Raw genomic sequence first — 44,965 nt, forward strand, 5'->3', positions numbered from 1 at the left:
GGGCTCTCAGCCTTACCGCCGCCGCCAACCCCGACCCCCCCCCCCCCCCCCCCGCACCCCCCACCGCCAGCACCTTGCCCCCTGCGGCGGCCGGGACCGTTGCGCGCTGTGTCAACATGCCAAGCGCGCGCAACAGATCCGGCGCCTGCGCGGGCAGGGCGAACGCGCGCGGGTTAGCGGGATCGGGCTGGTCGGTGACGACAAAGACGTTGTCGCTCGGGTGGGAGGGGTCGGTGTGGGGGTTGAAGGGGGCGTCGACAAGCAGCGCAAACGCTTTGTGCCTGCTGCGCTCGAGCGCTGCGGCGTCGCGGACCTCGACGACTGGGCGGCCGGTGGCGGCAGCGATGTGGAGGGCCTCTGGGTGCACGAGCGGGTGCTCGACGGCGACGACTACGGGACGGATTGCGGCGGTGGATTGCATGGCGCTAGCGTGCCCAGCAAAAACTAGCCGGTCAACGGCCGGTAGCCCGATTGTGGATAACTATTTTCTGCTGGCCCCGAAATGCCACCTGCCTGTGGATAACCGCTTGCGCGTGCAGGTCGTTTTTACTAACGCCGCCCCCTTCTAGGGCGCGGTACAAAAGGTCACCAGCAAAGTGTTGCTTGCAGATGGTCATCAACCGGGTAAACGCAACGAGACGATTTTCCTCGACGGCGGTTAGTGACCATTTGGTGGTTACCATTTGGAGGTCACCCGCGTCGCCCGGACGGCTACAATGACAGGGTATGGTTGCTCACGCTCAAGCACACGCCGCGGCGTTTTTTGACCTTGACAAGACGATTATCGCCACGTCGTCGGCGTTCGCCTTTGGCAAGGAGTTCCTCCACAACGGCATGATTAGCCGCAGCGAGGCGTGGGACATGTACTGGTCGAAGGTCTCCTACATGCTGGTCGGCCAGTCAAGCGACAAGATGGACAGCACCCGCGACTCGCTCGCGGAGATGGTCGCGGGCTGGGACGTCGACGACGTCGCCCGCATCACCGAGGCGACGATGCGCACCGTGGTCACCCCGGCTATTTACGCGGAGGCCCGCGAGCTGATCGACGAACATAAACGCGCAGGCCACGACGTGATCATCATCTCCGCTTCGGCAAAGATTTTGGTCGAGCCGATCGCGCGCGAACTCGGCGTGGACACCGTCGTTGCCACCGAGATGAGCATCGAAGACGGCAAGCTCACCGGCGAAATCACCAGCTACCTCAAGGGCGAGGCGAAGGCGGATGCCGTGCGCGCCTTCGCTGCGGACAACAGCTACGTTCTCCAGGAGAGCTTCGCCTACTCCGACTCGGCGACGGACATCCCCATGCTTTCGCTGGTGGGCCACCCCACCGCGGTAAACCCCGACCGGGCTTTGAAGAAGCACGCGCTGTCTCACGGATGGCCGATCCTGTCGTTTAAGAACCCCGAGCCGCTGATGCAAATGCCGAACGCGAAGGAGGTCACCATCGGCGCGGGCGTGGTGGCCGGTGTCGCGGCGCTCATCTTGGGCGCAACGCTGATCACCCGCTCACTGCACAAGGAGGTCAAAGGCCCGGATGCCACTGCGCAAGACGCGCAGTGAGCAGGCGCTGCGAATCGGTGTCAGCGGCGTGGTTGCCTTCCACCGTGCCACCCAACATCAACTGCCAACCGTTGCCCACCGCCTCTGCGTCCGGGAAGAAGACGTGGCCCGCGCCGGGATAGACGTGCGCCTCAACCCGTGGGTTCTGCTCCGCCAGCGCACGCGCCGCAACGTCAGAGGGCCACATTTGGTCGTCCTCGCCAGCGAACGCTAGGACGTTGCCGCCGAAGCTTGAGACGTCGATGCGCGCGTCGTCGCCCGCGGCGGCCGCCAACTGTTCGTAGACGCTCCGGTAGCTAGTTGGATAAGCGGTCATGCCTTCCCACATCATCTTCAGCCCCGTGCGCGCAGGCAGCGTGCGAAATGACGCGTACGGCAGCTCCTCGCCACGGTCGGTGAAAGATCCCCCGTTCATCCCGCCCGATGGATCCAGCCCGTTGTAGGTGTAGTGCGCCGGCGCGAAGGCCACCACGTTGTCCACCGGGTAGCCGTGCTCGGCGAGCAGCAGCGCGAACTCCGCGCCCTTCGACGACCCGATGACGGTCACCGGCCGCGGGTCGGCGATATGTGCGTCAATGTAGCTTTCCACCTCATCAAACTGCTCGAGGGGCACGCCCGCCAGCGCCGGCCGCTGGTTGTCTTGGCCGAAGAAATACAGGCTCAACACCTCATAACCGGCATCCGCGAGCTCAACCGCCCTGCCCAGCGCCGCCGACCCCTCCGACCCGCCGTAGGTCACCACCACACCTGCGTATTTGCGGTGGTCAGGCACTACATGGAACCCGTTGAGGTAGTCCCCCGCAATGGGGCTCACGCTTGACGACGCCCCCTTGATCTCCCCCTCCGCCCCCACCAAGTCAGTCGACTCCATCACCGGGAATCGGTTCGTATTCACGGCGCGAACGACTCCCACCACCACAGCGAACGCCAAGGCCACCATCAGAAGCCCCAACACTGCCTTACCTAGCCCGCGCAGAAGGTTCATACGCGTCATTAAACCAAAAAAATCTCACGTCACCGGGGCATGTATTGGGCACGGCAGCGAAATAGTGATTAGTCTTAGCTTGGATAACGCTTGAAAACGGCACTGTCGCTTAAGGAAGGTTAGAACAGTGAGCAAAGAAGGTCTCTACACTAGCGGCTCCACGGCCGTGTCCGCGAAGGTGGATTCGATCCCGCTGACCGACACCGGGGTGACCCAGCCGGGCAAGGACTCCATCGGCACCCTCATCTCCAACGCGTCTGAGCAGGTCTCCACCCTGGTCCGCGGCGAGATCGAGCTGGCCAAGGCTGAGATCGTCGGCGAGGTGAAGAAGGGTGCCCTCGGCGGCGGCCTGTTCGCCGCTGCCGGTGTCATCGCGCTTTACTCCACGTTCTTCCTCTTCTTCGCGCTCGCTGAGATGCTTGCTTCTTGGATGCACCGCGGCTGGGCTTTCCTGATCGTCTTCCTGATCATGCTGCTGCTCTCCGGTCTGCTGGCGTTCCTGGGCTTCCGCAAGCTGCGTCGCATCAAGGCTCCGGAGCGCACCATGGAGAGCGTCTCCGAGCTACGCAACCTGGTCCCGGGCCAGGCGCAGGAGAACCTGCGCAAGGACGAGTCCGGCCTTTACACCACCGCCCCGGTGGCAGCGCCGAACCCGGCTCCGACCCGCACCACCGCGCACGCTCACACCGAGCCGCGCCGCACCGCGCCGGTGAAGACCGTCAAGACGGTCACCACCGAAACCACCACCCGCGACGGTTCGACCGGCGGCTCCACCGCAGTGACCCGGAAGTAGGTCACCTCCCCCGCAGCATTACTCGCCCGCAGTCCTCACTAAGGACCGCGGGCGTTGCTCATTCCCAACACCCGCACAGGAGGTGACCAAAGACCGTGGCAGCCGCGCACTCCCCAAGTGTGGTGGAGCTTTCCGGAGACTTCACCCACCGCATGCTCCACACCCGCGGTGTCCGCCTGCACGCGGCCACGGCCGGGAACCACAACGACCCGCTTGTTGTGCTGATCCACGGCGCCTTCGGCGGCTGGTTCGACTTCAAGGACGTCGTTGCCCCGCTCGCCCGGCGCGGCTTCCACGTCGCGGCGTTGGATGTTCGCGGCTACGGCATGTCGGACAAGCCGGCTGCCCGCGCTGGGGATCTCCTCCACCTGCTCGCCGGTGACACCGCCGGGGCGATTCGAACGCTGGGGCACGCGGGTGCGACGCTGGTCGGCTCGGATACGGGCGCAGTGATTGCCCGCGCAACGGCTAGCCGCTACCCCACGCTGGCGACCGACGTGATCGTTCTTCCGCAGTCGTCGGGGCGCGCGGCTCGCGCGTCGCGGCTGCCCGCGCGGCTGCCGGCCAAAATCGCCGGCGCAAGTAACCACGCACTCGACGCGATGTGGCGGGCCAACCTGATGGCGGACACCACCGACGCCTTTCACCGCACCGGCCGCTTCAACGAGTTCCTCCAGTTACGCATTGCGGCGCGAGACATCGACAACGCGCTCCCCCACATCGCGGCGACGTCGCGCCTGCGCCCGCGCAAGTTGCCGGCGACGCCGGGGTTCGGCCCCGGCAACTTGCCCCACATCGAGGCGCCGGACGTGTTCGTGGACGCTGTGGCGCGCGCCCTGGCTGCCGGCGCCCGCTAGAGCGCCCCGACGCACACCTGCGTATCCACTGCCGCGGTGAGCCGCTCCACGTCCCCGATGCGGGAGCGGACTTGGTCGGCGGTGAGCGCGTAGCCCGTGTCGGATGAATCCAGGGACGCGCCGAAGATCATGCCCACCACGTCACCTGCGGGGTTCAGCAGCGGGCCGCCGGAGTTGCCCTGGCGGATCTCGCCGCGGATGACGTAGGCCTCGCGGTCGACACGCCCGCGGGCGTAAATGTCCGGGCCCGAGATACTTAGGCGACCGCGGATGCGGGCGGGGGCCGCTTCGAACGGCCCGGAGAGGGGGTAGCCCATGACGAGGGTGTCGTCGTTGAGCATCAAGGGCTCCTGCGCCCAGCGCAGCGGGTCGATGCCCAGCTTGTCGGCGCGCAGCACGGCGATGTCGACGTCCGGGTCGTAGTAGACGACCTCCGCCTTCTTCATCCCGAGCACCGTGTCGAGGGTGACCGCGTCGGTGCCGGCGACGACGTGCGCGTTGGTCAGCACGTAGTTGTCCGCGACCACGAACCCGGAACCGGTGAGCTTGCGCTGGCAGGTGCCGGCATCACCCATGACCTGCACGACGGCAGCGCGCACCGCCTCGACCACGTCGGGGTCGAGGACGTCTGGGTCGGGAGCCGCGACCTGCGCGCCGCGCGGCGGATCGAACGGGGAAACCAAAGGCGGCAGGCCGGACTCGTCGAGCATGGCCGCGAGCTTTGCCGGGACCTTGCCCACGCCGGCAGGTGCGGCCGCGTCGATTGCGGTGAAGACCTTGGAGCCGCGCACAGCGTCGCCGACCTGTCCCGGCAAGGCCGCGGCCAGAGGGATGGAGATGAACCACAGCACCAGCGCCATCGCCAGCGCCTGGAACCCGGCGCCGAAGAGCGAATCGACCCGGCGCGTGGTGCGGCTGCGGACGCTGCCGCGCACCTGCGCACCGGCTGCGGCGCCCGCGGCGTTGCCGACGCTGACGAACACAACCACGAGCGCGATGAGCAGCGCGACCCGTAGCGTGGTGGAGTCGGTCGCCGACAACGCGAACGGGGCGATCGCCAGCCCCACAATCAACCCGGAGACCACACCGACGGCCGTTATCACCGCGGCGAGCGCTCCGCGGCGCCAACCCCCAACAAGCGACAGGCCGATCACGATTACCAGGCCGATATCCAACAGCATCGCGGTTAACTTTCGTCGTTGCACGAACGCGCGAGCGCTTTGCGAAGGTCTTGGGGCTCCCGGTCCCACTCGCCGGCCCAGCCACCGGCGTCGAGCACCACCGACAGCAGCGCGCCGGTGAATCCCCAGATCAGGTAGCACCTCGCCCAGAACGCCGGACCCGACCACAGTTTCCAGCCGGCTTGGATGCGGTTTACCGGGTCCACCAGCTCGCGCACCGGGACGAAGAAGACGTCGTCGGTTTCGATCTCGCTGGCGGGGTGCACTGTGCCCGGGCTCGCCGAGTACGCCACCACAGGCCGCACGCGGCGGCGTGAACCGCCGGTTGTGACGGGGGCCATCACCGCAAGCGGCACCACGCGGTCGCGCTCGAGGGCGGTTTCCTCGTAGGCCTCACGAAGCGCGGCGTCGACGGGGCCGCGGTCGCCTGGGTCGATGCGGCCGCCTGGAAACGCCATCTGGCCGGAGTGGCTGCGCATCTTCGGGTGGCGGTGGGTGATGAGCACCGCGGCGTCGTCAGGCAACTGCTCCGCAGACGGATCCCCCGTGAACAGGATGAGTACCGCGGCCTCGTCGGCGCCGTTGCGCTGGGGCACCCGGCTGGCCAGCATGGTGCGCACACGCGTCGCGTGCTCCGGCTCGGCCAGCGCCGTCAGTAACGGTGCAAGCCACCGCGGGGCGCGCTCGGGCTGCAGGGCGACGTCGGCCATTTAGAGCACCTCCGCCACGGCAGCCGCCAGCGCGTCGGCGGAGTCGAAGGTGCGCGGGAACATCCCGACCTGCTCCTCACCCACGAAGACGAGCGTAATCGGCACAACACCCGGCAAGCCGAGCTCGCCGGCGAAGCGGCCGGTGTCGTCCTGGTAGCTGGCTAACGCAACACCCAACTCGTTGAGCAAAGCAGCCCCGCGGGCGGCGTCGGGATCCGCGTGCACGCCGACCACCTCGTACTGCGGGTTGGCGGCGGCGAACTGATCCAGCACCGGCAGCTCGCGCCGGCACGGATCGCACCACCACGCCCAGACGTTGACCACGCGGACCGCGTCTGCCGCGGGGCGCTCGCCGGCCTCGGAGCCGCCGAGGCACGGCAGGTCGACGCCGCCGGCGCCGCCTGGCAGGCAATCGGGCCGCCGCGGCACGGGCTGCACCGCGGGCGCGGCGGCAGAGTTTTCTGGCGCAGCATTCTCCCCGCCCCCGCCCGCGCCGCCGCGCAGCATCGCCGCAGCCCCTGCAACCACCAAGACGGTGGCCACCACGGCACCGGCCACGCTCAGCAGAACCTGGCGGTTCACTTGTCCCCCTCGTAGTCCGCCATCGCGAGGATGTGGTCGCGCTCAGCGCCTGTGACCAGCGCGGCGGCCTCGGCGGGCTCAGTAGGTCCCACCTGGCCGAAACTCGGGCAGTCGAACGCAACCGGGCACACCCCGCACGCCGCTTTGCGCGCGTGGCAGACGCGCCTGCCGTGGAAGATGATGCGGTGGGAGAACATGGTCCACTCGCTGCGTTCGATCAGGTCGCCTACGGCGTGTTCGATTTTGGTGGGATCGGTGGCGTCGGCAAGCATGAGCCTTTTGACCAACCGCTGGAAATGCGTGTCCACCGTCAGCCCCGGCAGCCCGAAAGCGTTGCCGCGGACTACGTGCGCCGTCTTGCGGCCGACGCCGGGCAAGGTGGTCAGGTCCTCGACCGCCACCGGCACCTCGCCGCCGAAATCCGTTACCAGCTTCTGCCCCAGCCCGATCACGTTCGCGGCCTTCGCGCGGAAGAACCCGGTCGGGCGGATGATCTCCTCCACCTCAGCTTGGTTGGCCTGCGCGTACGCCTCCGCAGTGGGGTATTTCGCAAACAAAGCGGGCGTGACCTGGTTGACCCGCACGTCGGTCGTCTGCGCCGAGAGCACCGTGGCAACGAGCAGCTCAAGCGGGTTGGTGAAATCCAGCTCCGCGTGCGCGTCAGGAAACGCCTCCGCCAGCGTGCGGTTGATGCGCCGCGCGCGCCGCACCCGCCCAAGGTCGGTCTCCTTGCCCTTCGCCGCAGGGTGCGTCCCCGGGCGCCGATGGGCTTTTTTGCTTATCGACGTCACCTTCAACACCCTACAATGACGACCATGATGATCCTCGCTGCCGTTTCCGTCCCGCTCGCCTTGGGCCTGTTCACCGTCGCGATGGAGCACATCGAGCGCCGAGTATGACCGTTTCCGCCCCAGCGCTGCAAACGTGTTGGTAATCTCAGTGAGGTCTATCTACAAGGAGGTTCAATGGAAGGCGTGCAGGAGACCCTTGCCCGTGCGGGCATCTTCCAGGGGGTGGACCCCGATGCGGTGGCCGAGCTGATCGAAGATATGGAGACGGTGACGTTCGCCCGCGGCACCACCATCTTCGACGAGGGCGAGCCGGGCGACCGGCTCTACATCATCGTTGAGGGCAAGGTGAAGCTTGCCCGCCACGCACCGGACGGCCGCGAGAACCTCTTGTCGGTGATGGGCCCGTCCGACATGTTCGGCGAGCTGTCCATCTTCGACCCGGGCCCGCGCACGTCCTCCGCCGTGTGCGTCACCGAGGTGACCGCGGCGACGATGGACTCGGTAATGCTGAAGAAGTGGATCGACGAGCACCCTGAGATCTCGCAGCAGCTGCTGCGCGTGCTGGCTCGCCGCCTGCGCCGCACCAACGCCTCACTGGCCGACCTGATCTTCACCGACGTTCCCGGCCGCGTGGCGAAGACGCTGCTGCAGCTGGCGAACCGCTTCGGCACCCAGGAAGGCGGCGCACTGCGCGTCAACCACGACCTGACGCAGGAAGAGATCGCCCAGCTCGTCGGCGCCTCCCGCGAGACGGTGAACAAGGCCCTTGCCACCTTCGCGCACCGCGGGTGGATCCGCCTCGAGGGCAAGAGCGTGCTCATCGTGGACACCGAGCACCTCGCCCGCCGCGCGCGGTAGGCGCTTTCGAAGCGCCTACGCCCTACCGCTCGCTGCTCAAGTACCGCAGCGCCACGCGGGTCGACTGCTCCGCGGCGCCGCGGAGCACCGGGTCAACGTCGTCGTAGATTGCGTCCACGATGGTGTTGATGTCTGCGTCCTCGCCGTGGGTCTTCAGGGCCTCGCGGATCTGCTCGAGGCGCTGGTTGCGGCGGTCGATGTACTTGCGGGCGAAAGCGGAGAGGTCCTCGCCGTCTGGGCCGTGGCCCGGCAACAGCGGCACGCCTGCTCCGGCCTCTTCGAGCTTGGCCAGCGATTCGAGGTAGGCGCCCAAGTCACCGTCGGTCTCGGAGATCATGGTGGTGTGGCGGCCGGCAATGGTGTCACCGGTGATGATGCCTTCCAGCTCGCTGTCTTCCGGGTCGCCGCCGTAGACGAAGAAGCAGACGGAATCGGAAGTGTGGCCCGGGGTGTGGACCACCTTCAGCTTCGGCGTGACGCCCTCGACGGAGACAACCTCGCCGTCCGTCAGCGCCTCAGCGCCCGAGCAGTACTGCGCGTCGAACGCGCGGATCGGCGCCCCGGTGAGCTGGCGGAAGCGCTCAGCGCCGTCGGCGTGGTCGTGGTGGCGGTGCGTGAGCAAGATCAAGGCAACTTTGTCCGCCTTCGCCTGCAGCACGTTGAGATGACCCTCATCGGCCGGGCCCGGATCGACGACGATGCTGTACCCGTCCTCCGGGTCGCGGACCACCCACGAGTTGGTGCCCTCAAGGGCCGCGTAGCTGGGGTTCGGCGCAAGCACAACGGCGGCCGAAGCCGTCACTGGGCGCAGCTGGCTGTAAGCGGGGTGTTTCATAGCACCTAGCCTACAGGGCCTGCCGCGCCACGTGCCGTTTTACGCCAGCTCCACCACGAGCTCGAGCTCGACCGGGGCGTCCAGCGGGAGCACCGCCACGCCCACGGCGGAACGGGCGTGGCTGCCGGCCTCGCCGAAAATCTCGCCGATGAGATCGGAAGCGCCGTTGATCACCTTCGGCTGGCCGGTGAACGACGGGTCGGAAGCAACGAAGCCGACGACCTTGACCACGCGGGCAACGTTATCCAAGCCCACGAGCGCATCCACCGCGGCCAGCGCGTTCAGCACCGCCTGGCGCGCGTAGCCCGCGGCCTCGTCCTCGCTCACCTCGGCGCCGACCTTGCCGGTGGCGGGCAGCACACCGTCCACGAACGGCAACTGTCCCGAAGTCCACACTTGGTTGCCGGCGCGCACGGCCGGCACGTAGGAGGCGACCGGCCTAGCTACGCCCGGAAGCTCAATGCCCAGCTCTTGCAGGCGGCTTAACCACGCAGCCATCTACTCGGCCTCGCGCTTCATGTACGCGACCATATTGTCGGGGGTTGGCCCTGGGGTGACGGTGACCAGTTCCCAGCCGTCTTCCCCCCAGGTATCCAGAATCTGCTTGGTTGCGTGCGTGAGCAGCGGCACGGTGGCGTATTCCCATTTCGTCATGGCGTCCACCCTACCGCGGCGCGGGCCCGCACCCGGCGGATTATTTACAGACCCTCAACCTCCGCGCCGGAGGCGAGGTGGGCAGCCCAATCGGTGACGTGCGGGTTCTTGCGCAGCACCGCGCGGCGCTGGCGCTCGGTCAGCCCGCCCCAGACGCCGAACTCCACCTTGTTGTCCAGCGCGTCCGCGCGGCACTCCGTCAGAACCGGGCAGTGGCGGCACACGGCGGCCGCCTTGCGCTGCTCAGCGCCCCGGACAAACAAGGCGTCCGGGTCGCCGCCGCGGCACTGGGCGCGGGTCACCCAATCCCCTCGATCGAATTCCAGGTGGCCAGAGGCGTTGCTCTTGCGGGCGGTGGTCAGCGTCGTGGTCATTACCAACCTCTTTCAAACGAGGATCCGCGCTCGCGCTAGTGAGGCTGCGGATGCTTGTAGAAGCGAATTTCTTCGATTCCCAACAGAATGCGGTACGCCTGTAAGTGTATTCACAGGTCTCAATTTCTGTCGAATGGATCACAATAATGGGGGGAGTGGTTCATTCCCCCACCGCACCGGCATCATTTACTGTAAAGAGCGTGTCTGCCTTACGGTCCCTAGGAAACCTGCTGGCCGCCATGGTGACGGCGGGGCTTGCGATGGCGATCTGCATCGCCCCGATCGCCGGCCTCGGCGGCATGGCGGTCGCGCGCACGGATGAGACGATGCAGTCCAACCTCTCGGACATGTCCGGCGGCGAGGTGCCCGGCGTGACCACCATTACGGACGTCAACGGCGACACCATCGCCTGGCTGTACAACCAGCGCCGCTACGAGGTGGCCAGCAACGAGATCTCTGACCACGTCAAGAACGCGCTTGTGAGCACGGAGGACCGCCGCTTTTACGAGCACGAAGGCGTGGACATGCAAGGCTTTGCCCGCGCGCTGGTGACAAACGTCTTGGCCGGCAGCGTGGAGCAGGGCGCGTCCACCATCAACCAGCAGTACGTGAAGAACTACCTGTGGCTGATCGACGCGGAAAGCGACGAGGACGCCAAGGCCGCCACCGAGCAGTCCATCCCGCGCAAGCTGCGCGAGATGCGCATGGCCTCCGACTTGGACAAGACGCTGGACAAGGACCAAATCCTCACCCGATACCTCAACCTGGTCAGCTTCGGCAACCACGCTTACGGCATCGAGGCCGCCGCCCGCACCTACTTCGACACCTCCGCCCAGCGCCTGAACCCGGGCCAGGCCGCACTTTTGGTCGGCCTGCTGCAGTCGGTGGAGTACTTGAACCCCTACACCAACCCGGAGGGCGCGAAACAGCGCCGCAACACGGTGTTGATGAACATGGCGGCCCAGGGCTACCTCCCGCAGGAAGAAGCAGACAGGTACGCCGCCACAGGCTTAGGAGTGCTCGAGAGGCCTTCGCTGCTTACCGACGGTTGCATCACCGCCGGAGACAACGGCTTCTTCTGCGACTACGCGCTGCGCTATCTGGCCGACAAGGGCTTAAGCCAAGAGGAGATCGAGCGCGGCTCCTACACCATCCAGACCACGCTCGACCCGGCCATTCAAGCCGCGGCAGTCGGCGCGGTGCGCAACAACGTCGCGCCGGAAACCCCCGGCGTTGCCAACGTGATCAACGTGGTGATGCCGGGCACCGATTCGCGCGACATCGCCGCCATGGCGTCGTCGCGCTACTACGGCCTCGACCTGGATCAGAGCCAGACGATCATGCCGCAGGCGTCGTCACTCGTGGGCAACGGTGCGGGATCCGTGTTCAAGATCTTCACCGCGGCTGCCGCGATCGAGCAGGGCTACGGCCTCGACACCGTGCTGGAGGTGCCTGCGCGCTCGGTGGTCTACGGCATGGGCAAGGGCGGCGCCGAGGGCTGCCCGCCGGACGCGTACTGCGTGGAAAACGCCGGCATCTACCCGCCGCGCATGACGCTGTCGGACGCGCTGGCGCAGTCGCCCAACACCACGTTCATTGAGCTGATCCAGCGCGTCGGCGTGGCACCGGTGGTGGATATCGCGGTGCGCTTGGGGCTCCGCTCCTACCTCGACGAGGGCACGTTCGGCGACGGCCGCTCCATCGCCGAAGCCGCCAAGGAAGAGAACATGGGCTCGTTCACCCTCGGCCCCACCCCGGTCAACGCACTGGAACTGTCCAACGTGGGCGCTACCTTGGCGTCGCGCGGCATGTGGTGCGAGCCGAACCCAATCAAATCCGTCACCGACGAGCACGGCCACCAGGTCTTCATCGACCGCCCCGCTTGCGAGCAGGCCCTCGACCCCGAGGTCGCGGGCGCGCTCGCCCAGGGCATGGCGCAAGATTCCACCAACGGCACCGCCGCCCGCGCCGCGGGCTTCAACGGCTGGACTGCCCCGGTTGCAGCGAAGACGGGCACCACCGAGTCGCACCAGTCCTCGGCGTTCCTCGGCTTCACCCGTGGCGTGGCCGCCGCGCCGTACATCTTCAACGACGGCACGCAGACAACCCCGCTGTGCACTGGGCCTGTGCGCCAGTGCCCGGTCGGCAACCTCTTCGGCGGCAACGAGGCCGCGGACACGTGGTTCCAAGCGGCTGCTTGGGTGCCGGGCGCGGCCTACGCGGGTCTGCCGGAATCCTCGTGGACGTACCGCAAGGGCACCCGGCGCGCAGCGCTGGATGAGACGATCGGCATGCAGTCCGCCGCTGCCCGCGCCAAGCTGGAGGCTCAGGGCTTCACGGTCACGGTGGTGACGGTCAGCGGCGGCGGCGCGCCGGTGGGCGAAGTTGTTTCCGCGGAAGCGAGCGACCCCAACCTCTCGCGCGGCTCGGTGATCACGCTGAACATCTCCGACGGCACGGGCACCCCCACCTCGTCACCCACCACCACAACGGGCACGCCGACGACAACCCCGGGCACGGCAACCAGCACGCCCGCCTCCCCCACGGGCACGGCCGCGGTTCCCACCCCCACAGAACCGGCGCTCGACCTCGATGACTTGCAGCGCCAATTCAGCGACGTCACCGAGGGCATCGCCGGCATCTTTAACTAGCTCAGGCGAGCCTTGACCGCCTCGGAGATGCGCTTGCCGTCTGCACGCCCGGCGGCCTGAGCAGTCGCCTCCTTCATCACCTGGCCCATCTGTGCCATGGAGGTGGCGCCGGTGGAGGTGACGGCTGCGTCGACAAGCGAAGCTAGCTCCTCGTCATCCAACTGCTTCGGCTGGTACTCCTCCAGGATCGCTGCCTCGGCGAGCTCCTGGGTGGCGAGATCCTCCCGGCCGTTGGTCTGGTAAATCTCGGCGGATTCGCGGCGCTTCTTAATTTCGCGCGCGATGATCTTCTGGATCTCCTCGTCATCAACCTCGTGCTTGGAGCCCTCGGTCTCGGCGGTCTGGATCGCGGCGAGCAGCATGCGGATGGTGCCCGTGCGCTCCTTCTCCTTCGCCTTCATCGCTTCTTTCAGGTCGGCGCGGATCTGGTCTTTCAATTCACTCATGGGCTCGAGCGTAGTTGAGCGGTACAGTCGACGGGATGAAGCGCACCCGCCCGATCGCCGCCGTAGGAGCATTAGGCTTATCGACGCTCACCTACTCCCACCTCCAAACCCGATCGTTTGTCCTCCAGCAGTACGACCTCGAGCTCCTCGCACCGGGCGCGCTCCCGCGCGGCAAGGACTCGTTCGACATCCTGCACGTCTCCGACCTGCACATGATCCCCGGCCAGCGGGAGAAGGTCGACTTCGTCTCCGGCCTGGCCAAGCTCGAGCCGGACTTGGTGATCAACACCGGCGACAACCTTTCTGACGCTGCGGCCGTGCCGTGGGTCCTTGACGCGCTGGACCCGCTGCTGTCGCGCCCCGGCGCTTTCGTCTTCGGCACCAACGACTACTGGGCGCCGCGGCCGGTCAACCCGCTGAAGTACCTCACCGGGGCAAAGCGCACGCCGTCGTACGTCGACCTGCCGTGGCAGGGCATGCGCGCGGCGTTCATCGAGCGCGGCTGGCGCGACGCAACGCACGCCCGCCTCGAGTTCAAGGCGTCGGACGTGCGCCTGGCGATCACCGGCGTGGACGACCCCCACCACGACCTCGACGACTACGCACAGGTCGCCGGCGCCCCCAACGCGGATGCCGACCTCACCATCGGCCTCCTGCACGCGCCGTACCGCCGCGTCCTCGACCAGTTTGAGGCCGACGGTTACCAGCTCGCGCTCGCCGGGCACACGCACGGCGGGCAGATCCGCCTGCCGGGCGGCCGCGCCATAGTGACGAACGCGGACATCGACCGCGAGCGCGCCTCCGGCCTGCACGTCTACGGGTCGATGTGGATGGAAGTCTCCCAGGGGCTTGGCCAATCTAAGTACGCACCGGTGCGCTTGTTCTGCCCGCCCGCGGCGTCTCTCATCCGCGTCACCGAGCGTTCGAAGTAGCCTTGAACTGGCGTTTTGGTTCGTGAGAGCGCCGCGAGTACGCTGTATCGAGTACCGCGGAGCTTCTCCGAAAGTACAACCGGGATATGGCGCAGCTTGGTAGCGCGCTTCGTTCGGGACGAAGAGGTCGCAGGTTCAAATCCTGTTATCCCGACCAACAACCTCCAGGGTTTATGCCTTGGAGGTTTTCTTTTGCCTACGCCGGTGTAACCCTCGGCCGGCGCTTAGCGTTCTAACAAGTGACCCCTTACTGACCAAAGAAGGAGCCACCCATGTCCACGCCCCGTCTTGCCCTCGCGACCGCGGTCGCGCTAGGCCTAACCACGATCGCCTCTCCTGCCCACGCCGCCACCCTCGGCGATCGCACGCCCACAAACGAGTGCCGCGTCACCCTCACCGCCGACGAGCAGAGGTTCGCACGACAGCTTTTCGACGACCGCGCCAAGTTCGGCGAACACGAACGCGCCCGCGACGAGATCGCCGCGATTGAGCAGGTCTTCCCCGCCGCGAAGCCGGTCGGCGACCACCTCTTCGCCGCAGGCAAGCCCAAGGCCGGCACCGTATGGACGATCGCAGCAGCGGACCGCGCGGGGTTGGAAAAGGCGGGGTTAGGGGCTTCGCTTATCGACGCCTACGCCAACGCCCACCTCGACCAACTCTGGCACCAGCCCATCAAGAACCCCTCCGACGTGACCAAGGAAGACATCGACCTGGCTAACTGGAAGGTGAAGGCCGACTCGAGCGGGGCCAACCAGTCCGCTCGGATCGCGACGGTATTCCCAGTGAAGGACCCGTCGACGGTGGACAAGGAGACCCTGGCCAAGCTGACGGACGCGTGGGTCGCTACCCCCACCGGCGAGTACTCCAAGCGCGAGAACGCGTTTAACTCGGCGCAGAAGCAGGCCGCGCAGGCCTGCGCGCTGGGCACCAGCAAGGTGGTCGCCTTCCCTGAGCAGCAGGGCGATCTCACCGGACCGGGTCTTGGAGTCGGGTCAGTGAGCTCCGAGGGCAGCCGCTTCGACATCATCGCGGGCGTAGTGATCACGATCGTCGTGGCGATCGCGGGCCTGATCGCCGCCGTGCCGCAGATCCGTGAGGCGTTCGCCTCGCTGCTGCCGAAGAGCTAGGAAGCGTTAGGAGCGGGGCTCGATCTCGCTCTCAACGACCCACTTGTGCCGCTTCATCGTCATGTCGGGGCTGTCGATGTCGACCATGTACACCGTCTCGTCGGTGGAGGACACGATGGTCGCCTCCGCACCCTCCATGCCTTGCATGTGGTTGGCGAGGATGGTTTTGGTGGTGCCGTCGGCAAGCAACTGCTCCCCCGCATCCTCCAGCTCCTCCTGCACAACCCACTTGTGGTCGCGCACGGGCTCGCCGCCGTCCGTCGGGGTGTAATCGATGGCGTAGGTGTAGGTGTCGAACGCGCCGGAGATCGTCGCGTTGGCGCCGTCCATGCCTGGCATGTGGTCAGCGGTGAGCGTGACCTCGGTGCCGACCGGGTACTTCGGGTTCGCCGCCTCCTTGATGCCGGCAGGTGCCGGGCCGCCGTCCTCCGGGTGGTCGTGGGCTGCGTGGTCGGTGTTGTCCTGCGTCATCGTGGCCTCCGTTTCAGTGGTGGTGTCCGTCGTCGAGCAAGCGGCCGCGCCGGTGAATGCGAGCGCGGCCACTGCCGCGGTTGCGAGAGTGCGTGCTGTTGTTTTTACCATGTGCCCCACTGTACGCGTGCGTGAAAACGCGAAACACCCTGCGGAAACCGGTTGGTCACCGCAGGGTGTTGGCGTGAAGCTAGCGCTTGGGGTTAGCGGCTGCTCGAGCCCGCGATCGGGCCGAGGAGCGCGTCAACCTGGAACGGGAAGATCAGCGCGATGATGCTGAACAGCGCCGTCAGGCCGGTCAGGCCAGCGAGGATCCAGAGGATGATGCTGGAGGCGGAGGAGCCGGTGGCCGGCTGCTCGACCGGCTTCTCAGTCTCCCACTTGGTGCCGAGATTGACCGCGCCGTTGGTGTTCAACGCGTCGATGCCGAGCGCCTTGTTCACGGCGAAGAAGATGTCGGTCTGGTCGATCTGGCCGGTGATGTTCGCAGCACCCGGGCCGGAGGCCGCGATGCGCAGCTGAGCGCCGGTGTGCTCCTGGCCGCCGAGGGCATCCTTGTCCTCGTTGGTCTTGGAGGTAGCGAAGTTCACCGTCATGTCGGAACCGTCGGCGGTGCGCAGCTTCGTGGTGCGGCCGGCGGTCACGGCGTCGTTGTAAGTGATCTGCGCGGTGTGAGCGTGATCAGCGGTAGCGATGATCAGCGTCGGCTCCCCAGTCTTCTCAACCCACTGCTGCACTGTCTGGACAGCCTCGTCGAGCTGGCCAACCTCACCGATCAGGCCGCAGGCGTCAGCCTGGTGGTCGGCCTTGTCCGGGGAAGCAGACTCGACCTGGAGCAGGAAGCCCTTGTCGTTCTGCAGCAGCTCAAGCGCCTTGGTGGTCATCGCGCCCAGGCGCGGGGTCTCCGCAGTGAACTCCGGGTTCGCCTCACAGACGGCGGCATCCGCCTTGGCGCCCTCCAGGGTCGGGATGGTCTGCTGCAGCGTGCGCGGCATGTTGCCCTCCGAGAAGAGGCCCAGAACCGGCTTGTCAGCGTTCGCCTCAGAGATGGCCTCGAGCTCAGCTGCGTTGGTCACAACCTGGTAGTTGTTGTCCTTCGCGTTCTCGAGCACGGACTTGCCGGCGGTCCAGGTGGTCTGGTCCCACTTGCCACCCTTGACCACCTCGGTGTCGAAGTACTTGCGGCCGCCGCCGAGCGTGACGTCTGCACGCAGGTCCACCAGCTGCTCGGAGATGGAGCCGAGGCCGCCGTTCTCGCGTGCGTCCTCAGCGCCGACGACCTTCTTGTCGCCCGACGGCGCGTAGTAGGAGCGCTTCCGCGAGTGCACAGCGAACGCGGCCGGGGTAGCGTCCTGGATCTCAGAGGTGGTGACGTTACCGATCTTCAGGCCGTTGGCCTTCGCCAGCTCACCCAGGGTCGGAACCGGCTTGCCGGCGTTGTCCACGCCAAGCGCACCGTTGTAGGTCTTCACACCGGAGTTCCAGCCGGTGCCGGAGGCAGCGGAGTCGGTGACGTAGTTCGGCAGACCGCTCTCCTTGTCCAGCGCCCAGGTGGTCTGGTAGCCGGTGTAGTCGAGGGTGTCGAGGCCGTCGAAGCGGCCTGCGGAGCCCTTGAGGTAGTTGCGAGCAGCAGTGATTTCGGAGTCGCCGGTGCCGTCGCCGATCAGCAGCACGACGTTCTTCGCCTTGTCGTTGTCGATACCCTGACCCTCGGTGCCGAACTGCGCACAATCGCCAACCTTCGGGGCCTGGCCAGCGGAGACCATGTAGCAGAGCTGGTCGCCCGGCTTTGCAGAGCGACGGTTAGCAAGGTTCATCACCTTGTTGCCCTTGTTGATCTCCCACGGTTCCTGGCCACCCTCGGTACCACCGTTGAGGCCAAGCGCGTTGGCCATAACGTAGAACGCGTCGGTCTGGTCCAGCTGGCCGTTGACGTTCTCGGAGCCCGGACCGAAGCCCGCGATGCGCACCTGGGCGCCGGTGTGCTGCATGGAACCAGTCTTGAACTTGCCGTCCTCCACGGTCCACGGCTGGGTGCCGAAGCCGACGGACATGATCGCACCGCCGTCCTTGGGCGACTGCAGACGGGTAATGGCGGAGACAGACTCTTCACCATCCGGCACAATCTCAGCGGTGTGGGCGTGGTCGGCGGTGACCACAACGAGGGTGTTGCCGTCTTCCTTGGCAAAGTCAAGGGCTTCCTTGATTACCTCGTCGATCTGCTCGGTCTCGCCGATCATGCCGCAGGCGTCAGAGGCGTGGTCAGCCTTGTCGATGGAAGCGGACTCAACCTGAAGGAAGAAGCCCTTCTCTGCGTTCTTGTCATCCAGCAGCTCGATTGCCTTCTTGGTCATCTCTGCTGCGGTCGGCTCGTTGCCGGTGTCCTGCAGCTTGCACTCCTGCGGCTGCTGGTCCTTAGCGTGGCCCGGCACGGTGGGCTCGTAGCGACGGGTCATGTTGCCGTCATTGAACAGGCCCAGAACCGGGTTGTCCTGGTTAGCGAACTGGATCTTCTCCAGGCCTTCCTTGTCGTCGACAACGGTGAAGCCCTTCGCAATAGCGTTCTCGCGAACGGACTTGCCCGCTTCCCAGTCAGCACCGCCGTCGTTCTTCTCGGTCAAGAACGGGTTACGGTTCTCGCCGCCTTCCTGAACCTCGGTGTCGAAGTACTTGCGGCCGCCACCCAGAGTGACGTCGGCGCGGGTGTCGATCAACTGCTCGGAGATGGAGCCGAGGCCGCCGTTCTCGCGGGCCTCTTCGCCCTTGACAACCTTCCTGTCACCAGACGGAGCGTAGAACCCGCGCTGCGAGATGTGCGAGCCCAACGCGCCCGGGGTCGCGTCCTGGATCTCGGAGGTGGTCACGTTACCGGTGCGCATGCCGGCGTTCTTCGCCATCTCGAGGAGGTTCTCGTGCGGCTTGCCCTCGATGTCCACGGACAGCGCGCCGTTGTAGGTCTTCACACCAGCGGACCAGCCGGTTGCGGACGCAGCCGAGTCAGTCACGTACTGGCGCTGGCCGTCCTTGCCCACAGCGAAGGTGGTGTACGCGCCGGATGCGGTCAACTCGTCGAGACCCTCGAAGCGGCCGTTGGCGCCCTTCAGGTAGTTGCGGGCTGCGGTGATCTCCTGGTGGCCCATGCCGTCGCCCAGGATGAAGATGACGTTGCGGGCCTGAGCGTCGGTGTTGCCCTGGCCGCCCTTGCCGAACTGGGTGCAATCGCCCGGCTGCGGAGCGCGGATGTTGCCGTTGGAATCGATGGTGATGCAGGACTCTTTGCCGTTGAATGCCTGCTCCGCCGGTGCGGCGAGAGCGGCGGGCAGGTTCGACATCGCGAGCGCGGAAGCGCTGACAATGGCGGCTGCTGCCTTGCTGGAGAAGCGCATGAGAACTCTTTCTTCGAAAAAGCTGGTGAGGATGAAAGCAATCGGTTTTTAAACCGATAGGTAACCTATCCCCAGATAATTGCCAGCAAACGGCATCTAAGTGAACTTTACGTTACAGCGCCGTTTGGCCAGCTCAGAGGTTCTTTTTAATTCTTCTCTAATGAAAACAGTTCCCAGTTAGCGGTAGATTCCAACTAACCCATCACCATCGGCATCGCAACAACCGCAGCACCGACAACTGCGACCAACGCCAGCAGCACACCGATGACAATCCCAGCGGAGCTCGACCCGCCACCGCTTGGCGCAGGCGCGTTCGACGCCGTGGACGTTGTCGGCGACGTCTTTGTCGGCGTCTTCGTCGGCGTCGTCTGGGTGGATTTAGTGGTGGTGGAGGACGGCGCGGGGGCTTTCTCCGTCGTCGGCACCGCAGTCACCGGTGTTCCGGTCACCGCGGGATCTAGGGCGCGCGGCGCATTCTTCGACTTATCAAGAGTGAAGGTGCGGGTTCCCGATGGTTCCCGCACTGTGAATTCGGGGATAACCTGGGCCTTTTGCCCGTCCGTCAGCTCCACGGTGTAGGTGACGTTGTAGCCCTTGGTGTCGGTCGGGTTGGACACCGTGCGAACTCCAAGACGCGCCCGAGCACCATCAGGGAGGTAGAACGGCACCCCGCTCGACTCGGCGAGTCTAGTTATTGCATCGGGGATAAGGAACGCATTGCCTCGACTGTCTACGCGTACTGGCAGCTCGCCGGTAAAGAACATCGTTGTGGCCCACACCTCGCCGTCTGATGTTCGAACGAGACCAAGGCCCATCCCCTGAAAGCCGGCACTCAGCATGTTTGCGTTGTGGTCTGGTGAGTTCCGCCAGAGTTCGAAGAGATCTTCGGCCGCCTGTCGCCAGCCATCAGGCGAGTCATTGTACGGGCCGCCGAGGCAATATTTTCTCCCGAATACCCCATCGTCTCAGGGTTCGAGTGACGGAACGCGCCGTCGTAAACCATGACCTCACCCTCGAACTGCGGGTGCCCCAGTGAAGGATCATCCAGGTCTGCGATCATCTGCTGAGTCCAGGCGAGCGCCTGGTTGTCGTACAGCTCATGGGTGACCAATGCGTGGAGTCCATTAGCCACGCGATACTCGTTGATCAGCTCCTCTATCGCCTGGGCAGCGAGGCGCGCGTCCCGCGAAGCTTGGTCGACGGCAGCAGTACCGGCCGGCTGCGCAGCTCCAACCGGTGCTTCGACTACCTGGGCAACTGTGAAAGGGAGCGCTACAGCCAGGGCGAGCGCGGCAATGCGGGTGCGTTTCGTGCACGCACATGCTACGCGCGGAAACGGCAAAGCGCCCACTTTCAAGTAAAAGAAAGGGCGGCCCGTTACCGGACCGCCTTTAGGCTCATTCCACTACGTCAGAAGGTCTGCCTAGCTTTTCGACGAACCGAGCACAGTCATCCCGTTGTCGAAACCCTCCTCGGTACATGCCTGCGCGATGAGTACGCCGGTCAACGAGATAGCCGCGATGGCGCCGAGGGCGATGCCCAGCGGCTCAAGCTGCTTAGCAACCGGTGCGAACTGGCGGTTAATCGCGTCGACCTGTGCGTTGATCTGGCGCATCCACTCCGGCTGCTCGAAGCCGTGGCCGATACCGAAGTCAGGGATGTTGCGGCGGACCTGCTCATTGATCTGCGCGCTCACCTGCTGGATTTGCGGACCGAAGGCCTCGTTCACTCCGTAGCCCACAGCGCCGAGCAGCGCGATAGGCAGCAGCCACAGGAACGGGCTGTTCGCTGCAAACGCGTTCTCGAGGCATCGCTTCGCCTTGTCAGACGAGCCCTGCTTGTTCGGGGTCGGTACTACGTCCTTGTCCATGACCTTCACCTTGGCGTGGACTGTGGACTTAACACCGTTTACATCGGTCACCTCGACCGGTAGCTCGACTTCGGTACCCGGCTTCGCATCCGCCGGAGTGATCACGCGGACTTCGCCGGTCTCCGGATCAACAGTGCCCTCCCAGCCCTTCGGCCAGTCGAGCTTGCGGTACTGGTTGCCCTTCACAGCGTTCGCCGGCTGAATGTTGGCGGTCTGTCCTGGCTGCAGCGTCACAAGGCTGTACTCAGGCTTTGCGACGGTCGCCTTCGTGCCCACCTCGAGAATGTAATCCACCGGCTCGCGAACGATCTGCTCTTCGCCGTTGACAACTTGCTTCAGACCCGGCACCCCCTCCTGGGCGATACGGGACTGGTCGCGGGTGAGCTCCGGGTTCTCGCGAACGACAACCTCAAACGGAATCTCCTCGGTCCACTCAACGTCACCGGCAGGCTTGGTGCCCACCCGGACAACGCGCTGGACGGGCTCCTTCACGGTCTCCACCGTTGCACGGCCGTTGACGACGGTGACTTTGACCTGGCCGTTTTCACCGGCCACGTCCTCGATCTCCTGGCCCGGCTCAAGCGTCGGGTCGTAAACGATCTTGGTGGTGAACGGAAGATCCACGGTCTCAGAGACCTCAGGGGCCGGATCCGGGGTGCTCGGCTTCTTGGTGCCGATGCGGATGACCGCGTTCACCGGAGCCTTGGTCACTTGGGTGGTGGTGACCGGCTCGCCGGACGGGGAGCCGTCGACAAGCTTGTGCGTCGTGGTAACTACCTCTTCACCGAGCTCGCCCTGGGTAATGACCTGCTTGCCCTCCTCGAGGGTGTCGTCGTAGATCACACTGGTCTTGAACTCAATCGGGCGGGTCAGCTGGGTCGAGATCTCGTCATCGTTGGCGCGCGGGCCGTACTCGACGATGCGGTTGACCGGCTCGACTCGCTGGTTCGTGTTCTCAACCGTGGCAGATTCGCCGTTGGTCTTGAACTCAACGTAGTAGGTCGCCTCGCCGTCCTTGCCTTCCTGGACGACCTTGGTCTCTCCCGGAGCGAGGTCCGGGTTCTCGCGGAACTCAGTCGTGAACGGAATCGGCTCCGTCCAGGTGACATTCTCACCAGCCTCAGGCTGCTTGGTGCCGACCTTGATGATGCGCGGCTGCGGCGCGGTGGTGATGGTTTCATCCCGCTTGGTGTCAGTCACCTGGCTATTAACGATGGTTTGGGTCACCGTGACGATCTTCTCGCCCGGCACGCCCTCGGCTGCAACCTTGTATTCACCAGCAGGGATTGCCGGGTCGTACTCGATGACAGTCTCAAACGGCACCGAAACCTTCTCTTCCACCACGCGGGTATCGCCCGTCTTCGTGCCGACGCGGATGACAGCGTTAACCGGCTCCTTGGCGCGCTCAGTGTTGACGACCGGGTCGCCGGAAGGCTTGCCGTCAACAAGCTTCTGCGTCGACGTCACAACGTCGGTGCCGTACTCACCCTGCGTATCGACGACCTGCTCACCTGCAGCGAGAGTGTCATCGAAGACAATCTCGGTGTCGAACGGAACCGGCTTCTCAGTCGTGGTCACCAGCTCTTGGGCCTCCAAGCGCGGGCCATACTCGACGATTTTCTCGACAGGCTCAGTGCGCCGCTTGGTCTCCTCCACCGCCGCTTCACCGTTCGTGCCGGTGAACGTGGCGGTGTAGGTGGCCTCGCCATCGACGCCTTCCTGCACAACCTTGATCTCACCCGGGGCGAGATCACCGTTCGCACGGAGGACCGTCGGGTACGGGATCGGCTCAGTCCAAGTCACGTCCTCAGAAGCGGTCGCCTGCTTGGTGCCCACCTTGATCACGCGCGGCTTCGCTTCATCGATGGTCTCTTCAGTGACCGTCGGCTCACCGTCAGCGACACCGTTGGTCGACGGCTGGGTGACAGTGACCTTCTTCTTGCCCGGGGTCCCCTCCTCGGCAACCTCGGAGGTACCGGCCGGAAGGTTCGGATCGTACTCAATCTTCACCGGCGGCTCGATCGGTGCCTCGAAAGAGCTCACCACGTCGCCAGATTTCTTCGTGCCGACGCGGATGACGGCGTTCGTCGGCTCCTTGGTGCGTTCGGTGGTAACGGTCGGGTCGCCGGACGGCTTGCCGTCCACAATCTGCTGCGTCGACGTCACAACGTCGGTGCCGAGCTCGCCCTGCTGGTCAACGACCTGATCACCCTCTGCGAGGGTGTCATCGAAGACAATCTCGGTCTCGAACGGAACCGGCTTTTCTACCTTGGTCACCACGGAGGTGTCCTCGGGCGCCGGACCGTACTCGATGATCTCCTTGACCGGGGCCTTGGTCTGCTTCTCCTCAGGGGCCACCGTTGCCTGATCGCCCGTAGCGGAGAAGTCCGCCGTGTAGGTCTTCTCACCCGGCACGCCCTTCTGAACGACCCTGATTTCACCCGGCTTCAGCTCCGGGTTCGGACGGGTCTCAACCTCAAACGGAACCGGCGCAGTCCAGGAAACCTTCTCAGAAGCCTCGGACGGCTTCGTACCGACCTTCATCACCTGATCCACCGGATCCTTCGTGATCTCCTCAGTGATCTGCGGATCACCCGGCTTGGAGTTGACGATGTCGCGCTTAATCGTCACCGTCTTCTCACCCGGAACACCCTCGGTCACAATCTCAGACGCGCCAGCCGGCATGTCCGGATCGAGCACGACCTTCACACCGAACGGAACCTCAGACGTCACAGTCTCGGAGGTCTCACCAGTGGTCTTCGTGCCCACGCGGATGACAGCGTTAACCGGCTCCTTGGCGCGTTCGGTGGTGACGGTCGGGTCACCGGAGGGCTTGCCGTCGACAAGCTTCTGCGTCGACGTCACAACATCGGTGCCGAGCTCGCCCTGCTGATCGACGACCTGCTCGCCCTCTGCGAGAGTGTCGTCAAAGATGATCTCCGTCTCGAACGGCACCGGCTTCTCCACCTTGGTCACCACAGAGGTGTCTTTAGGCGCCGGGCCGTACTCGATGATCTCGTTGACCGGATCCTTGGTCTGCTTCTCCTCAGGGGTCACCGTTGCCTCGGTGCCCTTGGCAGCGAAGTCCGCGGTGTAGGTCTTCTCACCCGGTACACCCTGCTGGGCAACCTTGATCTCGCCCGGCTTCAGCTCCGGGTTCGGACGGGTCTCAACCTCAAACGGAACCTGCGCAGTCCAGGTGACCTTCTTGGAGGCATCGGACGGCTTGGTGCCGACGGTGATAACCTCATCCACCGGCTGCTTCGTGATCTCCTCGGTGATCTGCGGATCGCCCGGCTTGGAGTTGACGATGTCGCGCTTGATCGTCACCGTCTTCTCACCCGGAACACCCGGCGTGGTCACCTTGGACTCGCCGGCAGGCATGTTCGGGTCGTACTTGACAACGACGTTGTACGGCGCCTCAGCCTTGTAAGTCTCGGTGTTCTCACCAGTGGTCTTGGTGCCGACGCGGATGACCGCATCCTGCGGTTCAGTGGTGCGCTCGGTGGAAATGGCCGGCTCGCCGACCGGCTTACCGTCCTTGATCTCCTGCGTCGAGGTGATCGTATCCACACCATTGACGCCCTGCTTCTCGACGACCTGCTCACCCGCTGGCAGCGTGTCGTCTGCGACAAACCTGGTGTTGAACGGCACCGGGTTCGTCGTGGTGGAGGTCAGCGTCTGGTCAGCGATGGTCGGGCCGTACTCAATGAGCGCGTCCACCGGATCCTTGGTCTGCTCTTCCTTCGGGGTCACCGTTGCGTCGCTGCCCTTGGAAGAGAAGTCAGCGGTGAACGTCTTCTCACCCAGGACGCCCTCGGTAACAACCTTGACCTCACCCGGCTTCAGCGCAGGGTTCGGGCGTACCTCGGTGTCGAACGGGACCGGCGCCGTCCAGGTCACCTGCTCAGTAGCCTCATCCGGCTTGGTGCCGACCGCGATGATCTGCTCGGTCGGAGGAGTCAGGACCTCTTCTGTGGAGGTCGCCTCGCCCTTCGGCTGGCTGTTCTCAACCGGCTGCGTGACCGTGACCTTCATCGTGCCCGGCACACCCTCCTGAGTCACCTTGGACTCGCCCGGCGCCAGGGTCGGGTCGTAGACAATGCGGGTCGGGAACGGAATCTCGGCCTCAACCGAGTTCACGGTCTCACCGGTAGTCTTCGTGCCCACACGAATCTTCGCGTTAACCGGCTCCTTGGTGCGCTCCGTGGTCACGGTCGGGTCGCCGGAAGGCTTGCCGTCAACAAGCTTCTGCGTCGACGTCACAACGTCGGTGCCGTACTCACCCTGCGTATCGACGACCTGATCACCAGCAGCGAGAGTGTCATCGAAGACAATCTCGGTGTCGAACGGAACCGGCTTCTCGGTCTCTGTCACCAGCTCTTGGGCCTCCAAGCGCGGGCCATACTCGACGATTTTCTCGACAGGCTCAGTGCGCCGCTTGGTCTCCTCCACCGCCGCTTCACCGTTCGTGCCGGTGAACGAGGCGGTGTAGGTGGCCTCGCCATCGACGCCTTCCTGCACAACCTTGATCTCACCCGGGGCGAGATCACCGTTCACACGGAGGACCGTCGGGTACGGGATCGGCTCAGTCCAAGTCACGTCCTCAGAAGCGGTCGCCTGCTTAGTGCCCACCTTGATCACCTGAGTGACCGGCTCGGTAGTGACCTTCTCCTCGCCGCGCTCGGTCTCAGTGACCTTGCTGTTGACGATCGTCTGGGTAATCGTGGTGGTCTTCTCGCCGACCTTGCCTTCGGTTACGACCTGGTACTCGCCGGCCGGGATTTCCGGGTCGTACTCAATCTTCGTGTCGAACGGGATCGGCTGCTTTTCCGTCAGCTCGTGGGTGCCGTTAGTCATGGTGCCGACGCGGATCACGGCGTTGGTGGGAGCCTTCGTCTGCTCAGTGCTTATCGACGGCTCACCGACCGGCTGGCCATCTTTAATCTCCTGCGTGGAGGTGATGGTCTCCACGCCGTTCTCACCCTGCTGGTCGACCTTCTGCTCACCAGCGGCAAGCGTGTCGTCGAGGATGAACTCGGTCTCGAACTCGATAGGACGCGTCGTCTCAGACGTCAGCGTCTGATCATCGATCGTCGGACCGTACTCAATGATCTGGTCCTTCGGAGCCCTGGTCACCTCTTCCGTCGGCGTCACGGTGGAGTCAGCACCCACAGAAGAGAAGTCAGCAGTGAACGTCTTCTCGCCGTACTCGCCCTCCTGGACGGTCTTGACATCGCCCGGCTTCAGATTCGGGTTCGCGCGCACAACCGTCTTGAACGGAACATCCACCGTCCACGTAGCCGTGTTGGTTGCCTCGTCCGGCTTCGTACCGACAGTCACAATCTGCTCAGTCGGCTCCGTCACCGTCTCCTCGGCCACAGTCGCTTCTCCGTTCGGCGCGGAGTTGACCACCGGCTGGGTGATTGTGACCTTCTTCGTGCCCGGCTTACCCTCCTGGGTCACCTTGGAGTCGCCCGGAGCCAGGTTCGGGTCGTAGACCACACGAACCGGGAACGGAATCGGAGCTTCGTAGGTGTTGACGGTCTGGCCCTCGGTCTTCGTGCCCAGACGGACAACCGCGTCGACCGGCTCCTTCGTGCGCTGCGTGGTGATCGTCGGCTCACCCACCGGCTTGCCGTCCTTGATCTCCTGCGTCGCAGTCACGGTATCAACACCATTGACGCCCTGCTTATCGACGACCTGCTCACCCGCCGGCAAGTTCGGATCCGCCACAAACGTTGTGTTGAAAGGCACCGGGTTCGTCGTCGTCGACGTCAGCGTCTGATCCGCAATCGTCGGACCATACTCAACAATCTTGTCGGTCGGCTCAGTGCGATCCTTCGACTCGGTCACCGTGGCCTGGCCATTGGTGCCCTCAAACGTCGCGGTGTACTTCGCTTCGCCGTTGACACCCTCCTGGACGGTCTTGACCTCACCCGGCTTCAAATCCGGGTTCGGCCGCACGACCGTCGAGAACGGAATCGGCTCAGTCCACTCCACCTTGTCGGTAGCGGTGGCCTGCTTCGTGCCGACGGTGATCACCTCAGTGACCGGCTGCGTGGTGACATTCTCCTCACGCTTAGTCTCAGTGACCTGGCTGTTGACGATGGTCTGCGTAACCTTGACGGTCTTCTCGCCAGCCTTACCCGGCGTCACGACCTTATACGTGCCAGCCGGCACGTTCGGGTCGTACTCGACCTTCGTCTCGTACGGCACCGGCTCGGTGTGCTCAACCGTGTTGGCACCCTCAGTCTTCGTGCCGACACGCACGACAGCGTCGACCGGCTCCTTCGTGCGCTGCGTGGTGATCGTCGGCTCACCAACCGGCTTGCCGTCCTTGATCTCCTGCGTCGAGGTGATCGTGTCCACACCGTTCTCGCCCTGTTTGTCGACGACCTGCTCACCCGCCGGCAAGTTCGGATCCGCCACGAACGTGGTGTTGAACGGCACCGGGTTCGTCGTCGTCGACGTCAGCGTCTGATCCGCAATCGTCGGACCGTACTCGATGATCCGATCGGTCGGCTCAGTGCGATCCTTCGACTCGGTCACCGTGGCCTGGCCATTGGTGCCCTCAAACGTCGCGGTGTACTTCGCTTCGCCGTTGACACCCTCCTGCACGGTCTTGACCTCGCCCGGCTTCAAATCCGGGTTCGGCCGCACGACCGTCGAGAACGGAATCGGCTCAGTCCACTCCACCTTGTCGGTAGCGGTGGCCTGCTTCGTGCCGACGGTGATCACCTCAGTGACCGGCTGCGTGGTGACATTCTCCTCACGCTTAGTCTCAGTGACCTGGCTGTTGACGATGGTCTGCGACACCGTAACGGTCTTCTCGCCAGCCTTACCCGGCGTCACGACCTCATACGTGCCAGCCGGCACGTTCGGGTCGTACTCAACCTTCGTCTCAAACGGCACCGGCTCGGTGTGCTCAACCGTGTTCGCACCCTTAGTCTTCGTGCCCACACGGATGATCTGCTTAACCGGCTCTTCCGTGCGTGTGGTCTCGACAACAGGGTCGCCGGACGGCTTGCCGTCGACAAGCTTCTGCGTCGAGGTCACAGTGTCCTCGCCAAGCTTGCCCGCCTGCTTCACCTCCTGCTTGCCGGAATCCAGGGAGTCATCGAAGACGATCTCCGTCTCGAACGGCACCGGCTTCGTCACCGTGGTGACCAAGTTCTGGTCATCTAGGCGCGGGCCGTACTCGATGATCTCCTTGACCGGAGCCTTGGTCTGCTCCTCCTTGGGTGTCACCGTTGCGTCGGAACCCTTCGCGGCGAAGTCCGCCGTGTAGGTCTTCTCACCCGGCACGCCCTTCTGAACGACCCTGATTTCGCCCGGCTTCAGCTCGGAGTTGGGGCGGGTCTCAACCTCGAACGGAACCGGGGCGGTCCAGGTCACCTTCGCCGAGGCCTCGGACGGCTTGGTGCCGACCTTGATTACCTGGTCCACCGGCTGCTCGGTGATTTTCTCCTCAACAGTGGCCTTGCCATCCGGCTGGGAGTTGGTGACCTTCTGGGTCACGGTGATCGTCTTCTTGCCCGGCTTACCTTCGGTAACCGTTTCGGAGGTGCCAGCAGGCATGTTCGGGTCGAATTCGACCTTCACGCCAAATGGAACCGTAGTTTCGACCGTCTTGGTGGTTTCACCCTCGGTCTTCGTGCCCACGCGGATGACGGCATCCTGCTTGGGCTTCGTGGTCTCGGTAGTCACCACCGGGTCGCCGGAGGGCCTGCCGTCGACAAGCTTCTGCGTAGAGGTCACGGTTTCTTCACCGACAACGCCCTGCCTATCGACGACCTGCGTACCTGCCTCGAGAGTGTTGTCGTAGACGATGGTGGTCTCGAACGGGATCTTGCGGGTCGTCTCGGTGACCAGCTCCTGGTTGTCGAGTCGCGGCCCGTACTCGATGATCTCCTCGACCGGCTGCTTGGTGTCCTCGGACTCGACGACCGAAGCCTGGTCACCAGTAGCGGTGAACTTCGCGGTGTAAGTGCGCTCACCGTTTACACCCTGCTGAACGACCTTCGTCTCACCCGGAGCAAGGGCCGGATTCGGGCGGGTGGTGGTGCTGTACGGAATCGGTGCAGTCCACGTCACGTCCTTGGACGCAGTGGCCGGCTTAGTGCCGACGTGTACGACCTCGTTGGTCGGGGCGGCCGTCTGCTCCCACGTGCCGTCGCGCTTCTGCTTCTCTTCACCTGCCACACCCTTGGTGACAGTCTTGTACTCGCCGGCAGGAATCGTGTCGTCGTAGACATATTCAACTCCGAACGGCACCGGGCGCGTCGGAACGTCGACAACGTTCACGACGGCCTTAACTGTGTCCTTCGAGCCATCTTCGTAGGTCACCGTGACGGGAATCTCGACCGTGCTGCCCGGCTCAGCATCCACCGGTGCGGTCGCAGTGATCTTGCCATCGTTGTCAACGTTGACTGTCCAACCCTGGGGAACATCGCCCAACTCGTAGGGGTTGTTCGTTGCGACGTTGACGTCCTCCGGCTTATCCAGGGTGACTGGCAGCGTTGCCGTATCACCCGGGTACACCGTCTCCTCTGGGTAGCTCGGTTCCGCCTCCCAGCTGTTGGTCAGCTGCACCACGGTGGTCACAGGGACCTCGGGGCGCTCGCCGTTAGGCGTTTCCACGGTGACAGTGATTGTTTTCTTGTCGCCCGGCTTAGAGCCTGCCGGCGGCGTGGAAGTAACGACACCGGTATTCGGATCGATCGTGTACTTCCAGCCGTCTTCGGTTGTCATCTCGGTGATCGGCGAGCCGTCAGGGTTCGTGCCAAAGGAGAACGTCGATCCCTCCGGGGCATCCTCAACCTGGTGATCTACAGCTTGGTTCGGGCCGGTGGACTCAACGGAGTAGACCGGTGCGATATCGCCCTTGAGCACGACGACGGTGCCCTTGACTTTCTGGGGGTCTTCATCGTCGTAGTGAGCAAGAACCGGGATGTCGAGGATGTAGCCTTCAGGCGCAGTCTTGGGAATCGTCGTGGTGATCGCACCCGTGTTCTCGTCGATCTTCACCGTCCACGTACCGCTGTCGTCAGTGTGGGTGTACTCCGTCGTGCCGTCCTCGAAGGTGTAGCGCTTCGGGGCTTCATCGGTCGTGTTGCCGCTCAGGCCAACCTCCGGGACCGAAGGCTGCAAAGTGACCTTGGCGTTCGGCTTGTTCGTCACCGTGTCGTAATCGGGGATCTTGATATCGACGATTGCCTGGAACTGGGGCTCGATCTCGTCGGTGGTTTCGTCCGGGTAGGTGGCCTTCACCGTCGGGGTGATGATGGTGCCCGGCGCGACAGTGTCATCCGCTTTCGCGGTGACCTTGCCGGTCGCATCGACCGTCACGGTCCAACCTTCAGGCACGGTGGACTCGTCGACCTCGAACTTAGCCGGGTGAACCGGCTTGTGGCCCTTCATAATGGACTTGGTGCGGATCTGCGCGGTGAGGTCGTCGCCAATGATGCCCTTGGTCAGACTCGGGCGAACAAGGTCAGTGACCTGGGTGTTGTTTGGGTCAACAACCACGAGCAGCTCGAGCTCATCGGTCGAGCCGTTCGAGTACTCGACGGTGACCACCGGACGGGCGAAGGTGCCCGGCTTCGGGTTCTCCGGAGCGGTGACGGTGACGTTGTAGTCCCCGTCCATCTCGACGTTCCAGCCCTCGTAGACGTACTTCTCGTCGAGGGAAACCTTGGCTTCGAAGCCGCCGTCGCCCTTATCCTTCATCAGGTCCTTGATCAGGTCCGGGACCTGCTTGAACTCGACCTTCTGCGGCTCGGTTGCGAGCGGGCCCGTCGCGCTATCGACGCCAGAGATGATCGAAGCGTCCGTCTTGTCGTACTTCGGGTCGTGGTACTCGGTGTCGTCCAGGGAGAACGCCTTGGAGTCGATGACGTTCGCCTTGCTATAGCGCGTCAGCGAGTTCGAGCTGTCGAAGGCCATTTCTTCGCCGAATTCGTTGCTGTGCTTAGCAGCACTTTGAAGTTGTTCAACGGTACGCGGCTTCGCCAGAACGGAGAAGTTCACGTTCTTGTCGGTCGCCAGATCGGTCCCCCGGTACTCGGGCCAGGTGAAGAAGATGTCGCCGGTCGTTTCGTCGACGCGCAGGAGCTGCTCACCGCCGGAGGCTTCTTGGTCTGTGGTGCCAATGAACTTACCGTTGCCGTCGTACGCTTCCACGACCATGCGGGACATCGAGTCGTCCGTACCGCCGTTCTGCAAGGCAGGAACATTGATCGTACCGACCTTGGTTTCCTCACCAGGGACGATCACATGCTTCTCGGATACCTCGGTTGTCCCCCACGACACCGTGATCGGGTTACATTCGATGTTCTCGCTCGGCCACGGGTTTACGGTAGCGCCAAAAGTAGCGCTGGAGCCCTCGGTGGCTTTCGGGGCATTAGGATCGTACTGCTTGTAGTTGCTTTGCCAGGCGTAACGCACAGGGTCATCGGCAGAGGCCGAAGCGAACTGCTTGACTTTCTCGTCGGTAAGCTCAGCGTAGAGATTCAAGTTTCGCAGATCTCGGCCACTAGCAGTAATGTCGATAATTTCGTCGGCCTTGTGGGTGACCTTGCTATCAACAAAGGTCTGGCCGGCCTCCATGGAAGACACCTGGCCGGTATTCAAAACGTTCTTAAGGTTCCCCGAATTGGAAAAGTACCAATCGGCGAATGTGCGGTCCTTCGAGTTATCAAAGGAGACACTCAGACCCCACAGGGTTTTATCGGGGCTTTGCTCACTCGGCTCCAGGGTGTTCCAGCGGAAACCTGCCTGGTTTCCGCTCGGCTCACCGCTTTCAACAACACACGACCCGGCCGGCAGGTCGGACGCCTGCTGGGCGTCCTCCTCCACCGCGCCGGACTTGTCGCGGATGCCGCCGGTGAAGCCCTCCGACGCCGCGGCAGACGATGCCAGCGGGCCCGGGCCGACGACGCTCAGGCCACCGAGCGCGAGTGCAATCGCAGATGTTGCCGCAATGCCGCGCGAGGTTGAATTACGGAAACGCCGAGATGATCCGGCCATTTATGCTCCTCTTTGAAGTGAAGTGTCACCACGTCCCAACAGAGAGGTGACAGATAGCATCACATTCTAAAGATCGGAGAAACTACTGTCTACCTAAGCATTTGCTTAACGACGCCCCCGTGCCCCAGCCAGGCCCACCACCGCAAGCAGGGCGGACAGCAGCACCGCCGAGACGATACCGCTGTAGTCACCGCCGTTACCCGCAGCGGACACCGCTGTCGACGCCCAGTGCATCGGCGCTGCTTGCGACAACGCCACCCACACCGAGTCGACCTGCGCGGTGGTCGCGGTGCGCCACACCCAGCCGACGAGTCCGGTCTGCACCAGCGCGAGCACGCCAGCTGAGCCAAGACCAACCCCAGCGCCGAATGCTCGACTTAACACGGAAGCCAGGCCGGCGCTGGCGAGCGTGCCCAGCAGCAGGCCTGCAAACGCAACCCCGTATTCCTGAGCGCCAAACCCGGCTCCGATCACCCCGGCCAAGATGGTGCCCGCGGCGGCAATCACTACGGAACCGGCGCCCAGGATCCACCATTGCCCGCGGGACGCGAACCACGCCGCCGCCGAGAGCGCGGTGCCGCCGAGTACGGCCATCGCCGCGAGTAGCATCGCCGCCACCGGTGGAAGGGCCGGACCGGCTGGCTCAGCACCGTCAGCCCCCGGCGCAACCGCCGGCACCGGAAGCGCCGCGCGAACGGCGCCAACCTTATCGGCGTTCATGCTCGCCATTTGGTTGATCCTTTCCACGCCGGCGACCAACTCTTCAATCCCGCCAGTGGCCTGCCCGGTCTGTGCCTGAAGTTCACGCAGGCCCGCAGCCAGCTCTGCCGAGCCACGAGTGGCTGTATAAATACCGTCGTGGAAACCGTATCCGGGTACGGCCAGCTGGTTGGCTAGGTCGCGGGAGCCGTCGCGAAGCTGGTTCATCTTTGCCACCGCGTCCGGCGGCAGCTGCGCGGTTAGCGCCTGCTCGCGCAGGTCTTGCAGCGACTCGCGCGCCTGCACCGCCTCCGGGTCTTTCGCGTCTTTGAGTTCCTCCAGGGAGCGGTCGATCGCGCCGACCACCTGGCCGCGCACCGCCTCAAACCCTACGATCTGGCCCACAATCTCCCCGATGGAGTCCGCCAGCTGCGTCGCGCCCGCGCCCAACTGGCCGGTGCCGGCCTGGAGCTGGACCATGCCGTCGGCAAGTTCTTGGGATCCGGACTGGGCGGCCGTGAGGGCGTCGATAAGCTGCTGAGCTTGCCCCTGCGCCTCGCCGATGCCCGCGGCGAGCTGACCCGCGCCCTGCTTGAGCACCGTCGCCTGCAGGCCGGCTTCACCGGCGGCACGGCGCGCGTCGCCAAGATTGTCCGGGCCGACTTGCGGGGCACCCGAAACCTCAGAATCGCGTCCCGCATTCGCCCACGTGTCGGCCGGACTCATGGGTAAAAATACCCCAACTACCAGCGCCAAAAGCGCACACACCAACCGCCACGCGTTGCCCGATTGCATGGCACTTTTCTTAGCACCCGCACGGGCCTTGTGGCGGGAGGCGCACCGCCGGAAATGCTCACCGTTAGAACCGTATCGTCACCCTTGATACTGTCGTAAGGGTTCTTGCCAAAACCATGCATTGAAATTGGGTTCACCATGACACTTCCCCTTGCCATCGGGCTCGTAGCGGCAACGGTGGTGCTCTCCCCGTTGCTGGTGCGCGTTATGGACAGGAAGGCCGGGTACCCGGTCGCGGTGCTGCTGTTCGCTGCAGCGGCCGTGCTGGGCTCCAAGCTCACCTCCGTGATGGAGGGCGATGCCCTGGAATGGTCCAGGCAGTGGGCGAACGATGTGCTGGGCTCGGGCACCTCGGTGGCGTTCGCGCTGCGCGCTGACGGCCTCGGCATCTTCTTCGCGCTGCTCGCCCTCGTCATCGGCGGGGTTGTCATGTGCTACTCCGCCGCGTACCTACCGGAAAAAGAGGGCAACACCAGCTTCTACACCATCATGACGGCGTTCACCCTCTCGGTGTTGCTGCTCGTGTTGGCGAACGACGTGGTGCTGCTCTTCATCGCATGGGAGCTCGTCTCCATCGCGTCGTTTATGCTGATCGCCCGCTCCGGCTCCTCCGGCGAGGCAGGCTCGTACCGCACCCTGATCCTCACGTTCTTCGGCGGTCTCACGCTGCTCGCCGCGCTCGCGCTTGCGGCGGTCAACGCCGGCACGACGTCGCTCGAGGGCATTTTGCAAAGCGACGTGTGGCGTCACAACCCCACCGTGACCACCACCGTGGCCGTGCTCGTGGCCCTGTCCGCCTTCACCAAGGCCGCGCAGTTCCCGTTCCACTTCTGGCTGCCGGAGGCAATGGCCGCCGCCACCCCGGTATCCGCCTTCCTGCACGCCGCTGCCGTGGTCAAGGCGGGTGTCTACGTGCTGCTTCGCTTCTCCTCCATCTTCGCCGACGTGACCGCGTGGAACGTTCTGCTCACCGCCACCGGCTTGTTTACCGCGCTGATGAGCGCGGTGTTCGCGATCACGAAGACGGACCTGAAGCATCTCACCGCGTACTCAACCGTGAGCCACCTGGGTTGGATTGTCGCCGCGATCGGCATCGGCACCCCGCTGGCACTCGCCGCAGCACTCACCCACACGCTCGCCCACGCGCTGTTTAAGTCCTCACTGTTTATGCTGATCGGTGTTGTCGACCACGAGGCCGGCTCGCGCGACATGCGCCGTCTGGGCAAGCTGTATGACAAGATGCCGTTTACGTTCGTCTCCACGGTGGTGGCTGCGGCGTCGATGGCCGCTATCCCGCCGCTGTTCGGCTTCATCTCCAAAGAGTCGATCCTGAGCGCCTTCGAGGACTCGGCGTACGGCACGCTGTTGCTCATCGTGGGCGGCATCGCCGCGTTCCTCACCTTCGTCTACTCCGCGAAGATCGTCTTCGGCGCGTTTGTAGACGGCCCGAAGGACATGACCGGCGTCCACGAAGCACCGGTTGCGCTCTGGTTGCCGGCAGCTCTCCCGGGCCTGATGTCGGCGGTGGTGCCCTTTGGGCTCATGCTTATCGACGCCCCCCTCTCCTCCGCAGTCCGCTCCATCACGGGGGAGGACTACCACTCTCACCTGGCGCTCTTCCACGGTGTGAACGCCCCCTTCATCGTCTCCATGGCGGTGCTTGTTGCCGGCGTTTTGTTCGTCATCTTCGCGCGCCACACCGTCTTCGAGCGCGCGGAGAACAAGGAGTTGCTGCCGTTCAACGGCAACGAGGTGCTAGGCGGCATCGGTCGCGGCTCGACCCGCTTCGGCCGCCAGCTCGGCGCCGTCGCCGACGGCTTCAACCCGTCGCGCCACCTGTTCCCGGTGCTGCTGCTCGTGGTGTTGCTCGGCTTCTCCACGCTGCTGTTTACCGACGGCGTCGACGGCGTCCCGCTCGCGCCTCGCGCCGATGGCATCGATGTGTGGTGGGACCTGATCCCGTTCGCCATCATCGCGGTGTCCGTGGTGGGCCTCATCACCACCCGCTCGCGCCTTGCGTCCACGGTACTTGTTGGCACGACAGGCGTGGGCATGAGCTTGCAGATGTTGATGCTGGGCGCGCCCGACGTCGCGCTCACCCAGATCCTGGTGGAGTCGCTCACCGTCGTCGTGATGATGGTGGTGCTGCGCTACCAGCCGCGCATCTTCCCGGAGACCCCGCGCCGGCGCAAGGTGCTTGCTGGAATCTTCGCCGTGTTGACCGGCTTCGTGGCCTTCCTCGGCGTCTACACCCTGCTGGGCCGCCACGAGCGCTCTGACCTGGCGATGTGGTACCTCACCGAGGGCGGCAAGGTGACCGGCGCCGACAACATCGTCGCGGTGATCATCGTCGAGTTCCGTGGCTTCGATACGCTTGGTGAGCTTTCGGTGCTCGGCATGGCCGCCGTAGTCATCGCCGCGGTGACCCAGTCGATGCCGCGCCACATGTTCGAGGCCGGCACCCGCCCGCGCCCGTTCGGCCAGTCCCAGTTCAACTCGCTGCCGCTGCGCAAGGCCGCGGCCATGGTCGCGCCCGTATTGCTGGTGTTGTCGATCATCATCTTCTTCCGCGGCCACAACGCTCCGGGCGGCGGCTTCGTCGCAGCGCTGGTGATGGCCACCGCGTTCGCGCTGAACTACCTCTCGCGCGGCGCGGACGCCTACGTGGTGGGCCAGCTCACCCCGATCAAGCTCGCCGCATGGGGCATCATCATCGCGATCTCCTCCGGCTTCCTGGGGCTGATCGAGGGCGGATTCATGTACGCCATCCACGGCGAGATCGCCGGCCAGCACCTGACCACGTCGCTCATCTTCGACTTCGGTATTTACCTCGCGGTGCTCGGCATGGTCACGCAGGCGATCAACGCGCTCGGCGGGTACCTGCGCCCGGGCACCGAGATCCGCAACCTGGACTACACGCGCGACGAGCCGGACAACCCGCTGCCAAACGTGCCGGAACCGGAGCACCCGGAGAACGCCGTGAAGTCCCACCCGGAGCCGATCAACCCGGCCGACGACCCGCAACCCGTATCCACGAAGGAGCAGTAAGAGACATGGTTATGGCACTTACTATCGCGGTGCTGGTCGCCGGGGCCGTCTACCTCGTGCTGCAGCGCGGCATGGTTCGCATTATCTTCGGCATGTCGCTCATGGGCCACGCCGCGAACCTCACCCTGCTGGCCGCAGGCGTCGGCGCGTGGCGCGGCGAGGCGTTCCCCTCTCGCACCCCCATGGAGGATCTCTCCGACCCTCTGCCCCAAGCGTTCGTGCTGACCGCGATCGTGATCGCGATGGCGACCACCACGATCCTGCTTATGCTCGCATCTTTGGGCAGGGACGACGACACGTTCGACAACCCCACCGGCACCGACGCCGCCTACGACAAGATGCGGCTGAGCCCAAGCGCGCTCAGCACCGCAGGCCGCCGAGCCCGCCTGAACCCGCGCAAGCTTGAGGAGATTCGCAATATGGAGGTGAACCGATGACAGCAGACGCCCTGTTGCCAGTGTTCGTGGCGCTGCCGTTGATCGTGTCCGCGATCACCGCACTGAGCTCGTCCAAGCAGCTTAACGACGCCCTGTCCATCATCATCCCCGCCATCAACCTCGCCGGCGGCATCTGGCTCTACACCTACACCGCCGAGCACGGCACGATCTCGCACGTGATCGGCCTCTACCAAGGCGGCGTGGGCATCTCGTACGCGGGCGACCAGTTCTCCGCGGTCATGCTGGTGACCACCATGATCGTGGCGCTGGCCGCGAACTGGTTCGCCATCGCCATCGGCGAGACGCAATCGCGCTACTACACGCCGCTGACCCTCGTTCTGATCACCGGTGTCACCGGCGTCCTGCTCACGGCCGACCTGTTCAACTTCTTCGTCATGATCGAGGTCATGCTGCTGCCGTCGTACGGCCTGATCGCCATGACCGGTACCCGCCACCGACTGCTGTCTGCCCGCACGTTCGCGCTGGTGAACCTGTCAGCCTCCACGCTGCTCGTGGTGGGCGTCGGCTACCTCTACGGCGTGACCGGCGCGGTGAACATCGCCGCGCTCCAGGGCGCGGCCGCCGGCAACGGCCCAGTCACCGTCGCGACCGGGCTGGTGATGATCGCCGTGGCCGCCAAGGCCGGCGTCTTCCCGGTCCACACCTGGCTGCCGCGCACCTACCCGTCCACCTCCGCCGCGGTGATGGGCCTGTTCTCCGGCCTGCACACCAAGGTGGCGGTTTACATGATCTTCCGTCTCTGGGTCATGCTCTTCGACATGGACCCGCGCTGGAACACGCTGATCATCGTCATCATGGTGATCTCCATGATCATCGGCGGTTTCGCGGGTCTCGCCGAGGACACCATGCGCCGTGTGATCGCCTACCAGATGGTCAACGGCATGCCGTTCATCTTGGTCACGCTGGCGCTGACGACCGGCGGCAACCTTGATTCCGGCGCGGCGCGCTATGCGCTGGCCGCCGGCTTGCTTTACACCCTGCACCACATGATCACCGTCGCCGCGCTCGTGCTCAACACCGGTGCGATCGAGGAGACCTACGGCACCGGCACGATGTCGAAGCTCTCCGGTATCGCGCGCCGTGACCCGTGGACCTCGGCAGTGTTCGTCGCCGGCGCGTTCTCCATCGTCGGCTTCCCGCCGTTCTCCGGCATCTTCGGCAAGGTCACAATCATGATGGCCGCCGCCAGGGCTGGCGACTGGCGCTCCTGGGTGGTCATCACCGCCATCATCATCGCGTCCTTCGGTGCGCTGCTGTCCATGATGCGCCTGTGGAAGAAGGTCTTCTGGGGCCGGCCAATGCAGCATTACCCGGAAGCGTTGAATGTGCGGTGGAGGTTTTTGGTGCCGTCGTTAAGCCTGATGCTCCTGTCGGTCCTCATGTTCGTCTTCGCCGGCCAAATGTGGGGCATCTCCACCGCGGCGGTTGACAGCCTGCTTGACGTCGACGCGTACACCACCGCCGTACTCGGCACCGATGCCGTGGGCGTGCCCGACGTTTCAGCAATCCAGGGAGGCAAGTAAATGTCACGCATCGGCCACTGGATCGGCTACACGTTCTGGATCATCAAGGAGATCCTGGTCGCCGGCTTCACCGCCACCGCCGCCGGGTTCAAACGCGACCCCGGCATCGAGCCGATCGTGATCTTCTACCCGCTGCGCGTCACCAGCGACTGGGACATCTTCTGGTTCACCACCTCCATCACCGTCACCCCGGGCACCTTGTCCATGGGCCTGCGCCACCGCACCGCCCCAGACGAGGCGGAGACCCTCATTGTCCAAGCAGCGTTCGGCTCGGACCCGGTCGAGGTCATCGAGGGCCTGATCGACATGGAGGAGCACGTTAACCCGCAGGTGAAAGCAATGCTTATCGACGCCACCTCCGTCCCCTGGGAGCCCTACATCGACCACGGCGACACCACGCCAACCACCGACCTCCCGCCCGCCGAAAGGATGGAGTGAGATGTTTGAACCAATCGTCCTGACCTGCATGGTCATCATCGCCGTGTGCCTGTTGGTGGTGCTGGGCAAGCTCATCTTGAGCTCCGACGAGCTCACCCGCGCCGTGCTGTCAGACTTCGTGTTCTATGCCATGGTCGCCATCTTCTTGGTGTGGACCCTGTTTACGGAGACCATGATCGGCTACGACATCGCCGTGCTCGCGGCAATTGTGTGCGGCGTGGTGCCCACCATCTCCATGGCCCGCATCATCTCGAGAGGACGCCGCTAATGACTATCGCCGAAATCGTCGTCGCCACGCTGGTGATCGTGGCCACCGTGTTCGTGGTGGGCTGCACGCTGCTGCAGCTGCGCGCCCCCGACGCGCTCACGCGCGCGAACCTCTTGGGCCCGCTGGTGTGCCTGGCGTTTCCCATCCTGCTGGTGGCCAAGCTAGTGCGCACGTTCTCCACCACAGGCTTCGATCTCGGTGACCTCATCATGGCGCTGCTCGCCATCGCCGGCGTGTGGATCGTCGGCTCGGTGGGCACGTTTGTCATGGGACGCGTGCTCTACGGTGTGACGGTGTCGGACAAGCGCTCCTCGTAGGCGCCTCGTGAGCAGGCCTGATGACGACTACGTCACCGACCTCGCCTTAAAAGCGGGGCGGGGCGACCGCGCCGCCCTTAACGACTTCATCGCGCTCACCCAAGACGACGTGTGGCGCTTGCTCGCGCACCTCGCGGGGCGCGAGTACGCCGACGACCTGACACAGGAGACGTACCTGCGGGTTTTGAAGTCGCTGCCGCGGTTCGCCGGCCGCTCATCGGCTCGCACGTGGCTTTTGTCGCTCGCGCGGCGCACGTGGGTGGATTCGGTGCGCCACGACATGGCGCGGCCCCGCAAATCCGCCGCCGAGTACGAAGACGTTGCCGCCGAACAGCCGAGCCACGACAACGCGTCGACCTGGTCCGAGGTGATGGACGCGCGTGCGCTCCTTGACAGCCTGGCGCCCGAGCGCCGCGAAGCCTTGGTACTGACCCAGGTGCTCGGCTACACCTACGAGGAGGCAGCGAAAATCGCAGGCGTGCGAGTCGGCACCATCCGCTCGCGCGTGTCTCGGGCGCGCGCGGACCTGATCGCGGGTGGATAAGATAGAAGAGCTCATTTACTCGTTTACACCCCTTTGGAGCGAGCTCACATGCTCAAAACCGCGTTATTTATCTCGTTCGCGTTCATCGGCACCGTCGTCGGCGCCGGCTTCGCCTCCGGCCAAGAGGCGCTTCTGTACTTCTCCGCCTTCGGCACCGACGGCATCTGGGGAGCGGTGCTCTCGTCCGCGCTGATGCTGATCTCCGGCGTGACCATCCTCCAGCTCGGCTCTTTCTTCCAGGCGAAGGAGCACATGGAGGTGCTTGGCAACATCTCCTCCAAGGTCATGTCCTGGATCCTCGATATCGCCACGATTGTCACGCTGTTCTCGATCGGCTTCGTCATGTTCGCCGGTGCCGGCGCGAACCTGAACCAGCAGTTCGGTTTGCCGCCGTGGATCGGCGCGGTGCTGATGCTCGCGCTGACCATCGGCTTCGGCTTGCTGGACGTAGACAAGGTCACCGGCGCCATCGGCTCGCTGACCCCGTTCCTGCTGGTGCTGGTCATCATCGGCTGCTCGTGGACGCTTATTAACGCCCACCCGGACTGGTCCACCATCGACGCTCAGGCGGCCCTGGTCGAGACCACCCTGCCCAACTGGTGGATCGCTGCGCTGAACTACACCGGCCTGAACGTGATGTGCGTCGTCTCGATGGCGCTGGTCATCGGTGGCAACCAGTTGGACACCCGCGCCGCCGGCCTCGGCGGCCTGCTCGGCGGCATGGGCTACTTGGTCATGCTGATGCTGCTGGCGATCGCCCTTTTGGTGAAGGTCGACACCGTCGCGGGCAGCGACATGCCGCTGCTGACGCTGATCACCGACCTGAACCCGACACTCGGCCTCGTGATGTCGATCGTCATCTTCGGCATGATTTTCGCCACCTCGCTCGGCATGTTCTACGCGCTGGGCAAGCGCCTTTCCCGCGGCCGCGAAGACAAGTTCCGCATTATCTTCATCTCCACCTGTCTGATCGGTTTCGTGCTGTCCTTCGTGGGCTTCCAGAAGCTGGTCTCCGTGGTCTACCCGATCCTGGGCTACCTCGGCATCCTCCTGATCGCCGTGATGGTCGCCGCCTGGCTGCGCGGCGCGCCGAAGCTGAAGAAGGAAGGTGACCGCCGCCGCCGCGCGATGGAGCTCACCCGCCTGAAGCTGGACCCGCGCGAGCGCTTCACCAAGAACGACCAGCGCGAGCTGGAGCACGTCACGTCGATGTCCGTCATCGACGACGAGGAGCTGGCAGAGGCCCTCGAAGAGGAGGTCGCCACAGAGCTTGCGGAGGACGAGGAAGTCGACTTCGATATCGAGGACCGCGAGCTCGACCCGGTCGTGTACGTCTCCTACACCGAGCCGGTGAGCCAGGCGGAGTACGAGCGCCACCCCGATGAGCCGTGGAACGACACCACGGTTGACGAGATCATCGCCGAGGATCAGGAAGAGATCGCCGAGCGCGAAGCCGAGGAAGCTGAGGCCGCCGCGGAAGGCGACGCGGAGAACGAGGGCGCGGCAGGTTCCACCCGGTTGTAGGCGCCCCCCGCCACGAAAACCCGGCCACATCGGCCGGGTTTTCTTTTGGCTTGCTGCTGCCTCTTAGACCAGCAGCTCGGCGATCTGCACCGTGTTCAGCGCGGCGCCCTTACGCAGGTTGTCACCGGAGACGACGAAGATGAGACCGCGACCGCCGTCGACCGCCTGGTCTTGGCGGATGCGCCCAACCAGCGACTCGTCGCCGCCGGTGGCCTCGAGCGGGGTCGGCACGTCGACGACCTTCACGCCCGCCGCGCCCTCAAGCACCTTGGCAGCCTCTTCCGGCGTGATTGGGTTGTCGAACTCCGCGTGCACCACCATCGTATGGCCGGTGAACACCGGCACGCGCACACAGGTGCCGGACACCTTCAGATCCGGCAGGCCCAGGATCTTGCGCGACTCGTTGCGGAGCTTCTGCTCCTCGTCGGTCTCGTTGGTGCCGTCGTCGACAAGGTTGCCTGCCAGCGGCAGCGCGTTGAACGCGATCGGGGCGACATAGGGGCGAAGGTCTGCCGGCTGCAGCAGCGAGCCGTCGCGCGCCAAATCGTTGAGCTGCGGGCCGATCTCGCCCACCTGCGTAGCGAGCGCGTTCACGCCGGCCAGGCCGGAACCAGACACGGCCTGGTAGGAGGCGACGCGCAGGGTGTTGAGCCCGGCAACGTCGTGCAGCGCCTTGACCACCGGCATGATCGCCATGGTGGTGCAGTTCGGGTTCGCGATAATGCCCTTCTTCAGCTCGCGCGCCTCATCCGGGTTCACCTCGGAAACGATCAGCGGCACGTCGTTGTCCTTGCGCCACGCCGAGGAGTTGTCCACGACCTTCACACCCGCCGCGGCGAACACCGGCGCCCACTCGCGCGAGGTCGACCCGCCGGCAGAAAACAGCGCGATGTCGATGTCGCGCACAGAGTCCTCGGTAACCTTGGCAAGGTCCTCGATCTCAACGGTCTGGCCGCGGAAGGCCACCTTCTCGCCCGCGGAGCGCGCCGAGGCGAAGAAGCGGACGTTGTCGCAGGGGAAATCGCGCTCGTCCAAGATGTCGCGCATCACGCGGCCGACCTGGCCGGTGGCGCCAACGATTGCAACGGTTGTCATGATGGAAAACTCCTTCTAGCGGCCGGTGCCGGCGTAGACGATAGCCGGCTCGTCGCCGCCCAGCTCGAACTTGGTGTGCAGGGCGCGCGCCGCTTCCGCGAGGTCGTCCTTGCGCACCACGGCGGTGATGCGGATCTCGGAGGTGGTGATCATGTCGATGTTGATGTCGGCGTCGCGCAGCGCCTCGGTGAAGTCGGCGGTGACCCCCGGGTGCGACTTCATGCCCGCGCCCACGAGCGAGACCTTGCCCACCTGGTCGTTGTAGGTGATGTCGTCCCAGCCCTCGGTGTCCTTCATCTCGTTCAGGAACGCCATGGTGCGCTCGCCGTCAGCCACCGGCAGCGTGAAGGTGATGTCGGTCTTGTTGTCCTCGATCGAGGAGATGTTCTGCAGCACCATGTCGATGTTGACCTCGGCCTGCGCCAGCGCGCGGAACACCTTCGCCGCCTCCCCCGGCTTGTCCTGGATACCCAGGATCGTGATCTTCGCCTCCGAGTCGTCGGTTGCGACACCGGTCAACACTGCTTCTTCCACGGGAATATCCTCCAATGCTCCGGCGACGAGGGTGCCGGGGTCGTTGCTGTAAGACGAGCGCACCCGCATGGGCACGTTCCAGGCGCGGGCGTACTCGACGCTGCGCAGCACCAGAATCTTCGAGCCGGACGCGGCCAGTTCCAGCATCTCCTCGAAGCAGAGCTGGTCCAGCTTGCGCGCGTCGGGCACGATGCGCGGGTCGGCGGTGTACACGCCGTCCACGTCCGAGTAGATCTCGCACACGTCGGCTTTCAGCGCCGCCGCGAGTGCCACCGCGGTGGTGTCGGATCCGCCGCGGCCGAGCGTGGTCACGTCCTTGGTGTCGCGGTTGACGCCTTGGAAGCCGGCGACGATGGCGATCTTGCCCTGGTCGATGGCGTCTTGCACGCGCCCCGGCGTGACCTCAATAATGCGCGCGTTGCCGTGGCGCTCGGTGGTGATCACGCCGGCCTGCGAGCCGGTGAACGACTGCACGTCGGCGCCGAGCGACGCCACCGCCATCGCGACCAGCGAGTTGGAGATGCGCTCGCCGGCGGTGAGCAGCATGTCCATCTCGCGCGCGGGCGGGGCGGGGTTGACCTGCGCCGCGAGGTCTAGCAGTTCGTCGGTGGTGTCGCCCATCGCGGAGCACACGACCACCACGTCGTTGCCGGCGCGCTTTGTGGCCACGACCCGTTCTGCGACTGCGCGGATCCGTTCCGCGCTCTCGAGCGAGGAACCGCCGTACTTCTGCACGACCAAGGCCATGGTCTGCACCCTTTCCGTATCTTGCTGTCAGTGCCAACCAGAATAACCGCTCGGGCGACACGCGTTGCAGCTGCCCGTTATTATCATTCGCTGTGCAGAGCAACATCACGGCGGCAACCTTCGCGATCATTTCCGCCGTGTTGATCGCGGTCGGCACCGTGTGGCGCCACCGTATTTTGCGTGCTGGCCAGGCCCGCTCGGAGGCCAACGACGCGCCGCTTGCTTCCCTTTCCAACATTCGCTGGTGGCTTTCGATCGCTATCGCGCTGCTCGCCTACGCCTTCCAAGCCGCGGCGCTCGCCTACGGCTCCCTGCTCATCGTCCAGCCGATTCTGGTGCTGTCGCTCATGCTCACGCTGATCCTCTCCGCCGTTGCCGAAAGACGCCGGATGTCGCGTCACGAGTGCATCTGGGCGGCGCTGCTCACAGCCTCGGTTGCGGTGGTGGTGCTGATCGGGCGCCCGCAGCCCGGCACGCGCGAGGTACCCGGGTGGGAGTGGGTTGCGGTGATCGCGCTTGGTCTGGCTCTCACGGCGGGAGCTTTTGCATTTGCTTATCGACGCTCCCCGCAAACCCAAGCCCTCACCTTCGGCGCCACCTGCGGCGCGATCTACGGCTACCTCGCAGTTTTTGCCAAGGTGGCGGTCGACGTGCTCGCCCGCGAGGGCGTGTGGGCGATGCTGCGGAGCTGGCAGCTGTGGGCCGTGGTCGCGACCGCGGTTGTGGGTCTGGTGGTGCAGCAGTACGCATTCGGCGCGGGGGATCTGGCCGCGTCGTTGCCCGCCAGCAAGGTCGCCGAACCGATCGTGGCCCTTGCGCTCGGCTACGTCTTGTTGGATGAGGAGTTTGCTGTGGGGGCGTGGGGAATGGGGTTGATG

General features: G+C 64.8%; 33 protein-coding genes, 1 tRNA gene and 1 pseudogene. 17 read left to right on the forward strand and 18 right to left on the reverse strand.

Features of this window, described 5'->3' with window-relative positions; genetic code table 11:
* A pseudogene (locus tag V6D40_RS10205) lies at nt 1–421 on the reverse strand (septum site-determining protein Ssd); the annotation flags it as partial.
* A 305-nt stretch (nt 422–726) separates the two neighbouring features.
* On the opposite strand from V6D40_RS10205, the gene V6D40_RS10210 reads away from it, so the two are divergent.
* Nucleotides 727–1,563: an HAD family hydrolase gene (locus V6D40_RS10210; RefSeq protein ID WP_334290259.1), complete on the forward strand. Its 837-nt coding sequence runs from the start codon at nt 727–729 to the stop codon at nt 1,561–1,563.
* Here the strand turns inward: V6D40_RS10210 and V6D40_RS10215 are convergent.
* A complete protein-coding gene (locus V6D40_RS10215) occupies nt 1,526–2,557 on the reverse strand; it encodes a dienelactone hydrolase family protein (protein WP_334290260.1) in 1,032 nt (343 codons plus the stop codon). The two genes, V6D40_RS10210 and V6D40_RS10215, sit on opposite strands and share 38 nt — an antisense overlap.
* A gap of 118 nt (nt 2,558–2,675) precedes the next feature.
* On the opposite strand from V6D40_RS10215, the gene V6D40_RS10220 reads away from it, so the two are divergent.
* Nucleotides 2,676–3,341, forward strand: a complete 666-nt coding sequence (locus V6D40_RS10220; protein ID WP_334290261.1) for a phage holin family protein — start codon at nt 2,676–2,678, stop codon at nt 3,339–3,341.
* Nucleotides 3,342–3,436: 95 nt separating this feature from the next.
* The gene (locus V6D40_RS10225; RefSeq protein ID WP_334290262.1) at nt 3,437–4,198 is read left to right on the forward strand and encodes an alpha/beta fold hydrolase; all 762 of its coding nucleotides are present in this window, start codon (nt 3,437–3,439) and stop codon (nt 4,196–4,198) included.
* Here the strand turns inward: V6D40_RS10225 and V6D40_RS10230 are convergent.
* Genes V6D40_RS10230 through nth form a run of 4 tightly spaced genes read right to left on the reverse strand, consistent with a single transcriptional unit; the run spans nt 4,195 to nt 7,381 of the window.
* On the reverse strand, nt 4,195–5,379 hold the full coding sequence (locus V6D40_RS10230) for a MarP family serine protease (protein WP_334290263.1): 1,185 nt from the start codon (nt 5,377–5,379) through the stop codon (nt 4,195–4,197). The two genes, V6D40_RS10225 and V6D40_RS10230, sit on opposite strands and share 4 nt — an antisense overlap.
* 5 nt (nt 5,380–5,384) lie before the next feature.
* Complete coding sequence (locus V6D40_RS10235) at nt 5,385–6,089, reverse strand: NUDIX hydrolase (protein WP_334290264.1); 705 nt, start codon at nt 6,087–6,089, stop codon at nt 5,385–5,387.
* Nucleotides 6,090–6,671, reverse strand: a complete 582-nt coding sequence (locus V6D40_RS10240) for a TlpA family protein disulfide reductase (protein ID WP_334290265.1) — start codon at nt 6,669–6,671, stop codon at nt 6,090–6,092.
* On the reverse strand, nt 6,668–7,381 hold the full coding sequence (gene nth / locus V6D40_RS10245; protein ID WP_334290292.1) for an endonuclease III: 714 nt from the start codon (nt 7,379–7,381) through the stop codon (nt 6,668–6,670). The genes V6D40_RS10240 and nth overlap by 4 nt, the downstream gene beginning before the upstream one ends.
* Nucleotides 7,382–7,636: 255 nt before the next feature.
* Between nth and glxR the strand changes: the two genes are divergently transcribed.
* Complete coding sequence (gene glxR, locus V6D40_RS10250) at nt 7,637–8,320, forward strand: CRP-like cAMP-activated global transcriptional regulator GlxR (RefSeq protein ID WP_334290266.1); 684 nt, start codon at nt 7,637–7,639, stop codon at nt 8,318–8,320.
* Nucleotides 8,321–8,342: 22 nt separating this feature from the next.
* Here the strand turns inward: glxR and V6D40_RS10255 are convergent, their stop codons facing one another.
* The 4 genes from V6D40_RS10255 to V6D40_RS10270 are packed head-to-tail and all read right to left on the reverse strand — an operon-like array spanning nt 8,343 to nt 10,183.
* The gene (locus V6D40_RS10255; protein WP_334290267.1) at nt 8,343–9,155 is read right to left on the reverse strand and encodes an MBL fold metallo-hydrolase; all 813 of its coding nucleotides are present in this window, start codon (nt 9,153–9,155) and stop codon (nt 8,343–8,345) included.
* Nucleotides 9,156–9,194: 39 nt separating this feature from the next.
* Entirely contained in the window at nt 9,195–9,653 is a 459-nt protein-coding gene (locus V6D40_RS10260; RefSeq protein WP_334290268.1) for a RidA family protein, read from the reverse strand.
* Nucleotides 9,654–9,809 (reverse strand): DUF4177 domain-containing protein, encoded by a 156-nt coding sequence (locus tag V6D40_RS10265; RefSeq protein WP_334290269.1) that lies wholly within the window; start codon nt 9,807–9,809, stop codon nt 9,654–9,656.
* Between the two features lie 44 nt (nt 9,810–9,853).
* Nucleotides 9,854–10,183 (reverse strand): WhiB family transcriptional regulator, encoded by a 330-nt coding sequence (locus V6D40_RS10270; protein WP_334290270.1) that lies wholly within the window; start codon nt 10,181–10,183, stop codon nt 9,854–9,856.
* 200 nt (nt 10,184–10,383) lie between these two features.
* Here V6D40_RS10270 and V6D40_RS10275 point away from each other — a divergent pair, with 200 nt between their 5' ends.
* Entirely contained in the window at nt 10,384–12,834 is a 2,451-nt protein-coding gene (locus V6D40_RS10275) for a transglycosylase domain-containing protein (protein WP_334290271.1), read from the forward strand.
* Here V6D40_RS10275 and V6D40_RS10280 read toward each other — a convergent pair.
* The gene (locus tag V6D40_RS10280; protein ID WP_334290272.1) at nt 12,831–13,280 is read right to left on the reverse strand and encodes a GatB/YqeY domain-containing protein; all 450 of its coding nucleotides are present in this window, start codon (nt 13,278–13,280) and stop codon (nt 12,831–12,833) included. The genes V6D40_RS10275 and V6D40_RS10280 overlap by 4 nt on opposite strands.
* Before the next feature lie 35 nt (nt 13,281–13,315).
* Here V6D40_RS10280 and V6D40_RS10285 point away from each other — a divergent pair, with 35 nt between their 5' ends.
* From V6D40_RS10285 to V6D40_RS10295, 3 genes are all read left to right on the forward strand, one after another.
* Nucleotides 13,316–14,212 (forward strand): metallophosphoesterase, encoded by an 897-nt coding sequence (locus V6D40_RS10285; protein ID WP_334290273.1) that lies wholly within the window; start codon nt 13,316–13,318, stop codon nt 14,210–14,212.
* Nucleotides 14,213–14,292: 80 nt separating this feature from the next.
* A tRNA-Pro gene (locus tag V6D40_RS10290) sits at nt 14,293–14,369 on the forward strand.
* Between the two features lie 115 nt (nt 14,370–14,484).
* A complete protein-coding gene (locus V6D40_RS10295) occupies nt 14,485–15,339 on the forward strand; it encodes a hypothetical protein (RefSeq protein WP_334290274.1) in 855 nt (284 codons plus the stop codon).
* A gap of 6 nt (nt 15,340–15,345) precedes the next feature.
* On the opposite strand, the gene V6D40_RS10300 is transcribed toward V6D40_RS10295, so the two are convergent.
* The 5 genes from V6D40_RS10300 to V6D40_RS10325 all read right to left on the reverse strand — a co-directional run bounded on the left by V6D40_RS10300 (nt 15,346) and on the right by V6D40_RS10325 (nt 33,522).
* Complete coding sequence (locus V6D40_RS10300; protein ID WP_334290275.1) at nt 15,346–15,921, reverse strand: YdhK family protein; 576 nt, start codon at nt 15,919–15,921, stop codon at nt 15,346–15,348.
* Between the two features lie 92 nt (nt 15,922–16,013).
* Nucleotides 16,014–19,196: an alkaline phosphatase gene (locus tag V6D40_RS10305; RefSeq protein WP_334290276.1), complete on the reverse strand. Its 3,183-nt coding sequence runs from the start codon at nt 19,194–19,196 to the stop codon at nt 16,014–16,016.
* Between the two features lie 194 nt (nt 19,197–19,390).
* Entirely contained in the window at nt 19,391–19,813 is a 423-nt protein-coding gene (locus V6D40_RS10310) for a hypothetical protein (protein WP_334290277.1), read from the reverse strand.
* An 806-nt stretch (nt 19,814–20,619) separates the two neighbouring features.
* Nucleotides 20,620–32,097 carry a G5 domain-containing protein gene (locus V6D40_RS10320; RefSeq protein ID WP_334290279.1) on the reverse strand — a complete coding sequence of 3,826 codons (11,478 nt, stop codon included), beginning with the start codon at nt 32,095–32,097 and terminating at the stop codon, nt 20,620–20,622.
* 105 nt (nt 32,098–32,202) lie between these two features.
* Nucleotides 32,203–33,522, reverse strand: a complete 1,320-nt coding sequence (locus tag V6D40_RS10325; RefSeq protein WP_334290280.1) for a hypothetical protein — start codon at nt 33,520–33,522, stop codon at nt 32,203–32,205.
* A gap of 207 nt (nt 33,523–33,729) precedes the next feature.
* Between V6D40_RS10325 and V6D40_RS10330 the strand changes: the two genes are divergently transcribed.
* From V6D40_RS10330 to V6D40_RS10365, 8 genes are read left to right on the forward strand one after another with little or no spacing between them, the layout of a single operon-like run.
* A complete protein-coding gene (locus V6D40_RS10330; RefSeq protein ID WP_334290281.1) occupies nt 33,730–36,639 on the forward strand; it encodes a DUF4040 family protein in 2,910 nt (969 codons plus the stop codon).
* A gap of 5 nt (nt 36,640–36,644) precedes the next feature.
* Complete coding sequence (locus V6D40_RS10335; RefSeq protein ID WP_334290282.1) at nt 36,645–37,076, forward strand: cation:proton antiporter subunit C; 432 nt, start codon at nt 36,645–36,647, stop codon at nt 37,074–37,076.
* Complete coding sequence (locus V6D40_RS10340; protein ID WP_334290283.1) at nt 37,073–38,620, forward strand: monovalent cation/H+ antiporter subunit D family protein; 1,548 nt, start codon at nt 37,073–37,075, stop codon at nt 38,618–38,620. The genes V6D40_RS10335 and V6D40_RS10340 overlap by 4 nt, the downstream gene beginning before the upstream one ends.
* Nucleotides 38,621–39,058: a monovalent cation/H+ antiporter subunit E gene (locus V6D40_RS10345; RefSeq protein WP_334290284.1), complete on the forward strand. Its 438-nt coding sequence runs from the start codon at nt 38,621–38,623 to the stop codon at nt 39,056–39,058.
* A gap of 1 nt (nt 39,059) precedes the next feature.
* Nucleotides 39,060–39,326, forward strand: a complete 267-nt coding sequence (locus V6D40_RS10350; protein ID WP_334290285.1) for a cation:proton antiporter — start codon at nt 39,060–39,062, stop codon at nt 39,324–39,326.
* Nucleotides 39,326–39,643, forward strand: a complete 318-nt coding sequence (locus V6D40_RS10355) for a Na+/H+ antiporter subunit G (RefSeq protein ID WP_334290286.1) — start codon at nt 39,326–39,328, stop codon at nt 39,641–39,643. Before V6D40_RS10350 ends, V6D40_RS10355 begins: the two co-directional genes overlap by 1 nt.
* Before the next feature lie 7 nt (nt 39,644–39,650).
* Nucleotides 39,651–40,187, forward strand: a complete 537-nt coding sequence (locus V6D40_RS10360; RefSeq protein WP_334290287.1) for an RNA polymerase sigma factor — start codon at nt 39,651–39,653, stop codon at nt 40,185–40,187.
* Between the two features lie 48 nt (nt 40,188–40,235).
* On the forward strand, nt 40,236–41,711 hold the full coding sequence (locus V6D40_RS10365; protein ID WP_334290288.1) for a YkvI family membrane protein: 1,476 nt from the start codon (nt 40,236–40,238) through the stop codon (nt 41,709–41,711).
* Nucleotides 41,712–41,774: 63 nt separating this feature from the next.
* Here the strand turns inward: V6D40_RS10365 and V6D40_RS10370 are convergent, their stop codons facing one another.
* Nucleotides 41,775–42,806 carry an aspartate-semialdehyde dehydrogenase gene (locus V6D40_RS10370; RefSeq protein WP_334290289.1) on the reverse strand — a complete coding sequence of 344 codons (1,032 nt, stop codon included), beginning with the start codon at nt 42,804–42,806 and terminating at the stop codon, nt 41,775–41,777.
* 15 nt (nt 42,807–42,821) lie between these two features.
* Entirely contained in the window at nt 42,822–44,087 is a 1,266-nt protein-coding gene (locus V6D40_RS10375; protein WP_334290290.1) for an aspartate kinase, read from the reverse strand.
* Between the two features lie 92 nt (nt 44,088–44,179).
* On the opposite strand from V6D40_RS10375, the gene V6D40_RS10380 reads away from it, so the two are divergent.
* Nucleotides 44,180–44,965 (forward strand): DMT family transporter (locus tag V6D40_RS10380; protein ID WP_334290291.1); only part of this gene is annotated, 786 nt, incomplete at its 3' end.

This window comes from Corynebacterium sp. Marseille-Q4381, from assembly GCF_036881695.1.
GTDB lineage: Bacteria > Actinomycetota > Actinomycetes > Mycobacteriales > Mycobacteriaceae > Corynebacterium.

What these genes read in the sequence shown, in the direction of transcription:
- V6D40_RS10210 (WP_334290259.1), top strand. Translation starts at nt 727, where the DNA reads ATGGTTGCTCACGCTCAAGCACACGCCGCGGCGTTTTTTGACCTTGAC.
- V6D40_RS10215 (WP_334290260.1), bottom strand. Translation starts at nt 2,557, where the DNA reads ATGACGCGTATGAACCTTCTGCGCGGGCTAGGTAAGGCAGTGTTGGGG.
- V6D40_RS10230 (WP_334290263.1), bottom strand. Translation starts at nt 5,379, where the DNA reads ATGCTGTTGGATATCGGCCTGGTAATCGTGATCGGCCTGTCGCTTGTT.
- V6D40_RS10235 (WP_334290264.1), bottom strand. Translation starts at nt 6,089, where the DNA reads ATGGCCGACGTCGCCCTGCAGCCCGAGCGCGCCCCGCGGTGGCTTGCA.
- glxR (WP_334290266.1), top strand. Translation starts at nt 7,637, where the DNA reads ATGGAAGGCGTGCAGGAGACCCTTGCCCGTGCGGGCATCTTCCAGGGG.
- V6D40_RS10255 (WP_334290267.1), bottom strand. Translation starts at nt 9,155, where the DNA reads ATGAAACACCCCGCTTACAGCCAGCTGCGCCCAGTGACGGCTTCGGCC.
- V6D40_RS10260 (WP_334290268.1), bottom strand. Translation starts at nt 9,653, where the DNA reads ATGGCTGCGTGGTTAAGCCGCCTGCAAGAGCTGGGCATTGAGCTTCCG.
- V6D40_RS10265 (WP_334290269.1), bottom strand. Translation starts at nt 9,809, where the DNA reads ATGACGAAATGGGAATACGCCACCGTGCCGCTGCTCACGCACGCAACC.
- V6D40_RS10270 (WP_334290270.1), bottom strand. Translation starts at nt 10,183, where the DNA reads ATGACCACGACGCTGACCACCGCCCGCAAGAGCAACGCCTCTGGCCAC.
- V6D40_RS10280 (WP_334290272.1), bottom strand. Translation starts at nt 13,280, where the DNA reads ATGAGTGAATTGAAAGACCAGATCCGCGCCGACCTGAAAGAAGCGATG.
- V6D40_RS10285 (WP_334290273.1), top strand. Translation starts at nt 13,316, where the DNA reads ATGAAGCGCACCCGCCCGATCGCCGCCGTAGGAGCATTAGGCTTATCG.
- V6D40_RS10295 (WP_334290274.1), top strand. Translation starts at nt 14,485, where the DNA reads ATGTCCACGCCCCGTCTTGCCCTCGCGACCGCGGTCGCGCTAGGCCTA.
- V6D40_RS10300 (WP_334290275.1), bottom strand. Translation starts at nt 15,921, where the DNA reads ATGGTAAAAACAACAGCACGCACTCTCGCAACCGCGGCAGTGGCCGCG.
- V6D40_RS10305 (WP_334290276.1), bottom strand. Translation starts at nt 19,196, where the DNA reads ATGCGCTTCTCCAGCAAGGCAGCAGCCGCCATTGTCAGCGCTTCCGCG.
- V6D40_RS10320 (WP_334290279.1), bottom strand. Translation starts at nt 32,097, where the DNA reads ATGGCCGGATCATCTCGGCGTTTCCGTAATTCAACCTCGCGCGGCATT.
- V6D40_RS10325 (WP_334290280.1), bottom strand. Translation starts at nt 33,522, where the DNA reads ATGAGTCCGGCCGACACGTGGGCGAATGCGGGACGCGATTCTGAGGTT.
- V6D40_RS10330 (WP_334290281.1), top strand. Translation starts at nt 33,730, where the DNA reads ATGACACTTCCCCTTGCCATCGGGCTCGTAGCGGCAACGGTGGTGCTC.
- V6D40_RS10335 (WP_334290282.1), top strand. Translation starts at nt 36,645, where the DNA reads ATGGTTATGGCACTTACTATCGCGGTGCTGGTCGCCGGGGCCGTCTAC.
- V6D40_RS10340 (WP_334290283.1), top strand. Translation starts at nt 37,073, where the DNA reads ATGACAGCAGACGCCCTGTTGCCAGTGTTCGTGGCGCTGCCGTTGATC.
- V6D40_RS10345 (WP_334290284.1), top strand. Translation starts at nt 38,621, where the DNA reads ATGTCACGCATCGGCCACTGGATCGGCTACACGTTCTGGATCATCAAG.
- V6D40_RS10350 (WP_334290285.1), top strand. Translation starts at nt 39,060, where the DNA reads ATGTTTGAACCAATCGTCCTGACCTGCATGGTCATCATCGCCGTGTGC.
- V6D40_RS10355 (WP_334290286.1), top strand. Translation starts at nt 39,326, where the DNA reads ATGACTATCGCCGAAATCGTCGTCGCCACGCTGGTGATCGTGGCCACC.
- V6D40_RS10365 (WP_334290288.1), top strand. Translation starts at nt 40,236, where the DNA reads ATGCTCAAAACCGCGTTATTTATCTCGTTCGCGTTCATCGGCACCGTC.
- V6D40_RS10370 (WP_334290289.1), bottom strand. Translation starts at nt 42,806, where the DNA reads ATGACAACCGTTGCAATCGTTGGCGCCACCGGCCAGGTCGGCCGCGTG.
- V6D40_RS10375 (WP_334290290.1), bottom strand. Translation starts at nt 44,087, where the DNA reads ATGGCCTTGGTCGTGCAGAAGTACGGCGGTTCCTCGCTCGAGAGCGCG.